Annotated in this window: 56 protein-coding genes and 3 pseudogenes; 14 read left to right on the forward strand and 45 right to left on the reverse strand. The window is 52.5% G+C overall.

Annotated features, from left to right (window positions below):
- Nucleotides 1-263: 263 nt before the first annotated feature.
- Together guaA and guaB are read right to left on the reverse strand one after the other, a co-directional pair.
- Nucleotides 264-1,844 carry a glutamine-hydrolyzing GMP synthase gene (gene guaA, locus ABD035_RS11255; RefSeq protein ID WP_343870224.1) on the reverse strand — a complete coding sequence of 527 codons (1,581 nt, stop codon included), beginning with the start codon at nt 1,842-1,844 and terminating at the stop codon, nt 264-266.
- Nucleotides 1,845-1,913: 69 nt separating this feature from the next.
- Nucleotides 1,914-3,380, reverse strand: coding sequence for an IMP dehydrogenase (guaB, locus tag ABD035_RS11260; protein WP_212713280.1), 1,467 nt, complete (start codon nt 3,378-3,380; stop codon nt 1,914-1,916).
- Between the two features lie 159 nt (nt 3,381-3,539).
- On the opposite strand from guaB, the gene xseA reads away from it, so the two are divergent.
- Nucleotides 3,540-4,931 carry an exodeoxyribonuclease VII large subunit gene (gene xseA, locus ABD035_RS11265; RefSeq protein WP_343870228.1) on the forward strand — a complete coding sequence of 464 codons (1,392 nt, stop codon included), beginning with the start codon at nt 3,540-3,542 and terminating at the stop codon, nt 4,929-4,931.
- A 420-nt stretch (nt 4,932-5,351) separates the two neighbouring features.
- Here xseA and ABD035_RS11270 read toward each other — a convergent pair whose 3' ends face one another.
- The 11 genes from ABD035_RS11270 to ndk all read right to left on the reverse strand — a co-directional run bounded on the left by ABD035_RS11270 (nt 5,352) and on the right by ndk (nt 15,849).
- Nucleotides 5,352-5,840, reverse strand: a complete 489-nt coding sequence (locus ABD035_RS11270) for a DinB family protein (RefSeq protein WP_343870230.1) — start codon at nt 5,838-5,840, stop codon at nt 5,352-5,354.
- Nucleotides 5,840-6,094, reverse strand: a complete 255-nt coding sequence (locus tag ABD035_RS11275; RefSeq protein ID WP_343870232.1) for a YfgJ family double zinc ribbon protein — start codon at nt 6,092-6,094, stop codon at nt 5,840-5,842. Before ABD035_RS11275 ends, ABD035_RS11270 begins: the two co-directional genes overlap by 1 nt.
- Before the next feature lie 49 nt (nt 6,095-6,143).
- Nucleotides 6,144-7,631: a ribosome biogenesis GTPase Der gene (der, locus tag ABD035_RS11280; protein WP_212713276.1), complete on the reverse strand. Its 1,488-nt coding sequence runs from the start codon at nt 7,629-7,631 to the stop codon at nt 6,144-6,146.
- Nucleotides 7,632-7,803: 172 nt separating this feature from the next.
- Nucleotides 7,804-8,985, reverse strand: coding sequence for an outer membrane protein assembly factor BamB (gene bamB, locus ABD035_RS11285; RefSeq protein WP_343870237.1), 1,182 nt, complete (start codon nt 8,983-8,985; stop codon nt 7,804-7,806).
- Between the two features lie 19 nt (nt 8,986-9,004).
- Nucleotides 9,005-9,622, reverse strand: a complete 618-nt coding sequence (locus ABD035_RS11290) for a YfgM family protein (protein ID WP_343870239.1) — start codon at nt 9,620-9,622, stop codon at nt 9,005-9,007.
- A 40-nt stretch (nt 9,623-9,662) separates the two neighbouring features.
- Entirely contained in the window at nt 9,663-10,937 is a 1,275-nt protein-coding gene (gene hisS / locus ABD035_RS11295) for a histidine--tRNA ligase (RefSeq protein WP_212713273.1), read from the reverse strand.
- 108 nt (nt 10,938-11,045) lie between these two features.
- Nucleotides 11,046-12,167 (reverse strand): flavodoxin-dependent (E)-4-hydroxy-3-methylbut-2-enyl-diphosphate synthase, encoded by a 1,122-nt coding sequence (ispG, locus tag ABD035_RS11300; protein WP_212713272.1) that lies wholly within the window; start codon nt 12,165-12,167, stop codon nt 11,046-11,048.
- 32 nt (nt 12,168-12,199) lie between these two features.
- Nucleotides 12,200-13,252, reverse strand: coding sequence for a cytoskeleton protein RodZ (gene rodZ / locus ABD035_RS11305; RefSeq protein ID WP_343870242.1), 1,053 nt, complete (start codon nt 13,250-13,252; stop codon nt 12,200-12,202).
- Nucleotides 13,242-13,979: a type IV pilus biogenesis/stability protein PilW gene (gene pilW, locus ABD035_RS11310; protein ID WP_343870244.1), complete on the reverse strand. Its 738-nt coding sequence runs from the start codon at nt 13,977-13,979 to the stop codon at nt 13,242-13,244. The genes rodZ and pilW overlap by 11 nt, the downstream gene beginning before the upstream one ends.
- 77 nt (nt 13,980-14,056) lie before the next feature.
- Nucleotides 14,057-15,232 (reverse strand): dual-specificity RNA methyltransferase RlmN, encoded by a 1,176-nt coding sequence (gene rlmN, locus ABD035_RS11315; RefSeq protein ID WP_212713269.1) that lies wholly within the window; start codon nt 15,230-15,232, stop codon nt 14,057-14,059.
- A gap of 185 nt (nt 15,233-15,417) precedes the next feature.
- Entirely contained in the window at nt 15,418-15,849 is a 432-nt protein-coding gene (gene ndk, locus ABD035_RS11320) for a nucleoside-diphosphate kinase (RefSeq protein ID WP_029684669.1), read from the reverse strand.
- A gap of 323 nt (nt 15,850-16,172) precedes the next feature.
- On the opposite strand from ndk, the gene sseA reads away from it, so the two are divergent.
- The 3 genes from sseA (at nt 16,173) to ABD035_RS11335 (ending at nt 18,206) form a co-directional block, all read left to right on the forward strand.
- Entirely contained in the window at nt 16,173-17,015 is an 843-nt protein-coding gene (gene sseA, locus ABD035_RS11325; RefSeq protein ID WP_343870249.1) for a 3-mercaptopyruvate sulfurtransferase, read from the forward strand.
- A 68-nt stretch (nt 17,016-17,083) separates the two neighbouring features.
- Nucleotides 17,084-17,833 (forward strand): SDR family oxidoreductase, encoded by a 750-nt coding sequence (locus tag ABD035_RS11330; protein ID WP_212713267.1) that lies wholly within the window; start codon nt 17,084-17,086, stop codon nt 17,831-17,833.
- A 172-nt stretch (nt 17,834-18,005) separates the two neighbouring features.
- The gene (locus ABD035_RS11335; protein WP_343870252.1) at nt 18,006-18,206 is read left to right on the forward strand and encodes a DUF1737 domain-containing protein; all 201 of its coding nucleotides are present in this window, start codon (nt 18,006-18,008) and stop codon (nt 18,204-18,206) included.
- A 97-nt stretch (nt 18,207-18,303) separates the two neighbouring features.
- Here ABD035_RS11335 and ABD035_RS11340 read toward each other — a convergent pair whose 3' ends face one another.
- The 11 genes from ABD035_RS11340 to trmJ all read right to left on the reverse strand — a co-directional run bounded on the left by ABD035_RS11340 (nt 18,304) and on the right by trmJ (nt 26,905).
- Nucleotides 18,304-19,050, reverse strand: a complete 747-nt coding sequence (locus tag ABD035_RS11340; protein ID WP_343870254.1) for an enhanced serine sensitivity protein SseB C-terminal domain-containing protein — start codon at nt 19,048-19,050, stop codon at nt 18,304-18,306.
- A 62-nt stretch (nt 19,051-19,112) separates the two neighbouring features.
- A complete protein-coding gene (pepB, locus tag ABD035_RS11345) occupies nt 19,113-20,399 on the reverse strand; it encodes an aminopeptidase PepB (RefSeq protein WP_343870256.1) in 1,287 nt (428 codons plus the stop codon).
- Nucleotides 20,400-20,417: 18 nt separating this feature from the next.
- Nucleotides 20,418-20,618 carry a Fe-S cluster assembly protein IscX gene (gene iscX / locus ABD035_RS11350; protein WP_025903686.1) on the reverse strand — a complete coding sequence of 67 codons (201 nt, stop codon included), beginning with the start codon at nt 20,616-20,618 and terminating at the stop codon, nt 20,418-20,420.
- A 51-nt stretch (nt 20,619-20,669) separates the two neighbouring features.
- Complete coding sequence (gene fdx, locus ABD035_RS11355; protein ID WP_025903687.1) at nt 20,670-21,005, reverse strand: ISC system 2Fe-2S type ferredoxin; 336 nt, start codon at nt 21,003-21,005, stop codon at nt 20,670-20,672.
- A 2-nt stretch (nt 21,006-21,007) separates the two neighbouring features.
- Entirely contained in the window at nt 21,008-22,858 is a 1,851-nt protein-coding gene (gene hscA, locus ABD035_RS11360; protein WP_343870259.1) for a Fe-S protein assembly chaperone HscA, read from the reverse strand.
- Nucleotides 22,859-22,872: 14 nt separating this feature from the next.
- On the reverse strand, nt 22,873-23,388 hold the full coding sequence (gene hscB / locus ABD035_RS11365; RefSeq protein WP_343870261.1) for a co-chaperone HscB: 516 nt from the start codon (nt 23,386-23,388) through the stop codon (nt 22,873-22,875).
- 77 nt (nt 23,389-23,465) lie between these two features.
- Nucleotides 23,466-23,789, reverse strand: a complete 324-nt coding sequence (iscA, locus tag ABD035_RS11370) for an iron-sulfur cluster assembly protein IscA (RefSeq protein ID WP_212713261.1) — start codon at nt 23,787-23,789, stop codon at nt 23,466-23,468.
- A 13-nt stretch (nt 23,790-23,802) separates the two neighbouring features.
- On the reverse strand, nt 23,803-24,189 hold the full coding sequence (iscU, locus tag ABD035_RS11375) for a Fe-S cluster assembly scaffold IscU (RefSeq protein WP_212713260.1): 387 nt from the start codon (nt 24,187-24,189) through the stop codon (nt 23,803-23,805).
- A gap of 22 nt (nt 24,190-24,211) precedes the next feature.
- Nucleotides 24,212-25,426, reverse strand: coding sequence for an IscS subfamily cysteine desulfurase (locus ABD035_RS11380; RefSeq protein ID WP_212713259.1), 1,215 nt, complete (start codon nt 25,424-25,426; stop codon nt 24,212-24,214).
- An 86-nt stretch (nt 25,427-25,512) separates the two neighbouring features.
- Nucleotides 25,513-26,013, reverse strand: coding sequence for a Fe-S cluster assembly transcriptional regulator IscR (gene iscR, locus ABD035_RS11385; protein WP_212713258.1), 501 nt, complete (start codon nt 26,011-26,013; stop codon nt 25,513-25,515).
- Nucleotides 26,014-26,167: 154 nt separating this feature from the next.
- Entirely contained in the window at nt 26,168-26,905 is a 738-nt protein-coding gene (gene trmJ, locus ABD035_RS11390; RefSeq protein WP_343870265.1) for a tRNA (cytosine(32)/uridine(32)-2'-O)-methyltransferase TrmJ, read from the reverse strand.
- 120 nt (nt 26,906-27,025) lie between these two features.
- Here trmJ and suhB point away from each other — a divergent pair, with 120 nt between their 5' ends.
- A complete protein-coding gene (gene suhB / locus ABD035_RS11395; RefSeq protein ID WP_212713256.1) occupies nt 27,026-27,829 on the forward strand; it encodes an inositol-1-monophosphatase in 804 nt (267 codons plus the stop codon).
- A 561-nt stretch (nt 27,830-28,390) separates the two neighbouring features.
- On the opposite strand, the gene glyA is transcribed toward suhB, so the two are convergent.
- Nucleotides 28,391-29,644 (reverse strand): serine hydroxymethyltransferase, encoded by a 1,254-nt coding sequence (glyA, locus tag ABD035_RS11400; protein WP_025903696.1) that lies wholly within the window; start codon nt 29,642-29,644, stop codon nt 28,391-28,393.
- A gap of 326 nt (nt 29,645-29,970) precedes the next feature.
- On the opposite strand from glyA, the gene hmpA reads away from it, so the two are divergent.
- Complete coding sequence (gene hmpA / locus ABD035_RS11405) at nt 29,971-31,158, forward strand: NO-inducible flavohemoprotein (protein WP_343870268.1); 1,188 nt, start codon at nt 29,971-29,973, stop codon at nt 31,156-31,158.
- A 39-nt stretch (nt 31,159-31,197) separates the two neighbouring features.
- On the opposite strand, the gene glnB is transcribed toward hmpA, so the two are convergent.
- Nucleotides 31,198-31,536: a nitrogen regulatory protein P-II gene (gene glnB, locus ABD035_RS11410; protein ID WP_025903699.1), complete on the reverse strand. Its 339-nt coding sequence runs from the start codon at nt 31,534-31,536 to the stop codon at nt 31,198-31,200.
- Between the two features lie 473 nt (nt 31,537-32,009).
- Nucleotides 32,010-35,900: a phosphoribosylformylglycinamidine synthase gene (gene purL / locus ABD035_RS11415; RefSeq protein ID WP_343870271.1), complete on the reverse strand. Its 3,891-nt coding sequence runs from the start codon at nt 35,898-35,900 to the stop codon at nt 32,010-32,012.
- A 270-nt stretch (nt 35,901-36,170) separates the two neighbouring features.
- Here purL and mltF point away from each other — a divergent pair, with 270 nt between their 5' ends.
- Nucleotides 36,171-37,622, forward strand: coding sequence for a membrane-bound lytic murein transglycosylase MltF (gene mltF / locus ABD035_RS11420; RefSeq protein ID WP_343870273.1), 1,452 nt, complete (start codon nt 36,171-36,173; stop codon nt 37,620-37,622).
- Between the two features lie 9 nt (nt 37,623-37,631).
- Here the strand turns inward: mltF and tadA are convergent, their stop codons facing one another.
- Nucleotides 37,632-38,129 (reverse strand): tRNA adenosine(34) deaminase TadA, encoded by a 498-nt coding sequence (gene tadA, locus ABD035_RS11425; protein WP_212713251.1) that lies wholly within the window; start codon nt 38,127-38,129, stop codon nt 37,632-37,634.
- Between the two features lie 510 nt (nt 38,130-38,639).
- On the opposite strand from tadA, the gene ABD035_RS11430 reads away from it, so the two are divergent.
- From ABD035_RS11430 to ABD035_RS11450, 5 genes are read left to right on the forward strand one after another with little or no spacing between them, the layout of a single operon-like run.
- The gene (locus ABD035_RS11430) at nt 38,640-39,215 is read left to right on the forward strand and encodes a Csu type fimbrial protein (RefSeq protein ID WP_343870276.1); all 576 of its coding nucleotides are present in this window, start codon (nt 38,640-38,642) and stop codon (nt 39,213-39,215) included.
- 19 nt (nt 39,216-39,234) lie between these two features.
- On the forward strand, nt 39,235-39,759 hold the full coding sequence (locus tag ABD035_RS11435; protein WP_425579723.1) for a Csu type fimbrial protein: 525 nt from the start codon (nt 39,235-39,237) through the stop codon (nt 39,757-39,759).
- 11 nt (nt 39,760-39,770) lie between these two features.
- Entirely contained in the window at nt 39,771-40,532 is a 762-nt protein-coding gene (locus tag ABD035_RS11440; protein ID WP_343870280.1) for a fimbrial biogenesis chaperone, read from the forward strand.
- A 2-nt stretch (nt 40,533-40,534) separates the two neighbouring features.
- A complete protein-coding gene (locus tag ABD035_RS11445) occupies nt 40,535-42,901 on the forward strand; it encodes a fimbria/pilus outer membrane usher protein (RefSeq protein WP_343870282.1) in 2,367 nt (788 codons plus the stop codon).
- Nucleotides 42,891-43,844, forward strand: a complete 954-nt coding sequence (locus ABD035_RS11450) for a Csu type fimbrial protein (protein ID WP_343870284.1) — start codon at nt 42,891-42,893, stop codon at nt 43,842-43,844. Before ABD035_RS11445 ends, ABD035_RS11450 begins: the two co-directional genes overlap by 11 nt.
- Before the next feature lie 34 nt (nt 43,845-43,878).
- On the opposite strand, the gene yfhb is transcribed toward ABD035_RS11450, so the two are convergent.
- Complete coding sequence (gene yfhb, locus ABD035_RS11455) at nt 43,879-44,514, reverse strand: phosphatidylglycerophosphatase C (protein WP_343870286.1); 636 nt, start codon at nt 44,512-44,514, stop codon at nt 43,879-43,881.
- A 247-nt stretch (nt 44,515-44,761) separates the two neighbouring features.
- Between yfhb and ABD035_RS11460 the strand changes: the two are divergent.
- Nucleotides 44,762-44,962: pseudogene (locus ABD035_RS11460) on the forward strand (IS1 family transposase); the annotation flags it as partial.
- 7 nt (nt 44,963-44,969) lie between these two features.
- Here ABD035_RS11460 and ABD035_RS11465 read toward each other — a convergent pair.
- From ABD035_RS11465 to ABD035_RS11480, 4 genes and pseudogenes are all read right to left on the reverse strand, one after another.
- Nucleotides 44,970-45,326, reverse strand: a complete 357-nt coding sequence (locus ABD035_RS11465) for a putative T6SS immunity periplasmic lipoprotein (RefSeq protein ID WP_343870288.1) — start codon at nt 45,324-45,326, stop codon at nt 44,970-44,972.
- Nucleotides 45,323-45,841 carry a type IV secretion protein Rhs gene (locus tag ABD035_RS11470; RefSeq protein ID WP_343870290.1) on the reverse strand — a complete coding sequence of 173 codons (519 nt, stop codon included), beginning with the start codon at nt 45,839-45,841 and terminating at the stop codon, nt 45,323-45,325. The genes ABD035_RS11465 and ABD035_RS11470 overlap by 4 nt, the downstream gene beginning before the upstream one ends.
- Before the next feature lie 225 nt (nt 45,842-46,066).
- A pseudogene (locus tag ABD035_RS11475) lies at nt 46,067-46,383 on the reverse strand (integrase core domain-containing protein); the annotation flags it as partial.
- Nucleotides 46,384-46,623, reverse strand: a pseudogene (locus ABD035_RS11480) (recombinase); the annotation flags it as partial. It lies immediately after the preceding pseudogene.
- A 188-nt stretch (nt 46,624-46,811) separates the two neighbouring features.
- Here ABD035_RS11480 and ABD035_RS11485 point away from each other — a divergent pair.
- Complete coding sequence (locus tag ABD035_RS11485; RefSeq protein ID WP_025903712.1) at nt 46,812-47,066, forward strand: YfhL family 4Fe-4S dicluster ferredoxin; 255 nt, start codon at nt 46,812-46,814, stop codon at nt 47,064-47,066.
- Between the two features lie 17 nt (nt 47,067-47,083).
- Here the strand turns inward: ABD035_RS11485 and acpS are convergent, their stop codons facing one another.
- The 12 genes from acpS to ABD035_RS11545 all read right to left on the reverse strand — a co-directional run bounded on the left by acpS (nt 47,084) and on the right by ABD035_RS11545 (nt 57,515).
- Nucleotides 47,084-47,464: a holo-ACP synthase gene (gene acpS / locus ABD035_RS11490; protein WP_343870293.1), complete on the reverse strand. Its 381-nt coding sequence runs from the start codon at nt 47,462-47,464 to the stop codon at nt 47,084-47,086.
- Nucleotides 47,464-48,195, reverse strand: a complete 732-nt coding sequence (gene pdxJ, locus ABD035_RS11495; protein ID WP_212713242.1) for a pyridoxine 5'-phosphate synthase — start codon at nt 48,193-48,195, stop codon at nt 47,464-47,466. Before pdxJ ends, acpS begins: the two co-directional genes overlap by 1 nt.
- A 52-nt stretch (nt 48,196-48,247) precedes the next feature.
- Complete coding sequence (gene recO, locus ABD035_RS11500) at nt 48,248-48,979, reverse strand: DNA repair protein RecO (RefSeq protein WP_212713446.1); 732 nt, start codon at nt 48,977-48,979, stop codon at nt 48,248-48,250.
- A 3-nt stretch (nt 48,980-48,982) separates the two neighbouring features.
- Nucleotides 48,983-49,888: a GTPase Era gene (gene era, locus ABD035_RS11505; protein WP_212713241.1), complete on the reverse strand. Its 906-nt coding sequence runs from the start codon at nt 49,886-49,888 to the stop codon at nt 48,983-48,985.
- Nucleotides 49,885-50,565 (reverse strand): ribonuclease III, encoded by a 681-nt coding sequence (gene rnc / locus ABD035_RS11510; RefSeq protein ID WP_025903717.1) that lies wholly within the window; start codon nt 50,563-50,565, stop codon nt 49,885-49,887. Before rnc ends, era begins: the two co-directional genes overlap by 4 nt.
- Before the next feature lie 132 nt (nt 50,566-50,697).
- On the reverse strand, nt 50,698-51,669 hold the full coding sequence (gene lepB, locus ABD035_RS11515) for a signal peptidase I (RefSeq protein ID WP_343870298.1): 972 nt from the start codon (nt 51,667-51,669) through the stop codon (nt 50,698-50,700).
- Between the two features lie 9 nt (nt 51,670-51,678).
- Complete coding sequence (gene lepA, locus ABD035_RS11520; RefSeq protein ID WP_212713239.1) at nt 51,679-53,478, reverse strand: translation elongation factor 4; 1,800 nt, start codon at nt 53,476-53,478, stop codon at nt 51,679-51,681.
- 212 nt (nt 53,479-53,690) lie between these two features.
- On the reverse strand, nt 53,691-54,161 hold the full coding sequence (gene rseC / locus ABD035_RS11525) for a SoxR-reducing system protein RseC (RefSeq protein WP_343870301.1): 471 nt from the start codon (nt 54,159-54,161) through the stop codon (nt 53,691-53,693).
- Between the two features lie 2 nt (nt 54,162-54,163).
- Nucleotides 54,164-55,117: a sigma-E factor regulatory protein RseB gene (gene rseB / locus ABD035_RS11530; RefSeq protein ID WP_343870303.1), complete on the reverse strand. Its 954-nt coding sequence runs from the start codon at nt 55,115-55,117 to the stop codon at nt 54,164-54,166.
- The gene (rseA, locus tag ABD035_RS11535; RefSeq protein ID WP_212713236.1) at nt 55,117-55,770 is read right to left on the reverse strand and encodes an anti-sigma-E factor RseA; all 654 of its coding nucleotides are present in this window, start codon (nt 55,768-55,770) and stop codon (nt 55,117-55,119) included. Before rseA ends, rseB begins: the two co-directional genes overlap by 1 nt.
- Before the next feature lie 29 nt (nt 55,771-55,799).
- Entirely contained in the window at nt 55,800-56,375 is a 576-nt protein-coding gene (gene rpoE, locus ABD035_RS11540) for an RNA polymerase sigma factor RpoE (RefSeq protein WP_212713235.1), read from the reverse strand.
- Nucleotides 56,376-56,837: 462 nt separating this feature from the next.
- The gene (locus tag ABD035_RS11545) at nt 56,838-57,515 is read right to left on the reverse strand and encodes a tRNA1(Val) (adenine(37)-N6)-methyltransferase (RefSeq protein WP_305803610.1); all 678 of its coding nucleotides are present in this window, start codon (nt 57,513-57,515) and stop codon (nt 56,838-56,840) included.
- Nucleotides 57,516-57,671 lie beyond the last annotated feature (156 nt).

A 57,671-nucleotide genomic window follows, 5' to 3' on the forward strand; every position in this document is an offset into this window, starting at 1 on the left:
ACTTACCCAACTGATGTCTCATCATCCTGAAACGTCACTTTAGCGTCCGGACAATGTGGGATTTGCAACGCCAGTAAACTGATAAAGTCCCGTAAAGCCGCACGCCGGTATCTGCTTTTACTTATGCTCAGTGAGCCGGGATAGCCTTCAGCAGGCCAGGCAATCTGCGTCACTCAGGGGAGAGTTTTGGGGTAAAAAAAAGCCCGCAATGCGGGCTTTACAGGAATTATGCTTTTACGTGCAGGCTGTTGCCAGACGCGAAATCATTCCCACTCAATCGTGGCCGGGGGTTTACCGCTGATATCGTAAACCACACGGGAGATCCCGTCGATTTCGTTGATAATGCGGTTAGAAACACGACCCAGGAAATCGTAAGGCAGGTGTGCCCAATGCGCCGTCATAAAGTCGATGGTCTCGACGGCACGCAGAGATACAACCCAGTCATACTTACGGCCATCACCCATAACGCCTACCGAACGAACCGGCAGGAAGACGGTGAATGCCTGGCTGACTTTGTTATACAGGTCGGCTTTGTGCAGTTCTTCAATGAAGATAGCATCGGCACGGCGCAGCAGGTCGCAGTACTCTTTCTTCACTTCACCCAGAACACGTACACCTAAGCCCGGCCCCGGGAACGGATGACGATACAGCATGTCGTAAGGCAGGCCCAGTTCCAGACCAATTTTACGCACTTCGTCTTTAAACAATTCTTTCAGCGGCTCCACCAGCCCCATCTTCATCTCTTTCGGTAAACCGCCCACATTGTGGTGTGATTTAATCACGTGCGCTTTACCGGTCGCGGATGCCGCAGATTCGATAACATCCGGATAGATAGTGCCCTGGGCCAGCCATTTCACGTTATCCAGTTTCAGTGCTTCTTCGTCGAAGACTTCAACAAAGACGCGACCGATGGTTTTACGTTTGGCTTCAGGCTCATCGATGCCTGCCAGCGCGTCCAGGAAGCGGTTTTCTGCAGGCACATGCACGATATTCAGACCGAAACGATCACCGAACATCTCCATCACCTGCTCTGCTTCATTCAGACGCAGCAGACCGTTATCCACAAACACACAGGTCAGGCGTGAACCGATAGCACGGTGCAGAAGCAGCGCCGTCACTGAGGAATCCACCCCACCGGATAATCCCAGAATCACCTGATCATCACCGACCTGCTCGCTCAGACGGGCAACCGCGTCATCGATAATTTTCGCCGGCGTCCACAAGGCTTCACACTGACAGATATCGATGATAAAGCGTTGTAACAGCGCCATCCCCTGACGGGTATGTGTCACTTCCGGGTGGAACTGTACGCCGTAGAAACGCTTCTCTTCGTTCGCCATAATGGCAAACGGGCAGGTTTCCGTACTGGCAACGGTGACAAAATCATCAGGGATAGCCGTGACTTTGTCGCCGTGGCTCATCCAGACATCCAGCAGGGGCTGTCCGGCCGCATTCAGAGTATCCTGAATACCTTTCACCAGTGCGCTGTCTGTTTTAATTTCGACCTGAGCAAAACCGAATTCACGCTCTGAAGAGCCCTGAACTTTACCCCCCAGCTGCATTGCCATGGTCTGCATACCATAACAAACACCCAGTACAGGAACGCCGGCGGTAAAGACATATTCAGGGGCACGCGGGCTGTTTTCTTCGGTGGTGCTTTCCGGGCCGCCGGAAAGAATAATGCCGTTTGGATTAAACTGGCGGATCTGCTCTTCGGTAACATCCCAGGCCCACAGTTCACAGTATACGCCCAGTTCACGGACACGACGTGCCACCAGCTGCGTGTACTGAGACCCGAAATCGAGGATCAGAATACGATGTTTATGAATATTTTCCGTCGTCATTACAGTTTTCCAGGCAATAAATTTACTTAAAACGCCCGGCATGACCGGGCGATGAGGATAAGAAAGAGATTAAGAGCCTGTACGGTAGTTAGGCGCTTCTTTGGTGATGGTTACATCATGAACGTGGCTTTCAGAGATACCCGCGCCGCTGATACGAACAAATTCAGCTTTGGTACGCAGGTCATCAATCGTCTGACAACCGGTCAGACCCATACATGAACGCAGTCCGCCCATCTGCTGATGGATGATCTCTTTCATACGGCCTTTGTAAGCCACCCGACCTTCAATACCTTCCGGGACCAGTTTGTCCGCCGCGTTATCAGTCTGGAAGTAACGGTCAGAAGAACCTTTAGACATGGCACCCAGTGAGCCCATACCACGGTAAGATTTGAATGAACGTCCCTGGTAGAGTTCAATCTCACCCGGAGACTCTTCTGTCCCGGCCAGCATTGACCCCACCATCACGCAGGAAGCTCCTGCGGCAATCGCTTTAGCGATATCACCGGAGAAACGGATACCACCGTCGGCAATGACAGGAATACCGGTTCCTTCCAGGGCGTCGACAGCGTCTGCCACGGCTGAAATCTGAGGAACACCGACACCGGTCACAATACGGGTGGTACAGATTGACCCCGGGCCGATACCTACTTTAACTGCGCTCACGCCTGCGTCAGCCAGCGCTTTCGCACCGTTAGCTGTCGCGACGTTACCGCCAATAATTTCCAGGTCAGGATATTTCGCACGGGTTTCACGGATACGTTGCAGAACCCCTTCAGAGTGACCGTGAGAGGAGTCGATCAGCAGAACATCAACACCTGCAGCCACCAGCGCATCTACACGCTCTTCGTTACCGGCACCGGCACCGACAGCTGCACCGACACGCAAACGCCCCTGTGCATCTTTACAGGCGTTAGGTTTACGTTCAGCTTTCTGGAAGTCTTTTACGGTGATCATGCCTTTCAGATGGAATGCAGCATCCACCACCAGCGCTTTCTCGATACGCTTTTCATGCATCTTCTGCAGAACGACTTCGCGGGATTCACCTTCTTTCACGGTGACCAGGCGCTCTTTCGGCGTCATCACTGCAGAAACAGGCTGGTTCAGGTCAGTCACGAAACGAACATCACGGCCGGTAATAATCCCGACCAGTTCATTTTCGGCGTTCACCACCGGATAGCCGGCGAAACCGTTGATTTCGGTCAGGCGCTTAACGTCCAGCAGTGAAGTCGTCGGCAGTACGGTCTGAGGTTCAGTCACCACACCACTTTCATACTTTTTCACTTTACGAACTTCGTCGGCCTGACGATCGATAGGCATGTTTTTATGAATAAAGCCGAGACCACCTTCCTGTGCCAGCGCAATCGCCAGACGGGCTTCGGTGACGGTGTCCATTGCTGCGGAAACCATCGGAATGTTTAAACGTATATTTTTAGTCAGTTTTGTACCGAGTTCTGCGGTGTTCGGCAGGACGGTAGAGTGAGCAGGAACGAGTAAAACATCGTCAAATGTGAGGGCTTCTTTAATGATTCGTAGCATAGCAATATCTCGACCTGGAAGTGATAAAATATTGCCGCGGCATTATACAGGGGGGAACCGTTTGCCTCCAGCTTTTTTTATAAAAAACTCTTGATACTTCATTCAGGCAATGTAGTATCGGCTAATTAACCCGCTGATTTATTATTTGATCTTCATCACATGTTGAATGACGAAAACACCAAAATTTTCTCAGTCAGTCGCCTGAATGCGACCGTCCGCCGGTTGCTGGAACATGAGATGGGTCGTGTCTGGCTGACTGCCGAAATATCTAACTTTACCCGGCCGGCTTCGGGACATTGGTACTTTACCCTGAAAGACGATAACGCTCAGGTGCGCAGTGCCATGTTCCGTAACAGTAATCAGCGGGTCAGCTTTCGGCCGCAAAATGGTCAGCAGGTGCTGGTACGCGCCACAGTAACCTTATATGACCCGCGGGGTGATTATCAGCTGATCGTCGAAAGTATGCAGCCTGCCGGTGAAGGGCTTCTTCAGCAGCAATTTCTTGAGCTGAAAACCCGGCTGGATACTGAAGGCCTGTTTGCCACACAGCATAAACAGCCACTCCCCTCGCCTGCGGGTCAGATCGGGGTCATTACCTCTGCCAGCGGCGCGGCTCTGCATGATATTTTACAGGTGTTACGCCGCAGGGACCCTTCTTTACCGGTGGTCATCTACCCTACCGCCGTGCAGGGTAACGAAGCGGCTTCCGGGATCGTCCGGGCTATTGAGCTGGCTAACCAGCGCCGGGAATGTGATGTCCTGATTGTCGGTCGTGGGGGCGGCTCTCTGGAAGATCTGTGGTGTTTTAACGATGAACGTGTTGCCAGAGCTGTTTTTGCCAGTAAAATCCCGGTCGTAAGTGCAGTGGGTCATGAAACCGACGTCACCATCTGTGATTTTGTGGCTGACCTGCGCGCACCAACCCCGTCTGCTGCCGCCGAACTGGTCAGCCGTAACCAGACCGAACTCCTGCGTCAGTTGCTGTCACAGCAACAGCAAATGGAAATGGCGATGGATTACTATCTGGCACGCCGTCAGCAAAACTTCAGCCAGCTCGGACACCGGCTTAACCAGCAGCATCCGCAATTACGCCTTTCACGCCAGCAAACGCTGTTATTACAGCAGCAGCGTCAGCTACAGTCGGCCATGCAGCAACAGTTGCAGCAGCATAGCCAGCATTTTGAACAGCTCTCACAACGTCTACAGCGCCGTCAGCCACAGCCGCTGATCTATCAGGGGTCGCGGCAACTGAGCGAAGCCCGTTATCGCTTGCAACAGGCACTGGAAAAGAAACTCAGTGGCACCCGGCAGCGCTTCGGGACCCTGGCCGTACAGCTGGAAAGTGCCAGTCCGCTGGCAACACTGGCGCGCGGGTTTAGTGTGACGACCGCAAGTAACGGGGATGTCATCAAAGAAACCCGTCAGGTACAGACGGGAGAGACCCTGCGAACACGCCTGAATGATGGCTGGGTGGAAAGTGAAATCACGGCGATTACCCCCCAAAAAGCGGCCAGGCGTCCGCGTAAACCCCGCGTCCCTTCCGCAGAGTGATCTTACCCATACTGAAAACCACGACCGGGGCCCCGTCTGCCGGCAGAAACGGCTCTTTGCTTTTCTGTATGAAACCGGGGATCAGCGAGCCCGGTATGTTATCAGGCGCGTTGCAAACCCTTTTTATCTTTAAGGCCTCCTGTCACGCAGCACGCATTTCGCCAGCCTGACAATTGCGCTTCTCACAACCAAAACGAATGAAACGGCCTTGCGTAGAGATTCCGGTACGCACGGATGAATGAATCGTGTTTCGGTCCTGTGCCGCTGCCTTACGGCACAGAAGTGAACCATCGCAGCTATTGACCGGTCATACCACTTATCAAATCCGAAACCGGATGATAAGGCCTTGCGTAGAGATTCCGGTACAGGGCCGTCCGGGATTACCGGTATCGGTGTTTATCCCGGAGGCCGATGACTGAACTAAGACTGATAGTCGCGAAGAAACACGGTCAGGACATCTTTCGGGGCAATGCCGCCGCTGCTCTGAATCAGCCAGCCAACCGCGCCGCGGTGATAGGTTCCGTGAAACAGGATATGATTAACCATGTCCATCAACTGCATTTCGCCTTCACCGCCATCGACAAAAGTAAAGCGGATCACTTTCCCGAATTCCTCTTCAGATAGTGCAGAAATAAACGCGATATACTCGTCAGTGCTCTCCCTGAAGGCTGTCATCAGTTCTTCCGCTGTCGGGGTTTCCGGGGTATTCAGGGCCTGATAACCATGTGCACGGCCGGCGATATTGGCACGGAATATCCGGTCCACCACATAAATATGGTTCATCAGACGAAGCATCAGATGATGCTCTTTCGGATACAACGCCGAATCGATCCCTGTTATCGCGTCCAATGTCGCGGCATCTGCCCAGCGCTTATAGGCCAGTAGTTTAATCAGTGTCTGTTTGTCCATCACTCATCCCTTTTCATCTGTGTCTCGTTACCGGGTTTCTCTGCTCCGGCCCGCGGTACCACCGTCGTCCGGGACTGTAAGCCGTGCTGCGGGCAGAAATAATCGACAGCCCCGCACGCCTTAAGAACCTCCAGCGCCTGATGGCAGACCGGGCAGCAGGGTTGCTTAAGATAGTGTCGCTGACACTGCGGACAGATAAATTCATGATCTTTTTCCGACAACGGGATCTGACAGTGAAGACAGACAGAGTTCATTATTTTCTCCGGGGCATAAAAAAGAGGACCCTCAGGCCCTCTCAATCAATTAACGCTTATTCTTTTTCAGATGCGACATCAGACGCTGACGTTTACGCTGCTGGGTTGGCGTCAGCAGGTTACGTTTACCGGCGTACGGGTTTTCACCCTCTTTAAACTGGATACGGATCGGCGTCCCCATCACATTCAGTGAGCGACGGAAGTAATTCATCAGGTAGCGTTTATAAGAATCCGGCAGATCCTTCACCTGGTTACCGTGGATCACCACAATCGGCGGGTTATATCCCCCGGCATGGGCATATTTCAGCTTCACACGGCGACCACGAACCAGCGGCGGCTGATGGTCTTCTTCTGCCATTTTCATAATACGCGTCAGTAACGAGGTGTTCACACGACGTGTTGAGCTATCGTAAGCCTCGGTAATGGACTCGAACAGATTACCCACGCCGCTGCCATGCAGTGCAGAGATAAAGTGAACACGGGCAAAATCAATAAAGCCCAGGCGATAATCCAGCGCTTCTTTGACTTCGTCTTTAATTTCCTGAGAAAGGCCGTCCCACTTATTGACCACAATCACCAGTGATCGGCCGCTGTTCAGAATAAAGCCCAGCAGTGACAGGTCCTGATCGGAAATCCCTTCGCGTGCATCGATCACCAGCAGTACCACGTTGGCATCTTCAATCGCCTGCAACGTTTTGATCACGGAGAACTTCTCAACCGCATCATTGACTTTACCACGCTTACGAACGCCGGCGGTGTCGATCAGCACGTACTCACGCTCATCACGTTCCATCGGGATATAAACGCTGTCACGGGTCGTGCCAGGCATATCGTAAACCACGACACGGTCTTCACCGAGAATACGGTTGGTCAGCGTCGATTTACCCACATTCGGGCGTCCGACAATCGCCAGTTTAATCGGCAGTGTTGTCGGGTCAAAATCGTCTTCCTCATCTTCAGGGATCAGATCCTGCTCTTCAGCTTCCACCGCAGCCCAGTATGCTTCGTTCTCTTCTTCTTCAGTCAGCGGTTCGCTGACGGTTTCTTCTGCCCAGGGTGACAGCACGGTTTCCAGTAACTGCGTGACACCACGACCGTGAGATGCCGCAATCGGGTGAATTTCCCCCATGCCCAGCGAGTAGAAGTCGACAACGGCATTATCCGGGTCCATACCGTCGGTTTTGTTAGCCACAAGGAAGGTGGCTTTTTCACGGGCACGCAGATGACGGGCAATCTGCTCATCCGCTGGCATAACCCCGGCACGGGCATCGACCATAAACAGCACGACATCCGCTTCTTCGATAGCCATCAGCGACTGCGCGGCCATCCGGGTTTCGACCCCCTCTTCGGTGCCATCAATACCGCCGGTATCAATAACAATGTATTCCCTGCCTTCAACTTCAGCGCGCCCGTATTTACGATCACGTGTCAGACCAGGGAAATCCGCTACCAACGCATCACGGGTACGCGTTAAACGGTTAAAAAGTGTGGATTTTCCTACGTTGGGACGTCCAACCAGCGCGACCACAGGTACCATAATAAAGCCTCATGACAAAAAAAATCGACCGAATCCGATGATTATAACGATTCCTGATACAGAGTTCAGGCAATTAACAGGAAAAACTGTCGGCCGAAGAAAAACGAAACGGCCCCTGCATCACAGGAGCCGTCATTAACAGGTATTTGACTACCGGATTTTTACTTATCCCTTAACGGGTAAAGGCATAAACCTCGCCGTTTTTCGCCTGAATTAACAGCTTATCACCGGCGACGACCGGCTGGGTCTGGAACCCGGAACTGTCAACTTTCTGCTGAGCGACAAAACGACCATCGGTGGTATCCATCCAGTGCAGATAACCTTCGCCGTCACCCACCACCAGGTAGCCATTATACAGCACCGGGGAGGTCAGGTTACGGTGTAATAAACCGCTCTGACGCCAGATTTCAACACCACCGTCGATATTAACCGCATCGACGCGGTCATTCTGATCCACCAGATAAATACGGCCATTATCGACAACCAGGTTTTTAACCCCGCCGATATCGCGTTTCCAGATGATCTGGCCCGAGCGCAGATCCAGCGCAGACAGGGAACCGTTATACGCCAGCGCATACACCACACCATTAACGATAACCGGCGTGGTATCAACATCACTCAGACGATCGATTTCGGTCGCACCGCTTGGCTGGGAAATACGTTGCTGCCAGATAATCTGTCCCTGATTCATGATAACCGCACTCACGCGCCCGTTATCACCCCCGATAATCGCACCGCCGTAAGCGGTCGCCGGAGCAGATTCACCACGCAGAGAGAGTGCCGGCACGTCCAGGTTGACCACCCATTTACTGGCACCGGTGCTCTGGTCCAGCGCCTGGAACATACCGTTGCTGGTATGGATCAGCACTAAACCATCGCTGACCACAGGACGGGATAACGCTTCGCCAGCCACCTGGGTCTGCCAGGCAACCGCACCATTACTGCTGTTCAGGGCGAAGACTTTACCGTGCTCTGTACCAATATACAGCAGGTTACCCTGAACCGTGATCCCGCCGGATAACAGCGCCGGAATATTGGAAGAGAAGAAGCCGGTACGGGTGGAAAGATCAACTTTCCATTTCTGTTTACCGGTATTCGCATCCAGAGCTTCAACAATACCGTAGCGATCAGCCGCATAGACAGTATTATCCTGCCATACCGGGTGCAGATTCGAATAAAAATCACCCACACCATCGCCAACCGATTTATCCCACACCATTTTAGGGGTGAACTGATTTACTACTTTTGGCAGGGGTGCCATTTTTACGACATCTTCTTCGCCACTGAATAGCGAACAACCGCTGAGCAAAGTGACCGAAACGAGTCCCGGCAGCAGGTATTTACGTAATTCCATGCGCTCTCTCTTTACTGGCTTAGCTTAAATTATTCAATTTCATTTGCATCATCTGCTTCAGAGCCGGTGATGCATCAGAATCAATACCTTTACTCCAGGCAGCGCGGGCACCCTGCTTATCGCCTTTACTGAGCAATGCTTCGCCACGGATATCCGCACTCAGTGCCGTCCAGCTATCGCCTTTAATGCTGTCCAGAGTCTTCAGCGCATCGTCCGCCTGGTTTTGTTGCAACTGCAGACGGGCGAGACGTAAACGCATGACTGCCTGAAGATTCGCATCATCGCTGTCTTTCAGCCCCTGCTCCAGTTGCTGAGTCGCTTTATCCAGGTGACCACCGTCGACATACACCTTAGCCAGGTTCATCGCTGCCAGAGCACCATAAGAGCCGTGAGTCTGGTTCACAAAAGCAGCGAGCGCATCCAACGTTTCCGGCTTATCTGCATTCATGGCTTCAGATAACTGTTGGTAACGGGCCGACGTTTCCAGGGCATTACTTTCCTGATGACTGACCCAGATACGCCAGCCACCCAGGGCGGCAATACCGATCACCAGGCCAGCGGCCAGCGCTTTACCGTTGCTGGTAAAGAAGTTTCTGAGAGCAGCAGTTTGCTCTTGTTCGTTGCTGTAAACTTCCACGCAATCCTACTCCTGTTAAAACTTAATACTTATCCCTGGCTTACTGCAGTGCGCTCAGTAAAAACCCGGAGACGTCATTCCGGTCAACGGTTTGCTGGTCGCCGGAGCTCAGATTCTTAATCACAACCTGCTGGTTGGTGACTTCATCTTCACCTAACACCAGGGCCAGTTTTGCGCCCCACTTATCCGCACGGGCAAACTGTTTTTTAAAGTTTCCGCCGCCAAAGTTGGTCATCAGTCTAATCTCCGGAGCCGCATCGCGGACTTCTTCAGCCAGCTTCATCGCCTCTGACTGGACACCTGCGCCGGAAGAGATAACATAGACATCCACTTTGCGGTTCGGTTCAAATTCCGGGTTAACGGCCTGAACTAAAAGTACCAGTCGTTCCAGACCCATCGCAAAACCGACGGCTGGCGTAGCCCGGCCACCCAGCTGTTCAACCAGGCCGTCGTAACGGCCACCGGCACAGACTGTGCCCTGGGAACCCAGGCTGGTTGTTACCCACTCAAAGACCGTACGGTTATAATAATCCAGACCACGGACCAGGCGCTGATTCACAGTATAAGCAATACCGACGTTATCCAGCAGCGCACACAGACCATCAAAATGTTCACGGGATTCAGCATCCAGATAATCACCCAACTGAGGCGCATCGTTCAGGAGTTGCTGGATTTCCGGGTTCTTACTGTCCAGTACCCGCAGCGGATTACTGTACATGCGACGCTGACAATCTTCATCCAGCGCGTCTTTATGTTGTTCCAGGAAGGCGACCAGTGCATCCCGATAGGCGGCACGGGCTTCAAGTGAACCGATGGAATTCAGCTCCAGGCTGACATGGTCAGCAATGCCCAGCGCTTTCCACCAACGGGCGGTCATCATAATCAGCTCTGCATCGATATCCGGTCCGGTCAGACCAAAGACTTCTGCGCCAATCTGATGAAACTGACGGTAACGCCCTTTTTGCGGACGCTCATAGCGGAACATGGGTCCGATGTACCACAGACGTTGTTCCTGATTATATAACAGGCCGTGTTCAATACCTGCACGGACACACCCGGCGGTCCCTTCAGGACGCAGAGTCAGGCTATCGCCGTTACGGTCGTCGAAAGTGTACATCTCTTTTTCGACCACATCGGTCACTTCACCAATCGCGCGTTTAAAAAGAGGCGTTTGTTCAACAATCGGCAGACGGATCTCACTGAATCCGTAACCTGCCAGTACCTGTTTCAGAACCTGTTCAATTCGTTGCCACAGTGCGGTATCTGCTGGCAGATAATCGTTCATTCCGCGGATAGCCTGGATATTCTTTGCCACGTCAAAATCTCTTAACACAAAAACCTGTCCGGCATCATACCCTATAGGGCTAATACCGCACAGGAGCAATCATCAAAGAAATGTCTTCCCGAAGGAAGACATCAACCATTATTTTTCAAGCTGGCGGACATTAATTCGCTGGTTTTCGTCGAGCATCGAGGCCTTTGCCCGGATACGCGCTTCAAGCTGGTCGACCATATCGAGGTTATCCAGTCGCTCACGCTGACGGATACCATCTTCATAGAAACCACTCTTTTTATTACCGCCGGTTACGCCCAGTGTCGATACCGTGGCTTCGCCCGGACCGTTCACGACGCAACCAATTATCGAAACATCCATCGGTGTAATGATATCTTCCAGTCGCTGCTCAAGGGCATTCACGGTACCGATAACATCAAATTCCTGGCGGGAACAGGTCGGGCAGGCAATAAAGTTGATCCCGCGGGCGCGGATACGTAATGACTTCAGAATATCGAAACCGACTTTAATTTCTTCCACCGGATCGGCGGCCAGAGAAATACGCAGCGTATCACCGATACCTTCAGACAGCAGTAAGCCCAGACCGATGGCAGATTTTACCGAACCTGCACGGGCGCCACCGGCTTCGGTGATCCCGAGGTGCAATGGCTGATCGATCTGTTTTGCCAGCAGCCGGTAAGATTCAACCGCCAGGAAAACATCCGAGGCTTTAACGCTTACCTTAAACTGATGGAAATTCAGACGGTCCAGGTGATCGACATGGCGCATGGCAGATTCAAGCAATGCCTGTGGCGTCGGCTCACCGTACTTTTCCTGCAGATCCTTTTCCAGGGAGCCTGCATTCACGCCAATACGAATCGGGATGTTTTTATCACGTGCGCAATCCACCACCTGGCGGATACGCTCATTATTGCCGATATTACCGGGGTTGATTCGCAGACAGTCAACGCCATATTCAGCGACTTTCAGCGCGATACGGTAGTCGAAATGAATATCGGCAACCAACGGAACATCTACCTGCTGCTTAATCAGCCGGAAGGCTTCAGCAGCATCCATCGTCGGAACAGAAACACGAACGATATCGGCCCCCACACGTTCAAGGGCCTTAATCTGATTAACGGTAGCTTCCACATCGGTAGTACGGGTATTCGTCATTGACTGAACGGCAATAGGCGCTCCGTCGCCGACTGGCACCTTACCTACATAAATCCGGGTGGATTTACGACGGTTTATTGGAGCCTGGTTATGCATATTTTCTCTCCACAAGTCCCCGGGATGGCGTATTAATGCGCGCCAATCGTCAGGCGAGCGACCTGGTTAGTACGAACAAAACGACTCAAATCAACGGGCTGACCACGGAACTGTACAGAGACCACCGCAGGCGCACCGATTTTCACACGGTAAGGGGGTTTACCATTAAGATTCAGCTGACTGCCCTTATGCTGTAATCCGCTGAATAATTTTTTACCCTGCGCATCTGTCACTTCCAGCCAGCAATCGCCACGGAAAGTCATGGCCAGTGCATCGGTAGTGGCCACCGTCGCGTCGGTTGCGACCGGAGAGGCCGCTGGCGTGGCAGGTGCCTGGGTTTCTGCAGAATTCTGTACCGCCGGGGTCGCTGGCTGAGTCGCCGCCGTGCCCGCCGGGGCTGTCTGAGACGGTGTCGCAGTCGCAGGCTGAGCCGCACTGCCGGTGCCATCAGCAGACGCTGGTGCAGCGCTATCGGCTGCCGTCGCGCTGCCGGTCGCTACAGGTGCTGTATTATTGTCCGTCGCGGCTGGCACCGTATTACCGGTATCCAGCGGGATCGCATTTCCGCCGGCAGAGGCATCATCATTGCCATCGGATAACGGAATCGATTGTTCATTACCGCTGCCCGCCGTGGTGCTGGTCATAGCATTGAGATCGGCCTGTGAAGCTTTATGATTCTGCCACCACCAGGCGACCGTCAGCCCGATAACCACAACGATCACCAGCACGGTAAATGTCATTAACATCCCGTCACGTTTTTTCCGGCGTCCGCTGCTGCCGAGGGCGATGTTATGCATCGGCGTAATTTTCGCCGCACGTATAGGAGCCTGTTTGGACAGCATCGGTAAAATTTCATCTTCCGGTACATGCACAAGACGGGCGTAAGAGCGGATATAACCGCGCAGAAACGTCGCAGCTAAATCGGCCGGAGACTTATCCTCCTCGATATCGCGTACCGTGGAAAGTTTCAGGCACAGACGTTCTGCAACATTTTGCTGACTCAGTCCTTTCGCTTCACGTGCTAAACGCAGGCGTTCACCGGTGGACTGAACTGCTGATTTTTCTTGGTTGGCTTCAGTATTCATTAGCTAAATAACGCTGGTACTGTATCGAAAGTGGAAAGATCCGCGCTAACTGTTCACCGTAACGTTTCACGTCATTGGCGTCATTCTGTCGCGCGGCGTAAAGAATCTTTAACCATAAGCTTTCTGCACTGGCAGAACGAAACTGGTGATAAATGTCCAGCAGGAGTCCGGCATCCGCAAATTTCTGCCGTTCAATGCGGCGCCCCGCTTCTGCCAGTAACTTATCTGCCGCAGCAGGTTCGGTACGGCTCACCGTCGTCAGTTTTTCTGCTGCCCGGGTCCGTTGCCCTTCATCAAGGTAGCAATATCCCGATGACAGCATCGCCTGAGTCCGGTTGTCCCCTGTTGTTGAGAGGGTTGCCAGTAAAAAACGCGACTGCGCTTTATCATACTGCCTTAAAGCACAGAGAAACGCACCGTAATTATTAAGTACATAACCATTTTCAGGTGCCAGCTTCTCCGCCCGAGTGTAGCAGACTCCGGCCATCGCATCATGGCCCTGAGTCTGATAAAACCGGGCAAGTCCCAGTATCGGGCGGTAATCGTCCGGCAATGCCTTGACCGCACGCCGTAAATTACGTCCGGCTGCAGTATATTCGCCCACCGCCAGATACTGCAGACCTAATTGTAAACGTATCTCTCCGGCCACAGGGCCAGGATGCGGAGTACAGGCGGCGAATAACAATACCACCGGTAACCCCGGAATTATCCCTGAATATCTGAACATCCTGCCTCTCCCTGCTGATAATTGCGATGTTACCAGCAGAGTCACACAAGGCTCAGAACAGGGATAGCCGGTTTTGTTTAAGCCTGAACCGTCTTCACAGAGATTTCTTCTCCGGCGATTTTTTTACGCATGGTCCGTTTGGTACGGTCAATCACATCCCCGGCCAACTGACCACAGGCGGCATCAATATCATCACCACGGGTTTTACGCACGATGGTAGTAAAGCCGTATTCCATCAGTACCTTAGAAAAACGGTCGACACGGCTGTTCGAACTGCGGCCATAAGGTGCGCCCGGGAAGGGGTTCCAGGGAATAAGGTTAATCTTGCATGGCGTATCTTTCAGTACTTCGGCCAGCTGATGCGCATCATCGGTACTGTCATTAACGTGGTCCAGCATGACGTATTCCACGGTAACACGGCCCTGATTCGCATTCGATTTTGTCATGTAGCGCTTCACCGACTGCAGGAACGCTTCAATATTATATTTTTTGTTGATCGGTACGATGTCATCACGCAGCGCGTCGTTCGGCGCATGCAGAGAAATGGCCAGCGCAACATCGATCATGTCACCCAGTTTATCGAGTGCCGGTACAACACCGGATGTGGATAACGTTACGCGGCGTTTAGACAGCCCGAACCCGAAGTCATCCAGCATGATTTCCATCGCCGGCACGACATTGGTCAGGTTCAGCAGGGGTTCACCCATCCCCATCATTACAACGTTCGTAATCGGACGCTGACCTGTCACTTTTGCTGCACCGATAATTTTAGCTGCACGCCATACCTGACCGATAATTTCGGAGACACGCAGATTACGGTTAAAGCCCTGCTGCGCGGTTGAGCAGAATTTACATTCCAGTGCACAACCTACCTGCGAAGACACACACAATGTCGCGCGGTCGTCTTCCGGGATATACACCGTCTCGACTAACTGGTCACCCACACGGATTGCCCACTTGATTGTCCCGTCAGAAGAACGCATCTCTTCGGCCACTTCCGGTGCACGGATTTCCGCGACCCGGGCCAGCTTCTGGCGCAGCACTTTATTGATATCGGTCATTTGCTCGAAATCATCGCTGCAGTAGTGATACATCCATTTCATGACCTGATCGGCACGGAACGGTTTTTCACCCATTTCAAGGAAGAATTCACGCATCTGCTGACGGTTAAGATCCAGCAGGTTGATTTTGGTGTTTTTCGGGGTCACGGTTACGGGGGTATCGGACACAGGAGTAGCTGCAGGTTCGGACATAATAATCTCTGGCCTCGTTGTTACACGTTATGGCGCGGTAATGGATAGTTAAAAAGGAACACCCCCGCAGAAAACTCTGCGGGGGTGTTCATTGTACATTATCTGTTGCGGGATGCCATCGGGGGTGCCCCTTTCGATGACAATTTCGTCACTGTATTTTTACAGTGGATCCCCGCACCGACAGATTAACGGGTGCGTGCGCAGACTTCACCTTCACCGAAGAAGTAAGCAATTTCACGTGCCGCAGATTCTGCAGAATCTGAACCGTGAGTTGCGTTTTCGGTAAAGCTGTCAGCGTAATCGGCACGTAAAGTCCCTGCCAGTGCGTTGTCCGGGTTAGTTGCACCCATCAGGTCACGGTGACGCTGGATAGCGTTTTCACCTTCCAGAACTGAAACAACAACCGGGCCTGAAGTCATGAACTCAACCAGACCATCAAAGAAAGGACGTCCTTTGTGTTCTGCGTAGAAGCCTTCAGCCTGCTCTTTAGTCAGGTGCAGCATTTTAGCACCAACAATTTTGAAGCCCGCGCTTTCAAAACGGTTGTAGATAGCACCAATCACGTTTTTAGCAACAGCATTTGGCTTGATGATAGAAAAAGTACGTTCGATTGTCATTTTGACCTCAGTCTGAACTTCCAAAGTATGTCGCGTGGAATGGTCGGGTATTCTTATTAAAAGCGTACGAATTAACCATTCCGGCGAAGAAACGGCGCAAATTATAGGGGGCTAAGCGCTCATTGCCTATGGATAATCACACTTTTTTTGAAAAAAAGTCAGCAGACCGCCCGGGTTGGTCATTAGATGACCAACCCGGCCTGTAGGCGCAGATACGTCAGGTCCGGTCGTCACCGCCTGTCTGCGTCTTTTTACGCAGTGGCCCTTGAGATGCCCCTGAAAATCACCGACACTCAAAAAAACGCTTATTCACAGGAGAAGCTATGAGTCAGACGCTTTTTGTTACCACTGAATGGCTGGCCGAACATCAGCATGACCCACAGGTTCAGGTTCTGGATGCACGTATGCTCCCTCCGGGACAGGAACTGACCCGCAATATTACGCAGGAGTATCTGGCTGAACATCTGCCCTCAGCGCCTTTTTTTGATATTGAAGCGTTATCTGACCCGACCAGCCCTTACCCGCATATGATGCCACGTCCGGAAGCTTTCGCGGTTGCAATGCGTGAACTCGGGATCAGCAGCGATAAACACCTGGTCGTTTACGATGAGGGCAGCCTGTTTTCCGCCCCCCGGGCCTGGTGGATGCTGCGTTATTTTGGCGTGGCAGAAGTGTCTATTCTTGCGGGGGGATTACAGGCCTGGAAAGCAGACGGTTACGCCACAGAGCAGGGCCATCCTGAACTGAAGGAGGGCCTGTTTGAAGCATATCCGCAGCCGGACCAGATTAAACGCCTGAACGATGTCCTGCTGGTAAGCCATGAAGGCGGAGCACAGATACTGGATGCCCGTTCTGCGCCACGTTTTAATGCCGAGGTGGATGAACCCCGGCCGGGACTGAGACGCGGCCATATCCCGGGCAGCCTGAATGTGCCGTGGAATACTCTGGTCAGCAACGGACGCCTGTCGGATAACGTACATCTGCAATCCGTCTTCGAAGCGGCGGGCGTTGACCTGAAGAAGCCGGTGATTGCCTCCTGCGGGTCCGGAGTGACCGCCGTTGTCCTGCTTGCTGCACTCACAGAGCTCGGCCATAAAGATGCCTCACTGTATGACGGCTCCTGGGGGGAATGGGGAAGCCGGGACGATTTACCTGGTGTCCGGTAACGGGTCAGTAATTTTCAAAATCTCCGGTCATCCGAAGCTTTCCACCGCAAAAATAAAGGCAGGTATAGGTGAAGGAAAAAATTACCCTGGTGACCGGTGCCTCCAGGGGCATCGGCCGGGCAACGGCATTACTGCTGGCCCGTCACGGGCATAAGGTCTGCATCAACTACCGTAATAAGGAGACTCAGGCCGCGGAGGTGGTCTCTGAGATCCGCTCTGCCGGCGGCACAGCCATTGCCATTAGTGCCGATCTCGCAGATGAGCATCAGATAATCGGGATGTTCAACCGTCTGGACGATGAGTTTGGCCCGCTGACCGGGTTGGTTAACAACGCCGGGATCCTGCTGCCTCAGTCATCGATTGAAGATATCCGCGCCGATCGTTTGCAGCAAATCTTTTCTGTGAATGTCTCGGGCAGCTTTATCTGTGCCAGAGAAGCTGTCAAAAGAATGTCAGCCAGGCATGGAGGGAATGGCGGTTCTATCGTGAATGTTTCTTCGGCGGCCTCCCGCCTTGGGTCACCCGGTGAATATATTGATTATGCTGCGTCCAAAGGCGCTATCGATAGCCTTACGCGCGGATTATCTCTGGAAGTCGCGGCGTATGGCGTACGCGTAAATGCAGTCCGGCCGGGATTTATCTATACAGAAATGCATGCAGATGGCGGAGAAGCCGGGCGGGTGGACAGAGTGAGTGCCGCATTACCGATGAAACGCGGGGGACACCCCGAAGAAGTGGCTGAAGCCATCCACTGGTTACTTTCGGATGCGGCGTCCTACGTGACCGGAAATTTTATTGACCTGGCGGGCGGTAAATAGTCCTGCAAAAGGCCGGCTATCTCCTCTCCCCCCGGGTGATAACTGTGCCGGGGAAGAAAGAGTGGCGACCGCAATTCGCCTGACAGCCCCTGCACCTCACTTTCTCCACGGGGCATCCTGTTGACTATTGCCTGCCTGAGCCTTTTTTTGAGATTGTTACACGGAGCCCTGAATGAAAACACAACCTCAATCTCCCCTGCCGGTTTACCGGCTCATTACCGGTCCTGACGATGCCTCTTTCTGCCACCGGGTGTCTGAAATGCTCAGTGCCGGGTATGTCTTGCACGGTTCACCCGCACTGACCTATGACCCTGAAAAAAAGTGTGTCATTGCTGCACAGGCACTGGTGGCGGACGCCGGCCAGCAGAAATAATGGCCTCCGCAGAACGGGGCCATGAGACTGCTGAGTCAGCAACGGTGACGGCCTGAACAAGGCCCGGTCTGACGACAGAAATAAATCAGCCGCAGGGCTAATGGTGGACAGCCCCGCGCAGAAAACTGCCCTGCGGTCGCTGGTAGAAGGGCGGAATGTGGGCGACAAAAAAGTGGCTGACGCCGGACGACGGGTCACTGATCTCACAGAAATCAATCAGGGCATTTTCCGGTAACGTGTCCATGGCCACATGGCCCGCCGCCTGAATAATTTCATCAAGATCCGCGCTGGCCTCAATACCAATCAGAAAATTACCCTCTGCCTGCGCATCTTCCCGACACCAGGCAATAAATGCCCGGCGCACCGGTTTATAGCGACTGAAAAGCTGTTTCAGAGAGTCTGTCAGGACCGACGGAGGATCTTCTGTCGCCGAGAGTAACAGGGTCTGCCCCTCGGCCGGAATACTGATTTCCCCCAGCGCATTCCCCTGCCCTCTGCACAGAGATCTCACCTCAGTGGCAGTAAAGACTTTGCTGCTTTTCAGTAAGGGGTTAAGGCACAGCGTATGGCCCGAAGTCATCGCGAACAGCTGACTCACGGGCAGCGTTACCGCCGTCAGGCCATCGCCCGCCACTTCTGTAAACGCGGCTTTCGTAGTAAAAAAAGGGATCACTGCGGTGCCATCAAGCTGCTGACGGTAGTCAGGATCGAATACCAGGGAAGCATCCGGGGCCGGTTTACCGGCAACCCAGACATCCGACTGCATCAGTCGCCGGAAGAAGGCCGGCCGGTCTGCCGGACCCGTGGCCGCTTTTTCTAAAAGCTCGTCGAGGGAGAGTTCCATGATTGACCTGCCCTGAAAATAAAGGCAGGCCTGTGCCTGCCTCGCGAAAAAATCTGATGCTGTTATTTCAGCAACAGATTCGCCAGAGTACGCACGCCCAGCCCGGTCGCCCCGGCGGACCATTGTTCGACAGCCCCTTTACGATAGGTCGCAGAGCAGTCGATATGTAACCAGCCGTGCTGATAACCTTCGACAAAGTAAGAAAGGAAGGCCGCTGCACTGCTGGCACCGGCAGAATGTGACGGGCTGGCAATGTTATTGAGATCAGCAAAATTCGACGGCAGGTGCTGGCGATGGAACTCAGCCAGCGGCAGACGCCAGAACAATTCACCTTCGCGTGCGGCACTGTCCAGCAGCTCACCGGTCAGCGCATCGTCAAAGCTGAACAGCGCATGGTAATCATTACCCAGCGCCGTTTTCGCCGCACCGGTCAGGGTCGCCGCATCGATCAGCAGACGCGGTTTCAGCTTACTGGCATCGATAAGACCATCCGCCAGTACCAGACGCCCTTCCGCATCAGTATTCATGACCTCGACCGTCTTGCCATTACGGTAACGGATAATATCCCCCAGACGTAATGCCCCGCCACTGACCATGTTGTCTGCACAGCATAAGATCAGTTTCACGCGTTTGTTCAGACCACGACTGATAGCCATCCCCAGCGCGCCGGTCAGCGTCGCAGCACCGCCCATATCCGCTTTCATCGAGTCCATAAAGGTACTGCCTTTCAGGCTGTAACCCCCGGTATCAAATGTGATGCCTTTACCTACCAGACAGATGTCCACAGCTGCAGAATCATCCCCGGTCGGGTTAAAATCCAGGGTCAGTAACACCGGCGGGCGGCTTGAACCACGTCCGACCGTATGCAGGCCCATATACCCCTGTTCACGCAGATCTTCACCTTTCGTAATACGATAGGTCACGGCATCTCCGCCAAGGTCACTCAGCAGATCAATCGCCGCACTGGCCAGTTCTTCAGGCCCCAGGTCTTCGGCCGGCAGATTAATGACGTTTCTGACCCAGTCCACCACTTTCAGACGGTGTTGCAGCTCGGTTTTTTCGGCTTCGCTGAGGGCGGGCCAGTGCACATCGCGCTGCCCTTTCGGCGAGCGGAAGCCCTGCCAGAATGCCCAGCAACGTTCCAGATCCCACCCGTCACCGGTCAGTTCGACGGCACGGATCCCCTGCCCGTCAATTTTATGCGCTGCGCGCTGGATCACCGGTAACGCATCGTCGGCGGTGAGATGAATGGTCATGCCCTGATCGGTGCAGGAAAGAGTCGCATTTTCTCCCCAGCGGGCATCAGCAGCCTGCTGGCTGAGTCGGATTTGCATGGTGTGTGTGGTCATGACATCGCTCCTTAATTATTACTCGTACTCGTCCATCCAGATTAGCAAAATTGCTTCGAGGATCTTTTCATTGGAAGCCTCAGGATTATCATCAAAATCCTCAAGCTCACAGACCCAGCGATGTAAGTCGGTAAAACGGACGGTTTTCGGGTCAGTGTCGGGAAACTGATCGTAGAGAGCTTCGCCGATAGGCCGGCTGTCGGTCCATTTCAGTGACATAATTATTCCTCAGAAACAACACGGGCCGGAATCCTCCGGCCCGTGCGGGGATCAATGTTCCCGTGCGTGGTTAATGGTGTAACGCGGGAATTCAACCACCAGGTCTTCATCCGTCACACGCGCCTGACAGCTCAGGCGGCTGTCGGGCTCCAGGCCCCAGGCCTTATCCAGCATATCATCTTCATCTTCGCTGCTTTCTGCCAGTGAATCAAATCCTTCACGGACCACACAGTGGCAGGTCGTACAGGCGCAGGATTTTTCGCAGGCATGTTCGACTTCAATACCATTGCGCAGCGCCACATCCAGGATAGTCTCTCCCGGGGTGGCATCATAGACACCGCCTTCCGGCAGCAGATCTTTATGGGGTAAAATTACAATCTTAGGCATGCTTAAACCTCATCCACAGAGTGTCCGGTCAGCGCGCGACGGATAGAATTATCCATACGGCGTGCCGCAAACTCCTGAGTCACGTGATCCAAATGTTTTATTCCGGCAGCAATCTGCGCCTCATTATTATTTTCCAGCGAGTCACGCAGTGCCTGCTGTGCTTCGCGGATGGAATGCAGTTCCTGCTCTGAAAGGAGAGACTGGTCCTCACTCAGTGCACCTTCAAGACTTTCCAGTACCCGAAGTGCATCGACTTTTTTCTCTGCCAGCTGACGGGCTTCCACATCATCACGGGCATAGGTCATAGAGTCGGTGATCATGGTCGCGATTTCATTTTCAGTCAGCCCGTAGGACGGTTTAACCTGAATAGAGGCTTCCACGCCGGTAGATTTTTCCATCGCAGTGACACTCAGCAACCCGTCAGCATCCACCTGGAAGGTGACGCGGATATGTGCGCCACCGGCCGGTAATGCAGGAATGCCCCGTAATGCAAAACGGGCCAGAGAACGGCAATCGCTGACCAGCTCACGCTCTCCCTGAACCACGTGGATACTCATCGCCGTCTGCCCGTCTTTAAAGGTGGTAAATTCCTGAGCACGTGCGACAGGGATAGTCGTGTTGCGCGGGATCACCTTTTCGGTCAGGCCACCCATGGTTTCCAGTCCCAGGGAAAGCGGGATCACATCCAGCAGCAGCATTTCACTGTCGGGTTTGTTGCCGGCCAGAATGTCGGCCTGGATGGCAGCGCCCAGCGCCACGACGCGATCCGGGTCAATAGAGGTCAGAGGTTCACGGTCGAAGAACTCCCCCACACTCTGCCGTACAGCTGGCGTGCGGGTTGAGCCACCGACCATCACCACTTCCATCACTTCATCGACACTGACACCCGCATCTTTCAGGGTCCGGCGACAGGCAACCAGTGTCTTTTTCAGCAGCGGTGCAATCAGGGCCGTAAACTGTTCACGGGTTACCTCACCCTGCCAGCCTGCGACACGGACGGTCGTCGTTTCAGTTTCACTCAGCGCAATTTTAGCCGCCGTGGCAGCATCAAGGATTTCACGCTGAACACCGGCATCACTGACATCAGTGATACCGGCCTGCTGACTTATCCACTCCGCCAGCAATTGATCGAAATCATCGCCGCCGAGCGCGGAATCCCCGCCGGTCGCGAGCACTTCAAACACGCCCCGGCTCAGACGCAGGACGGAAATATCGAACGTGCCGCCGCCTAAGTCATAGACGGCAATAATGCCTTCTTTGCCCGAGTCCAGACCATAGGCCACCGCCGCCGCGGTCGGTTCATTCAGCAGGCGCAGAACATGTAATCCGGCCAGCCGGGCCGCATCTTTGGTTCCCTGGCGCTGGGCATCATCGAAATAGGCCGGCACCGTGATAACCACACCGTCAAGTTCACCGCCCAGCGATTCCCGCGCGCGGTTCGCCAGCTCATGAAGAATATCCCCGGACACGCGGATAGGATTTACCAAGCCTGACGGGGTTTCCATCATCGGTAAACCATTTTCACTGGCAGTAAACAGATATGGCAGATGCGGGTAACGCTGGCGGATATCGGCCAGCGAACGGCCGATCAGGCGTTTGACTGAACTGAAGGTATGACGCGGGTCACGGGCTGCCTGAGCGCGGGCATCCCAGCCCACACGGGTCTGCGTTGCCTGGTAGTGGACAACCGAGGGCAACAGATGCCGGCCTTTGTCATCTGGCAACGTTTCTGCCAGTCCGCTGCGGACTGTCGCGACCAGAGAGTGGGTGGTTCCGAGGTCAATACCCGCCGCCAGCCTGCGCTGATGGGGGGCTGCGCTTAACCCGGGTTCACTGATTTGTAATAACGCCATAACGAGCTTCCCGTTCAAAAATCCAGCAGTTTTTCTTCCAGCTTTTCTGCTTCGACCCGCAGTTTAGCGAGAAATCTTAGCTTACGCACGGTATCTGCCGCTTCCGGCCACTGCTGATCAGCAAACTGCTGACGCATCAGCTGACTGCGTTGCTTTTCCATGGAGTCCAGCCGATGGAAATAAGGCGTCAGTGCATCGCTATTATTCTGCTGCTCAATGCGTTCGAGCTCTTCCCGCAGTTCGAGCTGTTCCATCAGAAAGGCCGTATCACGCAGGGTATGTTGTTCATTATTAATATCGAACCCATGAAGTGACAACAGATATTCTGCCCGGGAAAGAGGCTTTCGCAGGGCCTGGTAGCCCTGATTGATGGTTGCGGCATGCTGCAAGGCCTTCAGCCGTTCGGCTTCCGGGGCGGTCGCAAACCTGTCAGGATGGTACTGACGCTGCAGAGACTGAAACTTGTCAGACAGCGCTGTCGTGTCAAGTTCGAAAGATTCTGGCAAATCAAACAGGGTAAAATAATTCATAACCGGTCCGAAGCGTGGAATTAATAAAAAAAACGCCCCAGCAGGCTGGGGCAGATATTCAGAGTATGATACAGAGATTATACGTTGAAACTCTCGCCGCAACCGCACTCGTCTTTCACATTAGGATTGTTGAATTTAAAGCCTTCATTCAGGCCTTCTTTTACAAAATCCAGTTCTGTACCATCGAGGTAGACAAGGCTTTTGCCATCAACAACGACTCTGACGCCCTTCTCTTCAAACACAGTATCTTCAGGATGGGGTTCGTCCACAAATTCGAGAACATAAGCCATGCCCGAACAACCTGATGTTCTGACACCTAACCGTAAACCGTAACCGGAACCACGATTCGCCAGAAAAGAACTGACGCGGGCTGCCGCTGAATCGCTCAGGGAAATCGCCATCTCTCACCCTCGCTTACTTGTCGGTTTTCTTACTCTTATAGTCAGCAATTGCTGCTTTAATCGCATCTTCAGCCAGGATAGAACAGTGGATTTTGACTGGCGGTAATTCCAGCTCTTCCGCGATCTGCATGTTGGAAATGCTCTGCGCTTCATCCAGAGACTTCCCTTTTACCCATTCAGTGATCAGTGAGCTGGAAGCAATAGCTGAACCACATCCGTAAGTTTTGAAACGGGCATCTTCGATAATCCCGGTATCACTGACCTTGATCTGCAGTTTCATTACGTCGCCACAGGCAGGTGCACCCACCATGCCGCTACCGATGTTCGGATCAGTATTATCAAACGAACCAACGTTACGTGGGTTTTCGTAGTGATCGATTACTTTTTCGCTGTAAGCCATTTTTTTATTCTCCTGAAGACTATTAGTGATGCGCCCATTCAATGCTATTCAAATCCACACCCGCTTTAAACATTTCCCACAACGGAGAAAGGTCACGCAGACGGCCGATAGATTTGCGTACCAGATCAATGGCGTAGTCGATCTCTTCTTCAGTCGTAAAACGTCCTAAAGAGAAACGAATCGAACTGTGAGCCAGTTCATCGTTCATTCCCAGGGCACGCAGCACATAAGAAGGTTCCAGACTGGCTGAGGTACAGGCAGAACCGGAAGATACAGCCAGGTCTTTCAGGGCCATGATCAGTGATTCACCTTCAACGTAGTTAAAGCTGATGTTCAGGATATTCGGCGCACCGTTCTCCAGATCACCGTTTAAATACACCTCTTCCATATCCTTAACGCCATTCCACAGACGGTCACGAAGTACCCGCAGACGGGCCATTTCGCTGTCCATTTCTTCTTTCGCTATGCGGTAGGCTTCACCCATACCAACAATCTGATGCACGGCCAGTGTACCTGAGCGCATACCACGCTCATGACCGCCACCGTGCATCTGAGCTTCCAGACGAATACGTGGCTTACGGCGAACATAAAGTGCACCAATCCCTTTCGGTCCGTACAGTTTGTGCGCGGAGAAAGACATTAAATCAACTTTCAGCTGACTCAGGTCAATAGGGAGTTTACCGACGCTCTGCGTGGCATCAACATGGTAGATAATGCCGCGCGCACGGCACATTTCGCCGATCGCCGCGATATCCTGAACCACGCCAATTTCGTTATTCACATGCATGATTGACACCAGAATAGTGTCTTCACGCATGGCCGCTTCCAGCGCAGCCAGGTCAATAATACCGTTGGTCTGAGGCGTCAGGTAGGTCACTTCAAACCCTTCCCTTTCCAGCTGACGACAGGTATCCAGCACCGCTTTATGTTCAGTTTTACAGGTAATAATGTGCTTACCTTTCTTCTGATAAAACTGTGCTGCCCCTTTGATAGCCAGGTTATCGGCTTCAGTGGCACCTGAGGTGAAAACGATTTCACGCGGGTCAGCGCCCACCAGCTCAGCAATCTGGTTGCGGGCAATATCAACTGCCTCTTCAGACTGCCAGCCAAACCGGTGAGAACGGGAAGCCGGGTTACCAAAAACCCCATCCAGAGTCAGGTACTGCATCATTTTCTCAGCAACGCGTGGATCCGCAGGCGTAGTCGCAGAGTAATCCAGATAAATCGGTAATTTCATTGCTCTTAAACTCCGTACATCACTTCAATGCAAAATTTATGGTCGGACGGTCAAGGATCAGCCGGCCAATCACAGATTAATTATAATTAGCTGTAGGCTCGCAGTTTGACGTCAATCGCCTCAGGGATACGGTTATCACGGAAACGTCGGTTATCATTATTTTGACGGTCCGCTACCTTCAGAATGTCCTGGTTATTCACCAGTTCAGCCAGAGTAATATTATTCAGGAAGTCGCTGATGCGGTCGCTCAGATCGCGCCACAGCACGTGCGTCAGACAGCGTTCACCGCCCTGACACCCTTCTTTCCCCTGGCATTTAGTGGCATCGACAGACTCGTCAACCGCAGTAATGACAGTACCGACAGCGATTTCGCCGGCTTCTTTACCCAGTAAGTAACCCCCGCCTGGCCCGCGGACACTGGAGACCAGTCCGTTTTTACGCAGGCGGGAAAATAGCTGCTCAAGGTAGGAAAGAGAAATACCCTGACGTTCAGAAATATCGGCCAAAGGCACCGGGCCTTCATTGGAATGAAGTGCCACGTCCAACATGGCAGTGACAGCATAACGCCCTTTGGATGTCAGTCTCATCGTTACACGACCTCGATCAGTATCCGGTTACCGGAGTGTTAATAAAGTTCATGAGAATAAGTCTGACATTCCCGAGTGATTTGGTCAACTATTTAACCGGGTAAATTACTCAGGTATTTAACCTAACGTGTGCTGCCGGCCGCATCCCTTGCTATCACTGGTTTTCCTTATCCTTTTTTTCGAAGGATGAGAGCATTCCGCGCAGAATATTAAGCTCATCACGCTCCGGGCGGGCGCGGGTAAACAGACGACGCAGTTTACTCATGACCTGACCTGGCTGATCCTTACGAATAAAGCCACTGTTCAGCATCATCTTTTCCAGATGCACATAGAAACGTTCCAGGTCATCCACCAGCGGATACGGTGATTCCGCATACTGAGGAGCCGGCTCTGCGGCTTCCTGCGCCTGCAGCCAGGCCATACGCACTTCATAGGCAATCAGCTGCACGGCCATCGCCAGGTTCAGCGAGCTGTATTCCGGATTGGCCGGAATAGCCACATGGTAATGACACTTCTGTAATTCTTCGTTGGTCAGACCGACTCGCTCACGGCCGAACACCAGTGCCACCGGAGCCTGCTGACCTTCTTCCACGCTTTTTACACCACACTCCCTGGCATCGAGCATCGGCCACGGCAATGAACGGGAGCGCGCACTGGTACCAACCACCAGGCTGCATCCGGCAATGGCTTCATCCAGTGAGTCCACAATCGAAGCATTACCGATCAAATCGCTGGCCCCGGCAGCCAGGGAAATGGCCTGGGAATCCGGTTTAATTAACGGATTGACCAGATAGAGATTCGAAAGACCCATGGTTTTCATGGCGCGGGCAACGGAGCCCATATTCCCAGTGTGAGAAGTCTCGACCAGGACAATACGAATATTCTGCAACATAGATTGGAAGCCAGTGTAAAAATGTATAGGAGGATATTAACATAAAAAGAGACATTGTCTGAACACACTGCTATACTTCGAGCCGTTTTTTCGTTCTTTAACATCCAGTGGGAATAACTGATGCATCCGATGCTGAACATTGCCGTGCGCGCTGCGCGCAAGGCCGGTAATTTAATCGCCAAAAATTACGAAACCCCTGACGCGGTTGAAACCAGTCAGAAAGGCAGTAACGACTTTGTCACCAATGTTGACCGTGACGCGGAACGCCTGATTATTGAGGTAATTCGTAAATCTTACCCTCAGCACACCATCATCACCGAAGAAAGCGGTGAGCTGGCTGGCGAAGACAAGGATGTTCAATGGGTTATTGATCCACTGGATGGTACGACCAACTTCATCAAACGCTTCCCTCACTTTGCCGTGTCTATCGCCGTCCGCATTAAAGGCCGTACCGAAGTTGCCGTGGTCTATGACCCGATGCGCAATGAACTGTTCAGTGCCGCGCGCGGTCAGGGTGCACAGCTGAACGGTTACCGTTTACGCAGCAGCACTGCGCGTGATCTGGACGGGGCTATTCTGGCGACCGGTTTCCCGTTCAAAGCAAAACAACACTCCGTGCCTTTTATCAATGTCGTAAGCAAACTGTTTACTCAGTGTGCTGACTTCCGTCGTACCGGTTCTGCGGCACTGGATCTGGCCTATGTTGCCGCAGGCCGTACCGATGGTTATTTTGAAATCGGTCTGAAACCATGGGATTTTGCTGGCGGCGAACTGCTGGTCCGTGAAGCGGGCGGCCTGGTCACCGACTTTACCGGCGGTCATGGTTACCTGCAATCAGGCAACATCGTCGCCGGTAACCCGCGTGTTGTTCGCGCAATCCTGGCTTCTATGCGTGATGAATTAAGCGAAGCGTTAAAACGCTAAGCTCCCCTCCCCGGGCCGCCGCGCCCGGGGAGTATTCCGTCAGATTTCCGCAGTGCTCTTCAGCTATTGCATTTTTTACAGGCATCGGCCTCCCCGCCGGGTTATTCCTTTACTGCCTCAGGCATTCCTTATCCCCGGGTTTTCGTCCCTGACAGAGTCCCTCTCCCCTGTACCGCGGTGACAATCACCCGAGTCACACTCAGACAAAAAAGCCGGCAGACAAAATGCCTGCAATGCGGCGCCCCTGAATTTCCACCCAAGGCGTGCAGGAATAACCGGTGACCGATCACAGTAAAACCGCTCTGTTATTTCAGCATTCTGCAGGAAAGTCAGCGGAATACAATGGACAGGCGTCACTTCACAAGAGTGTGTCGTCGGAGATAGCAGAGGGTCGGATCATCAGGATATTCTGAGATACCGGCGTCAGTGCAGGTATATGGCAGGCAGGATTGGCAGAGACAACGCCATCATGCTTCACTGAATACGGCGGTATGGAAGCAGAAAGGCGACCTCAGGCCGCCTTTCTCTGTTCAGACGCCGGTCAGACCGGCGTTAGTCGTCTCAGGCATAAACCGGCAGACGGGCACAGATTTCCAGCACTTTACCTTTCACGCGCTCGATAGTGGCTTCATCGTTGATATTGTCCAGAATATCAGCAATCCAGCCAGCCAGTTCACGCACGTCCGCTTCGTTGAAACCACGACGGGTCACTGAAGGGGTACCGATACGAATACCGGAAGTGACAAACGGGCTCTTCGGATCGTTAGGAACGCTGTTTTTGTTAACCGTGATGTTGGCACGGCCCAGCGCTGCATCGGCCTCTTTACCGGTCAGATTTTTGTCGACCAGGTCCAGCAGGAACAGGTGGTTGTGAGTGCCACCGGAAACGATGTTGTAGCCTCGGGCCAGCAGGACTTCGACCATCGCTTTCGCATTAACAGCGACCTGCTGCTGATAGGCTTTAAATTCCGGCTCCATCGCTTCTTTCAGCGCGACCGCTTTACCCGCGATCACATGCATCAGAGGGCCACCCTGACCACCAGGGAACACTGCTGAGTTCAGTTTCTTATACAGATCTTCATCACCGCCTTTCGCCAGGATCAGTCCGCCACGCGGGCCTGCCAGGGTTTTATGGGTAGTGGTGGTGACGATATGTGCATGAGGCACCGGGTTCGGATAAACATCCGCAGCCACCAGGCCCGCGACGTGAGCCATATCGACAAACAGCCATGCACCAATGCTGTCTGCAATTTCGCGCATTTTTGCCCAGTCACAGACACCGGAATACGCAGAGAAACCGCCGACAATCATTTTAGGCTTATGCGTTTTGGCCAGTTCAGCCAGCTCTTCATAGTCTATCTTGCCGCTGTCATCGATACCGTAAGGGACAACGTTATAGAGTTTACCGGACAGGTTTACCGGAGAGCCGTGTGTCAGGTGACCACCGTGCGCCAGGTTCATCCCCAGAATGGTATCACCCGGCTGCAGCAGTGCGGTGTAAACAGCAAAGTTAGCCTGTGAGCCACTGTGTGGCTGAACGTTAGCGTAATCTGCACCAAACAGCTCTTTAGCACGATCGATCGCTAACTGCTCTACGATATCGACGTATTCACATCCGCCGTAATAACGCTTACCAGGATACCCTTCTGCGTATTTGTTGGTTAGCTGTGAACCCTGAGCCTGCATTACGCGTGGGCTGGTGTAGTTTTCTGAAGCAATTAATTCAATGTGCTCTTCCTGACGCACTTTCTCCTGCTCCATCGCCTCCCACAGTGGGGCATCATAATCGGCTATGTTCATCTCTCGCTTTAACATCCGCATCTCCTGACTCAGCTAACTTAAAAACGGCAATTTAACACCCATCGGCGGGTAACGGCCCACAGTGTAAACTCTTTTCCGGGAGGACGGTAGCCGGAATACACTCTTTTTACGCAAACGATTGGCACACCGACAGCATGCGGGTTACCTGCTGAAATGAAAGTGCTTTTTTAACTGATATTTTTTCATCTGCGACCACGATTTATTTCATATTGCAGGAAGGAATAACGATAAAAAACAAATACCCCTGTTTACTTTACGGGTAACGGGTAATAACATGTATTTTAAATACATGTTATTACAACCCCGCGAAGGAACACCCCATGCTTGATGCGAAAACTATTGCACTGGTCAGAGAAACCCTCCCCGCCATCGCGGCCGCCGGCCCGGCGGTCACACAGCATTTCTATCAGCGTATGCTGAGCCATAACCCGGAACTGAAAGATATCTTCAATATGAGCAACCAGGCCAGCGGCCGTCAGCCGGAAGCCTTGTTTAAAGCACTTTGCGCTTACGGCAGTCATCTGGATACCCCGGAAGCCCTGCTCCCTGCCGTCGAAAAAATTGCCCAAAAACATGTCAGTCTGTCGATTCAGCCGGAACAATATGCCATTGTCGGGGAACATTTACTGGGTACGATCCGGGAGCTGCTGGATCCTGGCAACGAGGTTCTGGCGGCCTGGGCGAAAGCCTACGGTGTCCTGGCAGATATCTTTATCAACCGTGAAGAGCAGATTTACGCACAGCATGAACAGCTGTCCGGCGGCTGGCGCGGAACCCGCGATTTTGTCATCAGTGAGATTAAGCAGGAAAGCGAGGTGATTAAGAGTTTCGTACTGACCCCGGCAGACGGGCAGCCCGTTTCAGAGTTTACCGCCGGGCAATTTGTCGCGCTGTATCTTAAACCGGAAGGATTTACCCACCGCCAGATCCGGCAGTATTCACTGACCCGAAACCCGGACGGTAAGAGCTATCGCATCGCCGTCCGTCGCCAGCCGCAAGGACAGGTCTCAGAATGGTTACATCGTCAGGCAAAATGCGGTGACCGGGTGTCACTTTCGGCACCGTCCGGCGATTTCCAGCTGGACAGTTCGCTGTTTCCGGCACCGATCACTCTCATTTCTGCGGGGTCCGGACAGACACCGTTGCTGGCCATGCTGCATGCGCTGGCGAAACACCAGTATCCGGCGCGGGTTAACTGGTGGCATGCCGCACACAATCGTGCAGAACATGCATTCGGTGAAGAAGTCACTCAACTGGGCGCGACGCTGGAGTCTTTCCGTGAGGTCATCTGGTATAAACAGCCCGACGGTGCACTGGCAGACAGCCGTTACCGTTCAGGTCTGATCAATATTACACAGGCAGGTAGCGCGCTCGATAACCCGCAGTGCCACTATTTTGTCTGTGGTCCGACAGGGTTTATGCAGTCTGTCATCCATCAGTTAACCGAAGCCGGCGTCAGTCAGTCGCATATTCATTATGAACTGTTTGGCCCGCATCAGGATCTCTGAGCTGTTCAGCGGGCCACTCTGTTGCGGTGGCCCGAGGGATCAGATAGCTTCTTCGTCTTCTTCACCGGTACGGATACGTACTACCCGTGCCACGTCGAACACAAAAATCTTACCATCACCGATTTTACCGGTCTGTGCGGTACGCATAATCGTTTCCACACAGGTATCGACGATATCGTCGGCAATCACTAATTCAATTTTTACCTTCGGCAGAAAATCGACCATATATTCTGCGCCACGGTATAACTCGGTATGTCCCTTCTGACGCCCAAAGCCCTTCACTTCTGTCACTGTCATGCCGGTGATGCCGACTTCTGCCAGCGCTTCACGGACATCATCCAGTTTGAAGGGTTTAATAATCGCATCAATTTTTTTCATAGCTGAACCTTTTTCGCTTTCATCTGTGACGCCAGGGTCATTTCCCGGAGGTTAGTGCGCTCACCGGTGTGTCCGGTAAAAAATAAACGCGTGCAACTTACCTTGTAAAATCGTCCGCGTCCAGTTTCTCTCCGGCATCCGGGATCCGTACTGGCGGCACCGGGCGCTTTCCGCTGCCATAAGCACGGTTCGTCTGGCTCACGCGGCCGTCCCCGGTCCACAGACCGAATGCCGGTAACGGCCTTCAGGGTAAGTTTCCGCATCGTTTTAATCATGGCACTCTTTAACCGGAAGATCCTCTGCCGGGGGAAATTCCGCGCAGCTCCTCTGTCATCGGATAATCGCGTTCAACCGACTCCTGCTGTACAGACCGGATGCGGTATCACAACCTGCCGCGCACCCGCCCGGATATCCTGAGGCCCTGCCAGTAAAAAAGCGCCCCGCAGGGCGCTTTTAAGACGGTGTCGCCGGTATCAGCCTAACTGCTGACGGGCATTACGGAAAATACGCATCCACGGGCTGTCCTCGCCCCACTCCTGAGGATGCCAGGAGTTACTGACGGTACGGAATACACGCTCAGGGTGCGGCATCATAATCGTGACACGGCCGCTGGTATTGGTGACTGCCGTGATCCCTTGCGGGGAACCATTCGGGTTTGCCGGATAGGTTTCGGTCGGTTGACCATAGTTATCCACATAACGCAGTGCCACCAGGCCGGCCGCCTGCAGCGCATCCAGTTGTGCCTGTCCTGAGAATTCAGCAAAGCCTTCGCCGTGTGACACCGCGATCGGCATCCGGGAGCCTGCCATGCCGGATAACAGCAGTGACGGGCTTTCGGCCACTTCGGTCAGGCTGAAACGACCTTCAAAACGCTCTGACTGGTTACGGACAAATCTCGGCCACAGGTCGCTGCCCGGGATCAGTTCACGCAGATTCGACATCATCTGACACCCATTACAGACGCCGAGTGCCAGTGTCCCGCTGCGGTTAAAGAATTGCCCGAAGGTGTCACGGACCCGCGGATTAAACAGGATCGATTTTGCCCAGCCTTCCCCGGCCCCTAAGACATCCCCGTAAGAGAAACCACCACAGGCCGACAGCAGATGGAAATCGTCCAGAGACTGACGTCCGGCCAGCAGATCGCTCATATGCACATCCACCGCTTCAAAACCGGCACGGTGGAAGGCGGCTGCCATTTCCACATGTGAGTTGACCCCCTGCTCGCGCAGTACGGCCAGCTTCGGTCTGACGCCGGTCGCTATCATCGGCGCAGCGATATCCTCTGCCGGGTTGAACGTCAGGCTGACATTCAGCCCCGGGTCGTTATTATCCAGTTTTGACTGATGTTCTTCATCGGCACAGTCCGGGTTATCACGTAACCGCTGCATCTGCCAGGTGGTTTCCGCCCACCAGCGACGCAGTGTCGAACGCTTCTCCTGATAAATCACCTGCTGACCGGCATTGATGACAAACTCATCACCCGGCTCAGCGGCACCGAGAACATGCAGGCAATCTGCCAGACCATGACGGGCAAAAATATCGCTAATGGCCTGTTTATCTTCCGCTTTCACCTGGATAACGGCGCCCAGTTCTTCGGTAAACAATGATGCCAGTACATCCTGCCCCAGTGAGGCCACATCCACACGCAAACCGCAGTGACCTGCGAAGGCCATTTCAGCCAGTGTTACCAGCAGCCCGCCGTCAGAGCGGTCATGATAAGCCAGTAATTTCTGCTCAGAAACCAGTTGCTGGATGGCGTTGAAGAAACCGGCCAGCTGTTGTGCATTGCGAACGTCTGCCGGTTTGTCTCCGAGCTGGCTGTAAACCTGTGCCAGCGCTGTTGCCCCCAGGGTATTGGCACCCGCCCCCAGATCCACCAGCATCAGCAGGTTATCTGTGCCGGGCTGTAACTGAGGTGTCACGGTGTGACGAACATCTTCGACACGCGCAAAGGCAGTGATCACAAGCGATAACGGTGATGTCATCTCTCGCGGCTGATTATCCTGCTGCCAGCGGGTTTTCATCGACATCGAATCTTTCCCGACCGGAATCGTCAGACCCAATGCCGGACACAGTTCTTCACCGACGGCTTTTACCGCCGCATATAACCCGGCATCTTCGCCCGGGTGTCCGGCGGCGGACATCCAGTTTGCGGACAGCTTGATGCGGCTCAGAGAACCAATATCGGTGGCGGCCAGGTTCGTCAGAGCTTCACCGACGGCCAGCCGGGCGGAGGCGGCAAAATCGAGCAGAGCGACAGGCGCACGCTCACCCATGGCAAAGGCTTCGCCATGATAGCTGTCCAGGCTGGCCGTCGTAACGGCACAGTTCGCAACAGGAACCTGCCACGGTCCGACCATCTGGTCGCGTGCCACCATCCCGGTGACGGAACGGTCACCGATAGTAATAAGGAAGGTCTTTTCTGCGACGCCCGGCAGATGCATAACGCGTTTAACCGCCTCGGCCAGTGATATGTCATCACGGTTTAACGCCGTCCCGCAGACCTGTTTTGTCTCGACGTCCCGCGTCATTTTCGGGGTTTTGCCGAGCAGCACATCCAGCGGCATATCGATAGGCTGATTATCGAAGTGTGTGTCATTCAGGGTCAGATGCAGTTCTTCGGTCGCTTCACCGATCACCGCATAAGGTGCGCGTTCACGCTGACATAACTGCTCAAACAACGGCAGTTTGTCCGGCGACACCGCTAAAACATAACGTTCCTGCGACTCATTACACCAGACTTCCAGCGGGCTCATGCCGGGTTCATCGTTCAGGATGTCACGCAGATTGAAACGCCCGCCACGTCCACCGTCACTGACCAGTTCCGGCATCGCGTTGGACAGCCCCCCTGCACCGACATCATGGATAAACAGGATCGGGTTCTGTTCGCCCAGCTGCCAGCAGCGGTCGATCACTTCCTGACAGCGACGCTCCATTTCCGGGTTGTCACGCTGAACAGAGGCAAAATCCAGATCGGCATCGGACTGACCGGAAGCCATCGATGACGCCGCTCCACCGCCCAGACCGATATTCATCGCCGGACCGCCCAGCACGATCAGTTTAGCGCCGATGCTGATCTCACCTTTCTGCACATGATCACCACGGATGTTACCGATCCCTCCGGCCAGCATGACCGGCTTATGGTAACCACGCAGTTCTTCACCGTTATGGCTGGTCACCCGCGCTTCATAAGTACGGAAGTATCCGTTCAGCGCCGGACGACCAAATTCATTGTTAAATGCCGCTCCGCCCAACGGACCATCGGTCATGATCTCCAGTGCGGTCACGATACGATCCGGTTTACCGAAATCCTGCTCCCACGGCTGTTCAAAGCCCGGAATACGCAGGTTAGAGACAGAGAAACCGCTGAGACCGGCTTTAGGTTTAGCACCTCGTCCGGTCGCGCCTTCATCACGGATTTCACCCCCGGATCCGGTCGCGGCCCCCGGCCACGGAGAAATCGCCGTCGGGTGGTTATGCGTTTCGACTTTCATCAGGATATGGGCATCTTCCTGGTGGAAATCGTAAATCCCCTGCTTATCGTCCGCATAAAAACGGCCAACCTTCGAGCCTTCCATCACGGCGGCATTATCTTTATAGGCCGACAGCACGTGCTCAGGGTTTTTCTCAAAGGTATTTTTGATCATCTTAAACAGCGATTTCGGCTGTTGAACACCATCGATGATCCAGTCGGCATTGAAAATTTTATGCCGGCAGTGCTCAGAGTTAGCCTGAGCAAACATATAGAGTTCGATATCGTTAGGATTGCGTCCCAGTCCGGTAAACGCAGCCAGCAGGTAGTCAATTTCGTCCTCTGCCAGAGCCAGGCCGAGAGACGCGTTCGCTTCTTCCAAAGCCTGACGACCTTTACCAAGGATATCGACCGCTTTTACCGGCTGAGGCGTTTGCTGAACAAATAACTGCTGCGCCTGAGTCAGTGAGGTATAAACCGTTTCCATCATCCGGTCATGTAATAACGCGGACAATTCAGCCCATTGAGCCTCTGAAATAGTCTCAGCCTGAATATAGAACGCCAGCCCTCTTTCCAGACGGATGACTTTCGCCAGTTCACAGTTATGGGCAATATCCGTGGCTTTAGAAGACCAGGGAGAAATCGTCCCGGGACGAGGAGTCACCAGTAATAAGCGTCCGGCAGGTTCATGCTCCGCCAGTGAGGGGCCGTATTTAAGAAGACGTTGAAGACGGTTTTTTTCATCATCACTCAGGGGGGAACTGACATCGGCAAAATGTACATATTCAGCATAAATATCGCTGACGGGCAGGTGAGCATTTCTGAAACTGTTCAGGAGTTTGTTAATACGAAATGCCGACAGAGCGGGCGAGCCACGCAAAATTTCCATCATTAAAGATCTCTCGTCTTCGAAACGCCGGACGACGCTTCATTGGGCGCAACAGGGGAAAACGGACGCCATTATAAAGAATAACCCTCTGTTACGAAACCGTTTGCGTTGATTTTCTGCGGATAATCCTGCGGTCAAAAAACAAACATTTCTTGCTATAAAAGTTGCTCTTTGTCGTTTTGTTGCTCAGAATGCACCTCGCTCCGGGGAGTTTACCCTCTGTTACATTCCTGCCAAAAGGCTAAACCCGGAGCTGATTAACGAGATAACTTTTTGAAATATTTAAAATTAAATTATCTTTTGATCGGTCTTGTCACCTTGTTACTGGCAATGGCTCTATGGCCTGCTATCTCCTGGCATTCAGGTACACAAGATACTCTGTCGCAGATTAAATCCCGCGGAGTGTTACGTGTCAGCACCATAAGCTCTTCTCTGACCTGGCAAAAGAACAGCAAAAATCCGACGGGGATGGATTATGAGCTGGCTAAACGCTTTGCAGACTATCTGGGCGTGAAGCTGGACATCTCCGTACGTCCAAACATTGAAAGCCTGTTTGATGATCTTAACCATCATCGTACCGATATCCTGGCTGCCGGACTCGCCTGGGATGCAGAACGTCAACGCGATTACCGTAGCGGCCCTGCTTATTATATGACAACGCAGCAACTGGTTTACCGGGTGGATAAACCCCGCCCGAAAAATCTGGATGATTTACACGGCACCTTGTCGGTGCCTTCGGAGTCGTCCTTTATTTCGACCTTGCAGGCGTTCAAAGCGAATAAATATCCGCAACTCAGCTGGCATGTGGAGAATAAGCTCAGTCCGCAAGCCATGCTGGAGCAGGTGGCTGACGGCAAACTGGATTATACCATCGGCGATTCAGCCACTATCGGGATGATGCAACGCATCCACCCGCAACTGGCCGTGGCATTTGATGTCACCAATGAAGCGCCGGTTAACTGGTATATGGCAAAAACGGCTGACGATAGTCTGAACGCTGCACTGCTGGATTTTTACAACCAGCTGAATGAAGAAGGCACACTGGCCAGACTGGATGAGAAATATCTGGGGCATACCGGCAGCTTTGATTATGTCGATACCCGGACTTTTCTGCGGGCTATCGACAGTACGTTACCGTCATTACAGCCGCTGTTCAGGAAGTACGCCAGCCAGATCGACTGGCGACTGCTCGCAGCCATTGCTTACCAGGAATCTCACTGGGACCCGCAGGCCACCTCTCCGACCGGGGTCCGGGGCATGATGATGCTGACACGTAATACTGCCGACAGTCTGGATGTGGCTAATCGCCTGGACGCCGCAGAAAGTATTCGTGGCGGTAGCCAGTATTTGCAGAAGCTGATGGATAAAGTTCCGCCGACCATCCCTCAGGATGAGCGGATCTGGTTTGCGCTGGCGGCCTATAATATGGGCTTTGCTCATATGATGGATGCGCGCAAGCTGACCATGATGCAGGGCGCTAACCCGGACAGCTGGGCCGATGTTAAACAACGGCTGCCGCTGCTGTCACAGAAGCGCTACTACCGTCAGACCACTTACGGGTTTGCCCGCGGCACCGAAGCCTATAATTACGTGGAAAATATTCGTAAGTACAATATCAGCCTGGTCGGATATCTGCAGGAAGCAGAAAAGAAGAAGCAACAAATCATCCCTATTCCTGACTCTGACATGCCTTCTCCGTCAGAGCCACAAATAGCGATGAACTGATCCGATAACCTACTGATCCTCGCGCTGCGTCTGACGCAGCGCTTTTTTTTGTGCTCTGCGCTGGCGGAAGAACTCGCTTAACTGATTCGCACACGCTTCTGCCAGCACGCCCCCCTCCACGACTATCCGGTGATTCATCCCGGGATGATGCAGAATATCCAGTAATGAACCCGCAGCCCCCGTTTTCGCATCACGGGCGCCATAGACCAGCCGGGAGATACGGCTATGGATCATCGCCCCGGCACACATCGTGCAGGGCTCCAGGGTGACATAGAGGGTGGTATCCAGTAACCGGTAATTTTCTAATGCCTTTCCGCCATTGCGTAATGCCATCATTTCGGCATGGGCCGTCGGATCATGATCCCCGATGGGATGATTCCAGCCTTCGGCAATCACTTCGCCGCCCTGCACTAACACCGCTCCGACAGGCACCTCATTATTTTCCTGAGCCCGGGTGGCTAACGTCATGGCATAACGCATCCAGTACTCATCATTTTTGTCGGTCACTCTCTTTCCTCTGAAACGATAACAACACCGATTATAACGATTTCAGGCGGTAAATCGTAGTACGGCACGGTTTTTACCGGCAGTCATGCTGAAAGAGGCAATACGGAAAGTAACTTTAGTTATTAATAATAATTTCTTATAAAATTAAATTATTAACATTAATTTATATTACGATATATTTCAGCAGAAATAATTTCACAAAAAAATCACAAAACCACACGGGATTAAAAAACCAAAAAATCCATATAAAACAATCAACTGCCATACCATTCCGAAAAAAATCACCTGAAACTGCCTTTCTGCATTCGAGCGCCCCACCCGCTCAGTTAACTGAGACTTTTCTTATTCATGTGATAATCTGTTGTTAGCAAAACAGAAAGTAAAGATAAATTAATCATTATTAATACCGGTAACGACGACCTGAAAAATCAGACATGTTGTGATTGGTCAGAAAAACACTGCGCTGCCGGACATACTGCCGTCTTCCACACTGCATAAGGTTACTTGATTATGAAACTCAGAAAAAAGCTGTTAATTACGTTAGGGGTCGCCTTAACCACTGCCTTCACCAGTCTTTCGGCCAGCGCGGCTGAAGGGACATTAACCGGCCAGGTTGGGGTTCAGGTGACGATTAAAGAAGGTTGTACTGTCGCCAACGGCAGTTCGTCTTCGGGCACGAACAGCTGGGGAACACTTAATTTTGGTACCTATGCTGATCTAACCTCAATCATTAATGGCAGTGTATTAGGTTCCGACGGGAAGGATGCCGTAACGGTGACCTGCACCTCAGGGCTTAGCCCGACCCTGACACTGGATGGCGGCCTGAATGAATCGGGTAATGTCCGTAATATGGTAAACACCACCACCACCAGCGGTACCACTACCAGCTCGGACATCGCTTATCACCTCTATTCCGATGCTTCTTACGACACAGAAATTGAACCCGGCACCGCTATTTCACTGACAGCCAGTGGTGATGCACAAAGTATTCCTATCTATGGGCGGATCCTGCCGACCGGCCAAACCTCGACGGCACCGACCTCCGGGACATATACCGATACAGTGACAGCGACCTTAGCCTGGTAAACAGGTGAAGATAAGTGAAATGACCTGCCACTTCACTTTAGCCGCCTTGTTAGCCCTGTTTTCCGTGGCCGCGTCTGCAGATATCACGACGAGCAGCTTCACCGTCTCCTCAGTGATCACCAGTGGATGTGCTCTCGGAACAAGCAGTAGTGATTCGGTAACCGATTTCGGCACATTGAATTTTGGTTCGATGTCTTCGATCGCGGATAACGTGGATGTGGCAAGTACTCCCGGGGCGGGTTCCATTGTCGTGACCTGCACCCCGGGGATGTCTGTTTCAATCGCACTGGATTACGGGCTCCATGGCGGGTCAGCCAGCGAACGTTATATGGAAAACAGCGACAGCACCGCGACCCTCGGCTATCAGCTTTATCAGGATGCCTCTTACAGTACCGTTTGGGGAACGGGCTCACTGGCCTATAGCGTCGCATCCTTTCCCGACACGACCCAGACATACACCCTATACGGACGGTTATTTCCGGTCACAGGTTTACCCACTGCCGGCACCTATACCGATACCATTACCGTTACTCTGACTTATTAAAGCGTAAATACATGAAAATCCGATCTGTCTTACTGTCTCTCTTACTCTCACTCCCCGCATTATTTACTGCCGCTCATGCCGCAAGCTCCATCCTGGTATGGCCGATATTTCAGGTGATAAAAAATAGCGACAGAGGTTCAGAGCTATGGCTACAGAATGAGGGAGGTAATGCCGTCACCCTGCAGGTGCGGATTTTTAAATGGCAGCAGCGTCACTCCGCCTCTGTTTACTCGGACCAGAAAGATGTGCTGGCAAGCCCCCCTTTCGTGACGATCCAGCCGGGGGGAAGACAACTGATCCGCCTGATCCGCCTGCGGCCGACGGCTGCGCAGCAGGAAGATGCCTACCGCATTGTTATCGATGAGATCCCGGGGGTGATGGCACCTCAGATGCAAAACCACAATGCCGGACTGATCATGCGCATGCGGTATGTATTACCGCTGTTCCTGTATGGTCAGGGTATCCAGCCTGTCGGTCAGAACGGACCGGTGACGGATATCCGGAAAAAACTCTCCTGGCAGATACTCTCCTCCGGGGGCAAACCCGTGCTGGCCATTACCAACCATGGAACACGCCATGCCAGGCTGAGTGATATTTTCTGGGGAAGTGATGCGATGCATCCTGATGTTTTTATCTCGAAAGGATTTCTCGGGTATGTTCTGCCAGGGCAGACGGTGAACTTCCCTCTGCCGGAAAAGCCCGCCCTGCATCCACAACTCTTTACGCGACTGGCAGATAATGTGGCGCCGGTCATGATAGACGCTGGCAGATAATCATGAATAAGGCCTTACATCCGCTGCTGTTAAGCATGGCCTGTAGCCTGTCCGGCATCGCCCGGGCAGATGATTATAACCAGTTGCCGCCACCGACACTGGGCCAGGCAGAAAGTAAGGCCTATACCCTTTACCTGACCTTGTCAGTTAACGGTAATAAAAATCCTGAACTGGTGCCGGTATCGGTGAATAATGATCATTTCATGGTGGGCGCCGCCGTCTTAAGAAAAAACTATCTTAAGTTCCCGGCCACGTCAGGGTTAGTGGATGTCACTCAACTCCCCGGGGTACATGCCACTTATGACAGTGCCCGGCAGCAACTGGATCTGCGGGTTCCTGATGCCTGGCTACCTGAACAATTCCTGGGTAACCGCCGGCGGCAGAAAGAACTGGTTCCGGTCACCAGCCATGGCGTATTGCTCAACTATGATGCTTACAGCCTGAAATCGGGATCCGGTACAGCCACCACCAGTACGCTGTTAGAAGGTCGTTTCTTCAGCGATGAAGGCACACTTTCACAAAGTGGCGTCTGGCGAACGACCTGGCAAGGCAACGATAACACCCCGCAAGGGTATATGCGTTATGACACTTCCTGGAAATACAGTGATGTTAACCGGTTAATCAGCGTCCAGGCCGGAGATTTCATCAGTGACTCTCTGACCTGGAGTAACTCCGTTCGGATGGCCGGATTACGGATCAGCCGTAATTTCAGCGTTCGTCCGGACCTGGTGACATACCCGTTATTAAACTGGTCGGGCTCGGCGGCCGTCCCCGGAACGGTCAATTTATTCGTTAACGGCTACAAAACCAGCAGCCAGTCAGTGAATGCCGGTCCCTATACGCTGACAGATGTTCCTTTTATTAATGGTGCCGGTGAAGCCACGGTAGTGACGACCGATGCGCTGGGACGTCAGGTTTCAACCACTATCCCGTTTTACGTCTCCAATAAGTTACTTGCGCGCGGCATGAGCGATTTTGACCTCTCAGCCGGCGTATTACGCCGCAACTACGGAACAAAAAGTAATGATTACGGGGAAGGTGCCTTCAGTGGTATTTACCGTTACGGGCTGACTAATCGTCTTACCGGCTCCGTGCACAGTGAAGCCAGCGAAAAGTTATGGCTCGCCGGCACCGGCGCCGACTTCACTCCGGGGCAGTGGGGAACCCTCAGCCTGTCCGTAAGCCACAGTCAGTACGACAGCCTGCAGCACGGGCAGCAGTATACCTCCGGCTGGTCCTACTATGGCCGGCTCTGGAGCCTGAATCTTCAGCATATCAATACCCGCGGCACTTATCTGGATCTTTCCGATGACAGTAATGACGCGGCATCCAGCCGGAGTTCAGATCAGGCCACCTTCAGCATTACCCCTATCGGCCAGGCCGCCGGAACCTTCGGGTTGGGTTATTTCGCTATCCGTGCGCAGGATGGCACCCGGACCCGGCTGGCTAACGCATCATGGAGTCATGCCATCGGTCGTAGTGCCAGCTTTAGTCTGAGCCTGAACAAAACGCTGAGCAGTCATGCGCTGACCGGGGTAGCACAACTGACTATCCCTTGGGGTGACCAGTCAACCGTGAATGCCACCGCTAATCAGAACGCCAATGGCAAGGTCACCGGACAGATTGGCTACACCCGGGCCGCCCCGGTGGAGGGGGGGCTGGGATGGACGGTCGCCCACTCCTTCAGTAAAGAGAATTATAACCAGGCAAACCTGACCTGGATAAACCGTTATTCGACAGTCAGTGGCGGATTCTATGGCGATGACAGTAACGTTAATCAGTGGATAGAAGCCAGCGGGTCTCTCATTGCGATGGATAATGATTATTTCCTTTCGCGGCCAATCAACGACGCTTTTATTGTGGCAGATACCGATGGCTACCCGGATACCGTCGTCAGGTATGAAAACCGTCGGGTCGGGGTCACCGATAAACAGGGACATCTGCTTATCCCCTGGGTCTCCGGCTGGTATGCGGGAAAAGTCTCTATCGATACCATGAATTTACCGGCAGATATTGATGCTCCGGTACCGGAAAAACGGGTGGCTGTACGTGAGGACAGTGGTGCCATCGTGCACTTTCCTGTGATGCGGGTACGCTCAGCAATACTGACCCTCACCAATGATCGGGAACAACCATTGCCGGTGGGAACTCCGTTAAACGAACTGGACAGTGGTCAGTCTGCAGTCGTCGGCTATGACGGCCAGGCATGGTTATCCCATCTCGGCAGACAGAATCGCTTAGTGATCACTACCCCGGACGGTGAATGTCACTATTCCTTCACCTTACCTCAGGAAACCCGGATCCCTGCCACTATAGGCCCGATAGAATGTCACTTCCCCTCAGTAAAGGAGCCGCTTAATGACCGGTAATTCCTTCCTCCTGCGGCTGACAGGACTGTTATTACTCTTCGTTTCTCATCTCTGTCTGGCCGACTGTACGTCCAGTTCGGCCAGCGGAAGCTTCGGCTCGCTCAGTTCATTCACCCTGGCAAGCACGGCTGAAACCGTGGAGACCGGTTCCGGCTTTACCTGCACCGGCGGGTTATTAACGTTATTAAGCACGGATACTATCACCGCGACTATCGCCTCCTCGGCCGGGGAAAGTGGCAGCACACCGCAGATGACCAGTGCGTCGGGCAGTGCGATCCCTTACACGATATGTGCCAGTTCCGGTTGCGGCACCACCTATACCATAGGCCAGACCATCACCTGGAGCTCAACCTCATTACTCGGGCTGCTGGGGTTGTTTGATGCCAGTGACGGATCGTTACCCCTGTATATCCATACCGCCGCCGGCCTGAATGTGCCGGCAGGAACCTATACCGATACCATCACCATCAACTGGCATTACAATATTTGTTTTATCGGCCTGCTGGGGGTCTGTGCCTATACCACGGGTGATACGACATCGACGGTCACCTTAACCGCGATAGTCACTAATGATTGCACTATTGAAGAGGCTCCGGATGTCAGTTTCGGCAGTGCCGCATTACCGGCAAACTTCGCCTCTGTTGCCAGTGCACTGACGGTCCTGTGCACGAAAAATGCCGCCTATACCGTCAACCTGAGCAGCAGCAATCCGGTCAGCGGGGACTGGCGACAGATGTCATCGGCGATTGACGGATCGACCCGCTATTTGCTCTATCAGCTTTATCAGGCGGATGGCACCGCCTGGACACCCGAAAACGACCTGAGTGAAACCGGCACCGGTGAATCCCAGACGATCAATTATACCGCCACGGTGGACAGCTCTCAGACCAATCAGCCCGCCGGCAGCTATACGGATACCATCACGGTGACGGTCACCTATTAGCCCCGCAGCCCCTGGCTTCGGCAGACAGCGACAGCTACCTGATGCGCTGCATTTCACCGCCGGGGGTGATCCGCCAGCGGTGCTGGCAAAAGGACAACAGCGGGTTGTCCTGCCGGCTGTCACTGTAGCCGCTGAATAACGCGAGCGGATGACCCATCCGTTTTTCCAGCTGTGTCACTTTCTCATGGCCCAGACAACGCAGAGTCAGTACCCTTCCGCCAAAGCGTCTTTCCATCCGGGTCGCAATCAGATTCACCGCCGGCAGGAAATCACTCTGCTGATACACCTGTTCGACCAGCGATTGCGGCGAACCGGTGATCAGCCAGACCCGGGTATCACTGGCCTGCAGATATTCATTAAGACGTTGTATCACCCGCGGGAATGGCGTCACGCGCTGGCGGAACCAGCGGCAGAAATCAGCGTCCTGGCGAAGCAACGTCGCTTCACTCTGCCCTGCGGTGATTGCCCAAAGTAACAGACTCATTGGCCAGCGTGCTGCCCTGCCGCACAACAGCAACCCGAGGATAACCAGCGGAAATAACGGAACCACCAGCAGCATATTTTTCGGCTGTCTGGTCAGCGAAAAACGGAGATAGCAACCAAACAAGTCCTGTTTATGCAGCGTGCCATCAAGATCAAAGAAAATGTTCCGTTTATCTTGTTTCTTCATCAATAGGTTCCCTTAGCCGGTATCCGGTGACGGACGGTATCGTCACTGACGAGGTAATGTAAGCCACATTCCGGAGGCAGAAAAGGGCTTTATCCGTTTGCTCTGCCGCGGAAGGGGGAAGTTGTCAGGCGAATTCCCCCCTGCGGTCAATCACCGCAATCGGCCTCTTTTAAGCATAGGGATGCCTTCCCGGGTAATGCTACCAACTTAGTGATTTAGTCTATGCTGGTGTTTTTGAGGTGCTTTTATGACTTCAATTCCCGTGCGTTGTCCCGCCTGTGCCGGGACTGAAGACGTAGTTCGTAACGGTAAAAGTACTGCAGGTCATCAGCGTTACCTCTGCAAGCCGTGTCGTAAGACATGACAATTCACTTTCACCTATACCGCCTCCCAGCCCGGTAAACACCAGAAAATCATTGATATGACTATGAATGGCGTTGGATGCCGGGTATTTTTTACGACTTGATATAGCTTTTTTTTACTTTATTATGGGCATCAGTTATAAACTCGAACCGATACTTTTCACCGTTTAGTACATAAATCAACTCATAATTCGTACTATTTTTAAGAATCAAAGGTATGCAGGTATCATGATATTTTTTCGCGATATTATCTTCTGTTAAAATGGGTAGCGCATAACTATTTTCTGACGAACTTAAAGAATAATATTCCAGAATATCACCGGGGGCCGATGCTATACAAACCCGGTTTTCATTTACGGTTGCGCTGCCCTTTTTATGAAATGCAAGTCTGTCGCCAGCGCAACCCGCCAGTAAAAAAAGGGAAAAGAATAATAAAAGAATTTTTATCATTGAGGAAATCCTTTTAAAATCCCTTGATATTTCGCAATCAAATCTTTCACAGATTGAGACGAATCATAATCTTTATAATTTATCATTCTTTTGTTATTTACGAAGCCAAACTTCATTAGCAACCAATAATCGGACACTATTGAAGCCTGCTGTTCCATCGAATAACCAGATAAACTTTTCTTATCAAGGCTATATTTATAATTCGCAGCCCATGAAACCAAACCTCGCATTCTGACGTTCATGCCACGCTGATATTGCCTGACGTGCATCATTTCATGTATAAACAGATGCTGGTAATCCACCGAAGCTATAGAGTAATCATCACGATAAACATTGGTTTCAAACCATATCTCACCATTCGGTGTCATAGCGGTATTATTTCCCTGCATACCAAATGCGAGATAGCTCCCGTGATGAACCCATACCCGATTGTATTGGATGCTGTGACGGTATAACTCAGTTGCCAGACGAGTTTCACCCGAAGTTAATAATCGCAAACCACCTCTTTTAAGCATAGGGACTCCTTCCCACATAAGATCCATCCATTTCAGGTTAACTCTATAACATGAAGCAATTTTATGTCCAAGATATTATGGCTTGATCTTGAGACTTTCAGCAAAGTGTCCATAAAAAATGGAAATCATGCTTACGCCGAAAATGTGGAGGTTATGCTGTCTGCCTGGGCTATCGATACCGCGCCGGTACATTTATCGGACGTGGCCTGTGTAAGTAGACCTGTTTTAGTTCCAGACACTTTTTGAAGTTTCCGGTTTTCAGTCATCAACCGGTATTCTTCCTGCATCAGATTATTCAGGGATTCATGAGGTCGCTCGCGGTTATATTCTGTCAGCCACCGATCTGTGATCTCACGTACTTCATTCAGTGTTCTGAACAGATAAAAATCCAGTATTTCAGTCCTGTATGTCCGGTTAAATCGTTCAATAAAAGCATTCTGAGTGGGTTTCCCGGGCTGAATAAACTCCCGATGTACACCATGCTCTTTAGCCCATTAAGCCAGTATCAGTGAGATGAATTCCGGCACATTATCCGCCCTCAGTTTAGGGAACTCTGCATAGAACGTAACCTTACCGGCCTTACTGAAATATATGCGTAAATAGCTCTCTTTTTCATACTTAGATCGTGATCTCTGGTGTTTGAGTATGTTTTTTGCTGCCGTAACACAGATTCGCATGTGTGAGCTTCTGTATGTCGGCTTACATCCTTCCCAGCGCCCCAAGGAGCTCAACGCACCGTCATTATTGGGCTTTACGGGGTTCTGTGGTACAGTGCGCGCCATTAAAATCCTCCGCCTGTGCCCGGTAAGACAGGCTCACCTGTGAGGCTTTACAGGTCTGAGTGACACTTTCGGGGAATGCAGATAAGTATCCGTGATGTCCGGGTATTCTCCGAAATGGTATCTGTGGCGCAGCATGGCTGACTATCTGTAACCCGTGGATGCCCCGATAAAAAAGGTAAGTGACTGAAGTGGCTTTGTTAATTACAACACGTTGTATCAATTGTGATATGTGTGAACCCGAGTGCCCTAATCAGGCCATCTCAATGGGCGAGACAATTTATCAGATAGATGTGGATCGTTGCACAGAATGTGTCGGCCATTATGATGCACCGACCTGTCAGAGCGTCTGCCCGATCACTAATACCATTATCACCGATCCGCAGCAGACGGAAACCAAAGACGCATTATGGGAAAAGTTTGTCACCCTCTGGCATTCTGCCTGAACGGACGTTGATCCGGCTTAGCTTTCCAGGATCACCGTTGCACAGGCATACCGCCGTTCATCCGCCAGGGTGACATGCACATGCTGTACACCCAGCGTTTCGGCCAGGGTGCTCGCCTGACCAAAAAAACGCAGACAGGGTTTGCCAAGCGCATCGTTGTAGACTTCAAACTGATTAAATGCCAGCCCCCCGCGGATACCGGTACCGAATGCCTTAGCCACCGCCTCTTTTACTGCAAAACGCTTGGCCAAAAAACGCACCGGCTGATGGTGTTGCTGATATTGCTGCCATTCAAACCCGGTCAGTACCCGTTTCGCCAGCCGGTCGCCGGAGCGGGTGATCACCTGCTCGATACGTTCTATTTCAACGATGTCTGTCCCTAACCCCAGAATAGCCATTAACGACGCGCTTCCCTCAGCAGAGCCTTCATCTCACTGACGGCCCCCGCCAGGCCACTGAACACTGCCTGTCCGATAATGGCATGGCCAATATTCAGCTCATAGATCTGCGGGATAGCGGCGACCGGTAAAACATTATGATAGGTGAGTCCGTGCCCGGCATTCACTTTCAGTCCACGGGATGCAGCATATTCGGCTGCCTGACGGATACGTTCCAGCTCAGCGTCACGGGTCGGGCCTTCTTCTGCTTCAGCATAGGCCCCGGTGTGTAATTCGATATAAGGTGCGCCGGCGGTGACAGCTGCGTCAATCTGTTGCTGATCCGGGTCGATAAACAGTGAGACCTGAATCCCCGCCTGGTTCAGACGGCGTACCGCCTCATTGAGTTTCTCCTGCTGACCGGCCACATCCAGCCCGCCTTCGGTGGTCACTTCCTGGCGTTTTTCCGGCACCAGACAGCAAAAATGCGGTACCGTGTCGCAGGCAATACTCAGCATTTCTTCGGTGACGGCCATTTCCAGGTTCATACGTGTCTGCAGGGTCTCGCGTAACATACGGACATCACGATCGGTAATATGCCGGCGATCTTCACGCAGGTGAACCGTGATCCCGTCTGCACCGGCCTGCTCGGCAACAAAAGCCGCCTGCACCGGATCAGGGTAACGGGTGCCTCTGGCATTTCTTAGCGTGGCGATATGGTCAATATTGACCCCTAACAGTAACTCCGTCATACAATCCTCTGTCTTCAATAGCGATACAACACACGGCCATGGCGGCAACCGGTCACTCCTGCGACGGGGATACCGGGCCGGCGGGTAACGTAAACTGCCGGAATAATTCCTGGCTCTTTAAGGGTTTACCCCCAAGATAAGGCTTTAGGGCCATGCGTGTAAAACGTTTTGCAGCTTTCAGAGTGTCACTGTCAGGAAATTCCCGGTCAGAAAGCGCCATCAGCTGCCTGCCGGTGAAACTGCGCTGATTAAGCACCAGGCTGGCAATAAAGCCCTTCTCTTCACGATAGCTGTAAGTCATGGTTTCTGTCACCGGTTCACCACTGCCCGCACAGTGCAGGAAGTCAACGCCATAGCCAAGGTGCCCGAGCACCGCCAGCTCAAACCGGCGCAATACAGGCTCCGGCGTACCGGTGGCTGAAGCCAGCCCCTGGAGACAATAGAGGTAATCGAAGAACAACTCGTCGAAGGGAATTTCCTGCCCGAGCACACGGGACAGCAGTTCGTTGACGTACAGGCCGCAATAGAGATAGCGGCCACTGAGCGGTAACGCCAGGGTCATCGCTTCGGCCGTATGCAGGGTTTTCATTTCTCCTTTGCCGGACCACCGGGCCAGTAAAGGAGTGAAAGGCTGTAACGTGCCCTTCAGCCGGGAGCGTTTAGAGCGGGCTCCTTTGGCGATAACCCGCACCCGCCCCTCATTTTCACTGAACAGATCCAATAGCAGGCTGGTTTCGCTGTATGGGCGACTATGCAGCACAAAAGCGCGTTGCCAGCCTTCCATCAATTACAGATCGTCAGTATAACCCAGGCTGCGCAACGCACGTTCGTCGTCCGCCCATCCGGATTTCACTTTTACCCAGAGTTCCAGATGCACTTTAGCCTCGAACATCTGTTCCATATCTCTGCGGGCTTCGATACCAATGGTTTTGATACGGGAGCCTTTATTACCGATCACCATTTTTTTCTGGCCTTCACGTTCCACCAGAATCAGGCCGTGAATATCGTAACCGCCACGGTCATTGCTGACGAATTGCTCAATCTCAACCGTCACCGAATACGGCAGTTCCGCACCGAGGAAACGCATCAGCTTTTCGCGGATGATCTCAGAGGCCATAAAGCGCTGGGAACGATCGGTCACATACTCTTCCGGGAAGTGATGTTCGGCTTCCGGTAACAGTTTATGCACGATAGCCGCGATGGTATCGACATTCTTCCCTTCTTCTGCAGAGATCGGCACCACATCCATAAAGTTCATCTTCTGACTCAGCATCTGGATATGGGGCAGCAGAATAGATTTATCCTGCAGATTATCAATTTTATTGATTGCCAGCAGCACCGGGGCTTTTCCGGCCTTCAGTTTACCCAGAACCATCTCATCATCATCGGTCCAGCGGGTGCCTTCAACCACAAAGATAACCAGCTCAACATCGCCGATAGAACTACTGGCTGCACGGTTCATCAGGCGGTTGATCGCCCGCTTTTCTTCCATGTGCAGTCCGGGCGTATCCACATAGATAGCCTGATAGTTATCCCGGGTATCAATACCCATGATACGGTGCCGGGTCGTCTGCGGCTTGCGCGATGTAATAGAGATCTTCTGCCCCAGTAACTGGTTCAGAAGCGTGGATTTACCGACATTCGGACGGCCGACAATTGCGATAAAACCGCAATGGGGTGCTAATTCGCTCATTCAATTCCTAACTTAATCAGTGCCTGTTCGGCAGCTGCCTGTTCTGCTTTACGGCGGCTGGAACCAACACCAACTACCGCTTCATCCATCCCGCTGACCTGACAGTGAATAGTAAATTCCTGGTCATGAGCTTCACCGCGCACCTGTACTACCAGATAAGAAGGTAATGGCAGATGACGGCCTTGCAGAAACTCCTGTAAACGGGTTTTCGGGTCTTTTTGCTTATCGCCAGGGCTGATGGCCTCCAGACGACTCTGATACCAGTTAAGGATCAGTTTTTCTATTTGCTGAATATCACTGTCGAGGAAAATTCCACCGATCAGAGCTTCAACGGCATCGGCCAGGATAGATTCACGGCGGAATCCTCCGCTTTTCAGCTCGCCCGGGCCTAAGCGCAGACACTCGCCGAGTTCAAATTCGCGCGCCATCTCAGCCAGGGTATTCCCCCGTACCAGTGTCGCGCGCATACGGCTCATATCGCCTTCATCCACACGCGGAAAACGCTGATAAAGTGCATTGGCGATAACATAACTCAGAATTGAATCGCCCAGGAATTCAAGTCGTTCATTATGTTTGCTGCTGGCACTTCGGTGGGTTAACGCTTGCTGTAATAATTCTGCTTGAGAAAAAGTATAGCCCAGTTTTCGCTGGAGCTTATTAATCAGGATGGGGTTCATGCGTTTCCAGTCTTATATTACGTCTGTTACTCTGCACAAGGAACAGGGCTGAGACAGCTCTCTCTGTTTCGTGTGCAGTGGCATTTTAGCCATGTTAAGAAACAAGGCCCGTAAAACGGGCCCGCGTGGAGATTAATGGATACCACCGATACGGCTGAGGCGCACACCGGTAGGCCATTGACCTTCCTGTTTGTTAAAGCTCATCCAGATAGCGACGGCTTTACCGACCAGGTTCTTCTCAGGGACAAAGCCCCAATAGCGACTATCGGCGCTATTATCACGGTTATCACCCATCATAAAGTATTCACCGGCTGGCACAACCCAGGTCGCAGGCTGTTGACCTGGTTGCTGGTAGTACTGACTGACCTGACTTTGAGCTTCATTGATCAGTAAAATATTGTGCGTCACATCGCCCAGTGTTTCTTTACGGGTGCCGAGACGTAATCCGCCCTTCATGCTCTGATCCAGCGGTAACTGATAGAAGCCATTGCCGACTTCGTTACCGTCGAACCCGCTGAAGGTCTGGATAAACTTGCTCGGCTCCATATCACTGTAAGTCACCGGCAGCGCCTTTCCGCATTGGCCTTCGCCACATCCCGGAATGATGGTCAGTGTTTTACTGAAAGGGTCAAACACAATCTTATCACCCGGCAGACCGATAACCCGCTTAATATAATCCACGCTCGGATCTTTTGGATATTTAAAGACCGCAATATCACCACGTTTCGGATGCCCGGTTGGGATCAGCGTCGTTTGCGTAATCGGGTCTTTCAATCCATAGGCAAATTTTTCGACCAGAATAAAATCGCCAATCAGCAGCGTCGGCATCATAGACGCTGACGGGATCTGGAAGGGTTCAAAAATAAATGAACGGACAATAAATACCACAAACAATACCGGGAATACCGATACTGCGGTTTCAATCCAGCCTGGCTTACGATTGAGGGTATTAAGCGCTGAGTTATCCAGCCCATTGTCTGTCTGTGCCTGCGCCTGTTGTTGCTTAAGGCGGCGAGCCGGTGCCCATTTAAATTTATCGATACACCAGATGATTCCGGTCACCAGTGTAGCCAGTGCCAGAATCAGTGCAAACATATTTGCCATGCCAGGTCCTTATTTATTGTCCTTACCCACATGCAGAATAGCCAGAAACGCTTCCTGAGGTAATTCCACATTACCTACCTGCTTCATACGTTTTTTACCGTCTTTCTGCTTCTGCAACAGCTTCTTCTTACGACTGACGTCACCGCCATAACATTTGGCGAGTACGTTTTTACGTAATTGTTTCACTGTTGAACGGGCAATGATGTGATTACCAATCGCGGCCTGGATCGCAATATCGAACTGCTGACGTGGGATCAGTTCTTTCATTTTCTCAACGAACTCACGTCCGCGATACTGCGAATTATCCCGGTGGGTAATCAGTGCCAATGCATCGACACGTTCTGAGTTAATCAGAACATCGACACGTACCATGTCAGAGGCCTGGAATCGTTTGAAATTATAGTCCAGAGAAGCATAACCCCGTGAAGTCGATTTCAGACGGTCAAAGAAGTCGAGAACCACTTCTGCCATCGGAATTTCATAGGTCAGTGCTACCTGGTTTCCATGATAAACCATGTTGGTTTGGACGCCGCGTTTCTCAATACAAAGTGTAATGACATTCCCCAGGAATTCCTGCGGTAACAGCATATGACACTCTGCAATCGGTTCGCGTAGTTCTTCAATGTTGTTCAGAGGTGGTAACTTGGAAGGGCTATCCACATAAACGATACCACCATCGGTGGTCTGAACCTCATAGACTACCGTCGGTGCTGTGGTAATCAGGTCGAGGTCATATTCGCGCTCCAGACGTTCCTGGATGATCTCCATGTGCAGCAGGCCCAGGAATCCGCAACGGAAACCAAAGCCCAGTGCCGTCGAACTTTCCGGCTCATAGAATAACGAGGCGTCGTTCAGGCTCAGTTTACCCAGAGCATCCCTGAAGGCTTCATAATCGTCGGAGCTGACCGGGAACAGTCCGGCGTAAACCTGTGGCTTCACTTTCTTGAAGCCGGGTAACGCTTTATCGGCAGAGTTTTTGGCACCCGTCAGGGTATCCCCGACCGGGGCGCCCAGGATGTCTTTAATAGCACACACCAGCCAGCCAACTTCACCACATTTCAGTTCGGTACGGTCGACCCGTTTTGGCGTGAAGATGCCGAGACGATCGGCGTTATACACCTGACCGGTACTCATCACCTTAATTTTTTCGCCTTTGCGCAGGGTTCCGTTTTTGATACGCACCAGGGAAACGACGCCCAGATAGTTATCAAACCAGGAGTCAATGATCAGTGCCTGCAGCGGGCCTTCCGGATCACCTTCCGGTGGCGGGATATCACGGACTAAACGTTCCAGCACTTCCGGCACGCCGACGCCGGTTTTGGCAGAACAGCGGACCGCATCGGTCGCATCGATCCCGACGATATCTTCAATTTCCTGAGAAACTTTGTCCGGATCTGCCGCCGGCAGGTCGATTTTATTCAGTACCGGCACCACTTCCAGATCCATTTCCATGGCGGTATAGCAGTTTGCCAGTGTCTGAGCTTCCACGCCCTGCCCTGCATCCACCACCAGCAATGCCCCTTCGCAGGCCGCCAGTGAACGGGAAACTTCATAAGAGAAGTCGACATGTCCCGGGGTATCGATGAAATTCAGCTGATAAGTCTGACCATCCTGAGACTTATAATCGAGGGTGACACTCTGCGCTTTAATGGTAATGCCACGTTCACGTTCCAGATCCATTGAATCCAGGACCTGTGCGGCCATTTCGCGATCAGTTAATCCGCCACACGTCTGGATCAGGCGATCGGAAAGCGTGGATTTACCGTGATCGATGTGCGCGATAATGGAAAAGTTTCTTATATGCTTCATTTATATGAATATCTTCGCGTAAAAACGTCTGTTGAATACCAGGGCACAGAGATGATAAGTAACATCACTCGTTACTCGTATTGAGTCAGCCTCATTAATGAGGAGGCATATTACACTGTTAACGCGCGGTACGAAAGCCGCTAGCCTGGTGTAATTGCAACAGGGGAAAGGAAATTAAGGATACAAAAAGGCCGGACAATGTCCGGCCCGGCTTACTCGTAACGGGTCGCATCCACACGCAGAATATCCGGAGGTAATGCCACACTCAGGATCACCGGCTGAAACGCTTCTTTATCACCAATTAATGCCGAAATACCTTTCGATAAAATAAACCCGCCGACACCGCCGAGTAATGCCCCGCTCGCGGAGGCCAGATCTGAATGAAAGAGTGCCTGAAACAGGCCAGCGACCAGAAACAGCCCGACCAATGGCGTCATATAGACCAGTAAGGCCGAGCCTAACAGGCTGCTTTCCCGGATGCCGATCTCAATCCGCTGTCCGGCCTTCAGCGGCTGCTTGCTGGCGATTTTGATCACCTCAGCATCCTCCGGCCCGAGCTTATTCAGCAAATGACTGCCACACCCTTTACGGGCATTACAGCTATTGCAGGAAGTCTTCGCTTCAGTATACAGCGTCGCGACCCCGTTATCCCAGGACGCGACCGTCGCCCACTCTTTCATCATAATCAGTTACCCGCATCCACGTTATCTGCAATCCGTTTTGCCGTCGCTGCAGGTAGTTCACCCACAACGCTAATCTCCTTATTATTGCGCACTTCTATCTGAACCGTACGACGTCCAGTGCGGTATGTCTGATTTATGCTGTTTTTATCAGCATCTGTGACATTGATGGTAAAGCTGAACAACCCGTCAGAATACAAACGCGTATCAAAGGATTTATTCACATTCGGTAACTGACGACGGTTCTGCGATATCATCTGCATACCTGAAGGGATCCAGCCGGTCTTCCAGCGAAAGGCCGTCTTTTCTCCGCCCGGCAGTGATAATGCCGGTGGCAGATTGGCATTCTTCAGGCCTTGCATCATATGAACGACGCCCTGGTCTACCGCAAAACTGATCACCTGAAATTGCTCTATCGGCTCGCCATCCTGATCCAGTAAGTCTACGCGCAGCGGTAATGAGGTATCCACATCCAGCCAGATAACATAGCTAAACCGTGAACCATCCCGTGAAACGACACGCAAGACATCACACATCTGATCGGCCACACGGGAGCGGCCCACCGGAATAAAATCATAGAAATTATGCAGACGGTTAAAGTCCGCATACAGCACCGAAGGCAATCCATCCAGAATATGTTCACCCGGCAAGGTGAAAGGCTGTAGCCCTGCATCAAAATAACTGATGTCATTTCCGCGCTGAATCACTTCCCGTCGCGGACCATCCATCTGGAGTAATTGCGCATAGGTTTGACCGTCGACTATGGCATGGCGATAGCGCAACGATTCAATGCCCTGGCGGGAGACATTGATATAGGCGAGTTCATAATTGAGCGAGGTACTGGCTTTTTCCATCTGCTGCAACATCGTCTCTGGCGCAGCCGGTTGCTGCGCAGAGACGAAAGGAGATAACAGCAAACTACCGGTCAGTGCGGTAACAAAAAGCAAATGTTTTTTCATTACTGCTGCTGAATACCTAGAGACTGGTTACCTGGTACATTCACCTGAGCCTGTTCCGGAACACCGGACTCAAACTGGTCATTATTCAGACGACGTTGTAATTCGTAGTCCTGCAGCATCGCATTCACCTGCTGCTGCTGTTGCTGTACCTGCCGGGAAGCTCCGCCCGCATCAAAGATATCGGAAGGCACCCCGAGGCTTACCGGTGAGGCTTTACCCATCATCGGCAGAGTATTAAATGCCGGGCTGTCTGACGATTCGGTGACATGGTCGGCAGATGCGGTATCGTAGTGCTGAACGCCGACAATGACGGCCAGCGAAACACAGGCTGCTACACCCGCCTGAGCCAGTTGTGAAACCCATGCCCCTTTTTTGCCAAAGAAAGGCATACGGCTCCAGCGTGAAGGTTCCGGCTGAGCTTCCGGGATCAATGTCGAGACATTATTACGTACGGGTTCCTGCGCAATGGCCTCTGCCACCCGTGCAGAGATGTCAAAGTGCAATTCTGAGGCAAGATCACCACGCATCGTGTCACGGATCAGGTGATAACTTTCCCAGCGCTGCTGCAATTCCACATCTTCCGCCAGTGAAGTAAGCAGTGACTTATCTAAGACTTCACCATCCATTAACGCGGAAAGTTGTTCTTTCTGCATGCCATTTACCTTTCAAGTAGCCGCGACCATTAACGCTGGATCAGCGGTTGAACTTTGTTATCAATAGCCTCGCGGGCCCTGAAAATACGGGAACGCACGGTTCCTACAGGACAATCCATGATTCCGGCGATTTCTTCGTAACTCAGACCATCAATTTCACGAAGGGTAATCGCCATCCGCAAGTCCTCTGGTAATGTTTCGATCGTCCGGAATACAATTTGTTTCAATTCATCAGACAACATTAAGTTCTCAGGGTTCGAAATTTCTTTTAATGCCCCTGCACTTTCGAAATTTTCTGCCTCTGAGGCATCCACATCACTGGAAGGTGGCCTGCGGCCCTGAGCTACCAGATAGTTTTTAGCGGTGTTGACTGCAATACGGTATAACCACGTATAAAAGGCACTATCGCCGCGAAAGGATTCCAACGCACGATATGCTTTAATAAACGATTCCTGCACCACATCCGGGACATCCCCGGGGGGTACATAGCGCGACACAAGGCTTGCCACTTTATGCTGGTATCTTATCACCAGTAAATTAAATGACTTCTGATCCCCTTTCTGGACGCGCTCAACAAGAACCTGATCTGTTAACTGCTCGCTCATCCGAGGTTGTATCCCCACAAAATATGTTCTACATCCAATGAAATCACCAGTTACATCTCATCCTATATGAGCAAGCAATTCCTTTGAGTAGACTCTTTAAAGAAAGTTCAGATTTTTCCTGCTTCTCCGCTGACACATTAAAATTTCAGACCCACAATGCGGTGTGCGGACAGCTCAGAATCCCGAACTAAGTCCCTCTTCTCACTTCAGAAATGAGTCAGGGCTGTTTTACTGGCAGGTTACCCGATTGCAGAAAGCATTTCACCCCAATTTCAGAGTCGCGAAAGTTTTTCCGCCCGGCTCCTGATCCTGCGCCGGCACCGGGCGGTTCAGGGCCGGCGGTCGGGGTATGCGCCTGACCTCCCGAAGCATAGCCATGACGACGGTTCAGGCCGAAAATTCACGCTATTGTCATTACTGTCTGGTACAAACTATAGCAAACTCCCGGCCGGGGTCGCAGGGTTATTCGTGAGGCCTGGGCAGGTAAAATTCGCCGGTCAGTGCCTGATAATCATCGGAATATTTCCCGGAAGGGTCGCGGATCACCAGGGTCCGCTGTGCAGTCTCTCCTGCAAGGAGGGAAAACACCAGTAATAAACGATGCGGCGCTCTCAGCGCATACTCCGTGATCGTCAGTCGCTGGCGTAAATGCCATCCGCAGGCCTGCGCGAGGCGGGTAAACTCATGACCGGTCTCAGCAGGCAGGATCACACAAAATAAGCCATCCGTGGCGAGCAGTTTTTTAGCACTGAGCAACAGCCCTTCATGCGTCAGAGTCCCGGTATAACGTGCCATCCCGCGCGCAGGGTTACGACACCCGGGTCCGGGCGTATAAAAAGGAGGATTACTGACAATGACCGGATAGCGTGACTCCGTCCCCCCGCACCAGTGCAGAATGTCGGCATGATGTACGGTAATGCTGTCGGGCCATGGTGATTCGGCAATGTTATCCCGCGACTGCTCAACTGCCGTTGCCTCCAGTTCAATCGCATCGATAACCGGTGGCGTACCCCGCGCGTGAAGACGCTGGGCAAGCATCAATGAAATAAGACCACTGCCGCTGCCAATATCCAGAACGCGGCCATCCGGGGGTAACGGCGCGGCGGCACCTAAAATTATTCCGTCGGTACTGACTTTCATGCCACACTTATCATGTGCGACGAAAAATTGTCTGAAGGTGAATCCGTTTTTTCTGAATGTACGCGCAACCGGCATCCGCCATCTCCTGCATTATTTTGCCCCTGACATCCGGGGCACCAGTGTAACCGGCAAAAATAAATATTACCGCGAAAAACC

Source organism: Tatumella terrea, assembly GCF_039523755.1.
Classification (GTDB): domain Bacteria; phylum Pseudomonadota; class Gammaproteobacteria; order Enterobacterales; family Enterobacteriaceae; genus Tatumella; species Tatumella terrea.

What these genes read in the sequence shown, in the direction of transcription:
- guaA (WP_343870224.1), bottom strand. Translation starts at nt 1,844, where the DNA reads ATGACGACGGAAAATATTCATAAACATCGTATTCTGATCCTCGATTTC.
- guaB (WP_212713280.1), bottom strand. Translation starts at nt 3,380, where the DNA reads ATGCTACGAATCATTAAAGAAGCCCTCACATTTGACGATGTTTTACTC.
- xseA (WP_343870228.1), top strand. Translation starts at nt 3,540, where the DNA reads ATGTTGAATGACGAAAACACCAAAATTTTCTCAGTCAGTCGCCTGAAT.
- ABD035_RS11270 (WP_343870230.1), bottom strand. Translation starts at nt 5,840, where the DNA reads ATGGACAAACAGACACTGATTAAACTACTGGCCTATAAGCGCTGGGCA.
- ABD035_RS11275 (WP_343870232.1), bottom strand. Translation starts at nt 6,094, where the DNA reads ATGAACTCTGTCTGTCTTCACTGTCAGATCCCGTTGTCGGAAAAAGAT.
- der (WP_212713276.1), bottom strand. Translation starts at nt 7,631, where the DNA reads ATGGTACCTGTGGTCGCGCTGGTTGGACGTCCCAACGTAGGAAAATCC.
- bamB (WP_343870237.1), bottom strand. Translation starts at nt 8,985, where the DNA reads ATGGAATTACGTAAATACCTGCTGCCGGGACTCGTTTCGGTCACTTTG.
- ispG (WP_212713272.1), bottom strand. Translation starts at nt 12,167, where the DNA reads ATGCATAACCAGGCTCCAATAAACCGTCGTAAATCCACCCGGATTTAT.
- rodZ (WP_343870242.1), bottom strand. Translation starts at nt 13,252, where the DNA reads ATGAATACTGAAGCCAACCAAGAAAAATCAGCAGTTCAGTCCACCGGT.
- pilW (WP_343870244.1), bottom strand. Translation starts at nt 13,979, where the DNA reads ATGTTCAGATATTCAGGGATAATTCCGGGGTTACCGGTGGTATTGTTA.
- rlmN (WP_212713269.1), bottom strand. Translation starts at nt 15,232, where the DNA reads ATGTCCGAACCTGCAGCTACTCCTGTGTCCGATACCCCCGTAACCGTG.
- ndk (WP_029684669.1), bottom strand. Translation starts at nt 15,849, where the DNA reads ATGACAATCGAACGTACTTTTTCTATCATCAAGCCAAATGCTGTTGCT.
- sseA (WP_343870249.1), top strand. Translation starts at nt 16,173, where the DNA reads ATGAGTCAGACGCTTTTTGTTACCACTGAATGGCTGGCCGAACATCAG.
- ABD035_RS11335 (WP_343870252.1), top strand. Translation starts at nt 18,006, where the DNA reads ATGAAAACACAACCTCAATCTCCCCTGCCGGTTTACCGGCTCATTACC.
- ABD035_RS11340 (WP_343870254.1), bottom strand. Translation starts at nt 19,050, where the DNA reads ATGGAACTCTCCCTCGACGAGCTTTTAGAAAAAGCGGCCACGGGTCCG.
- pepB (WP_343870256.1), bottom strand. Translation starts at nt 20,399, where the DNA reads ATGACCACACACACCATGCAAATCCGACTCAGCCAGCAGGCTGCTGAT.
- iscX (WP_025903686.1), bottom strand. Translation starts at nt 20,618, where the DNA reads ATGTCACTGAAATGGACCGACAGCCGGCCTATCGGCGAAGCTCTCTAC.
- fdx (WP_025903687.1), bottom strand. Translation starts at nt 21,005, where the DNA reads ATGCCTAAGATTGTAATTTTACCCCATAAAGATCTGCTGCCGGAAGGC.
- hscA (WP_343870259.1), bottom strand. Translation starts at nt 22,858, where the DNA reads ATGGCGTTATTACAAATCAGTGAACCCGGGTTAAGCGCAGCCCCCCAT.
- hscB (WP_343870261.1), bottom strand. Translation starts at nt 23,388, where the DNA reads ATGAATTATTTTACCCTGTTTGATTTGCCAGAATCTTTCGAACTTGAC.
- iscA (WP_212713261.1), bottom strand. Translation starts at nt 23,789, where the DNA reads ATGGCGATTTCCCTGAGCGATTCAGCGGCAGCCCGCGTCAGTTCTTTT.
- iscU (WP_212713260.1), bottom strand. Translation starts at nt 24,189, where the DNA reads ATGGCTTACAGCGAAAAAGTAATCGATCACTACGAAAACCCACGTAAC.
- ABD035_RS11380 (WP_212713259.1), bottom strand. Translation starts at nt 25,426, where the DNA reads ATGAAATTACCGATTTATCTGGATTACTCTGCGACTACGCCTGCGGAT.
- iscR (WP_212713258.1), bottom strand. Translation starts at nt 26,013, where the DNA reads ATGAGACTGACATCCAAAGGGCGTTATGCTGTCACTGCCATGTTGGAC.
- trmJ (WP_343870265.1), bottom strand. Translation starts at nt 26,905, where the DNA reads ATGTTGCAGAATATTCGTATTGTCCTGGTCGAGACTTCTCACACTGGG.
- suhB (WP_212713256.1), top strand. Translation starts at nt 27,026, where the DNA reads ATGCATCCGATGCTGAACATTGCCGTGCGCGCTGCGCGCAAGGCCGGT.
- glyA (WP_025903696.1), bottom strand. Translation starts at nt 29,644, where the DNA reads ATGTTAAAGCGAGAGATGAACATAGCCGATTATGATGCCCCACTGTGG.
- hmpA (WP_343870268.1), top strand. Translation starts at nt 29,971, where the DNA reads ATGCTTGATGCGAAAACTATTGCACTGGTCAGAGAAACCCTCCCCGCC.
- glnB (WP_025903699.1), bottom strand. Translation starts at nt 31,536, where the DNA reads ATGAAAAAAATTGATGCGATTATTAAACCCTTCAAACTGGATGATGTC.
- purL (WP_343870271.1), bottom strand. Translation starts at nt 35,900, where the DNA reads ATGATGGAAATTTTGCGTGGCTCGCCCGCTCTGTCGGCATTTCGTATT.
- ABD035_RS11430 (WP_343870276.1), top strand. Translation starts at nt 38,640, where the DNA reads ATGAAACTCAGAAAAAAGCTGTTAATTACGTTAGGGGTCGCCTTAACC.
- ABD035_RS11435 (WP_425579723.1), top strand. Translation starts at nt 39,235, where the DNA reads ATGACCTGCCACTTCACTTTAGCCGCCTTGTTAGCCCTGTTTTCCGTG.
- ABD035_RS11440 (WP_343870280.1), top strand. Translation starts at nt 39,771, where the DNA reads ATGAAAATCCGATCTGTCTTACTGTCTCTCTTACTCTCACTCCCCGCA.
- ABD035_RS11445 (WP_343870282.1), top strand. Translation starts at nt 40,535, where the DNA reads ATGAATAAGGCCTTACATCCGCTGCTGTTAAGCATGGCCTGTAGCCTG.
- ABD035_RS11450 (WP_343870284.1), top strand. Translation starts at nt 42,891, where the DNA reads ATGACCGGTAATTCCTTCCTCCTGCGGCTGACAGGACTGTTATTACTC.
- yfhb (WP_343870286.1), bottom strand. Translation starts at nt 44,514, where the DNA reads ATGAAGAAACAAGATAAACGGAACATTTTCTTTGATCTTGATGGCACG.
- ABD035_RS11465 (WP_343870288.1), bottom strand. Translation starts at nt 45,326, where the DNA reads ATGATAAAAATTCTTTTATTATTCTTTTCCCTTTTTTTACTGGCGGGT.
- ABD035_RS11470 (WP_343870290.1), bottom strand. Translation starts at nt 45,841, where the DNA reads ATGCTTAAAAGAGGTGGTTTGCGATTATTAACTTCGGGTGAAACTCGT.
- acpS (WP_343870293.1), bottom strand. Translation starts at nt 47,464, where the DNA reads ATGGCTATTCTGGGGTTAGGGACAGACATCGTTGAAATAGAACGTATC.
- pdxJ (WP_212713242.1), bottom strand. Translation starts at nt 48,195, where the DNA reads ATGACGGAGTTACTGTTAGGGGTCAATATTGACCATATCGCCACGCTA.
- recO (WP_212713446.1), bottom strand. Translation starts at nt 48,979, where the DNA reads ATGGAAGGCTGGCAACGCGCTTTTGTGCTGCATAGTCGCCCATACAGC.
- era (WP_212713241.1), bottom strand. Translation starts at nt 49,888, where the DNA reads ATGAGCGAATTAGCACCCCATTGCGGTTTTATCGCAATTGTCGGCCGT.
- rnc (WP_025903717.1), bottom strand. Translation starts at nt 50,565, where the DNA reads ATGAACCCCATCCTGATTAATAAGCTCCAGCGAAAACTGGGCTATACT.
- lepB (WP_343870298.1), bottom strand. Translation starts at nt 51,669, where the DNA reads ATGGCAAATATGTTTGCACTGATTCTGGCACTGGCTACACTGGTGACC.
- lepA (WP_212713239.1), bottom strand. Translation starts at nt 53,478, where the DNA reads ATGAAGCATATAAGAAACTTTTCCATTATCGCGCACATCGATCACGGT.
- rseC (WP_343870301.1), bottom strand. Translation starts at nt 54,161, where the DNA reads ATGATGAAAGAGTGGGCGACGGTCGCGTCCTGGGATAACGGGGTCGCG.
- rseB (WP_343870303.1), bottom strand. Translation starts at nt 55,117, where the DNA reads ATGAAAAAACATTTGCTTTTTGTTACCGCACTGACCGGTAGTTTGCTG.
- rseA (WP_212713236.1), bottom strand. Translation starts at nt 55,770, where the DNA reads ATGCAGAAAGAACAACTTTCCGCGTTAATGGATGGTGAAGTCTTAGAT.
- rpoE (WP_212713235.1), bottom strand. Translation starts at nt 56,375, where the DNA reads ATGAGCGAGCAGTTAACAGATCAGGTTCTTGTTGAGCGCGTCCAGAAA.
- ABD035_RS11545 (WP_305803610.1), bottom strand. Translation starts at nt 57,515, where the DNA reads ATGAAAGTCAGTACCGACGGAATAATTTTAGGTGCCGCCGCGCCGTTA.